The organism is Pseudomonas donghuensis (genome assembly GCF_000259195.1).
Taxonomy (GTDB): Bacteria; Pseudomonadota; Gammaproteobacteria; order Pseudomonadales; family Pseudomonadaceae; genus Aquipseudomonas; species Aquipseudomonas donghuensis.
Window position 1 is genome coordinate 119394 of sequence record NZ_JH650765.1, and the last position, 57671, is coordinate 177064.

Below are 57671 nucleotides of genomic sequence, written 5' to 3' on the forward strand. Positions count from 1 at the left end.
CACTGCTGAACATCGTGGTGATCTCGGCGGCCGTGTCGGCGATCAACAGTGACATCTTCAGCGCCGGGCGGATGATGTACGGCATGGCCCACAACGGCCAGGCGCCCGCCAGCTTTGCCCAGCTGTCGCGCTTTGGCGTGCCGTGGATGACTGTAGTGGTAATGGCCGTCGCCCTGCTGCTGGGGGTGGTGCTCAACTACCTGGCCCCGGACAACCTGTTCCTGATCCTCGCCGCCGTGGTGACCTTCTCGATCGTCTGGGTGTGGCTGATGATCCTTCTGTCGCAGATCGTCATGCGCCGTGGCATGAGCGCCGACGAGGTCGCCAGGCTGCACTTCCCGGTACCGTTCTGGCCGGTCGGCCCGGCGTGTGCGGTGGTGTTCATGCTGTTCATCTTCGGCGTGCTGGCCTGGTTCCCGGACACACGCATGGCCCTGTACGTGGGCATCGGCTGGCTGGCCTTGCTGTCGTTGGGCTACTGGCTGTTCGTCGCCCGCCAACCGCTGGCAACCCTGGCAGATCCGGTCAGCCGCTGATCAGGCCGGAAACTGCTCGCTGGCCCAGTCGAGGAACGCCTGCGCCGCAGGCGACGGGCGCATGGCGCTGGACTGGGCCAGCACCACCGGCTGCGGGCTGACCGTTTCCAGCAGCGGCCTGCAAGCCAGGGGTTGGCCGTCGTAGCTGCAATCGGCCACCGGCCGGGTACAGGACAGCGCCACGCCATAGCCATGGGCGACCAGCCCGCGCTGCATCTCGAAGGTCTGGGTCAGTTGCAGGCTTGCCGGTTGCAGGTCATGGGCCCAGAACAACGACAGGAAATATTCGCGGGTCCGGGCGATGTCTTCGAGGATCAGGCATTCATTGGCCAGGTCCACCAGTGAGACCCGCTCCTGCAGCGCCAGCGGATGGTCGGCCGGTAGCAAGGCATAAGGCGTCAACTGCGCCAGCACGCGTTTTTCGATCGGCGCATCGAGCCCCACGTCATAGGTCAGCGCCAACTCCGCCTTGCCATCGGCCAGACGTCGATTGACCTCGGCAAGGTCAGCCTCGAACAGGGTGATGGTGACTTCCGGATGGCGCCGGCGAAAGCCGCTCAGCAGCCGTGGCGCGTAATACGGCCCCAGGTCCTGGAAGCAGATCAGGCTCAAGGCCCCGCGCACCACCTGTTGCTCTTCGCCCTTGCCGCTGATTGCCGAGGCCAGGTTGAGCATCTCCCGCGCCTGCTCCAGCAAGGTGCGCCCTGCCGGGGTCAGTTCCAGACCGCGGCTGACCTGGCGATGAAAGAGTTTTTCGCCCAGACTCGCCTCCAGCTGCGACAGCGCCAGCGATACTGACGGCTGGGAAATATGCTTGGTGCGCGCCGCCGCACTGACGCTGCCCTGCTCGGCGGCAGCGACGAAATACTCCAACTGGCGAAAGGTGAAGCCGATCATCGCAATGCCCCTCTGGGATGCTGAAACCAACAGTCGCGCAGTTACCCCGCCAGCGCCGGGCTCAACGCCGCGGGCGTATGCCAGGGGATATCGGCCCAGGCACCGCTGCCGGGGGCCAGCAACTGGCGCAGATGCTGCTCGTGGAACGCTTCGCCTAGCGAGTCGACGCGAAACGCCGCGACCCACTGCTCGCGCCCCAGCTTATAGGCTTTGCCGAAATCTTCCCAACTGTCGAAACAGTCTTGCGCCCGCTGCGCATTGAGCAGCAGCACACGCCAGGCAAGATCAGGTTCGAGCCAGCGCATCAGCAGCGCGCAACGGGCCACAAACGCCACCCGCGCACAGGCAAAGGCCATCGCCGCACGCGGCTCATCGCTGGCCGTCAGCGCCTGCAGGTCGAGGCTGTACCATTGCTGTTCGAGGGTCGCGCTGAAGTGCGCGCGCACCGCCTCATCATCGCAGTTGCTGCGAACCCCGGCCTGGTGCAGCAACGCTGCCCGCACGATCTTCTGAGCTTGCTCGTTGAAGTGATCGCAGGCCGGCGAGTAGAAGCCCTCGACGCCCATCGCATCGGCCATGGGCCTGGCCAGCAACAGCGACCAGTGCTTGCGCTGACTGAACAACGGCGCGGCGCGCGGTCGCAACGCCCGCCACAACAACCAGGCTGAAACAACCGCCGCGATCAGTAAAAACATGCGCTTCTCCTTACCTTGCCCGGGCTTGCCAGGCCTGGATTTCCTCGCCCTCGGCCGGCGTCATGTCCGGCCACGGCACACCTTCGGTCTGATACAGAGGATCATTGAGCTGACGCTCAGCGCGCTTGCTGAGGATATGCCGGGTGGCGTACTTGACCGACACCGCTTGCGGGGCAGCCTGCAAGAACTGCTGCGGCTGACGCCCGGCCACCAGCCACTCGACCATGGCCGACGGTGCATCGAGGCGCTCGTACAGTTGCGGGTAGCGGGCTACCAGACGGGTCTGGGCGGTAGCATCAGTGACCTCTTCGATACGCAGCCAGGCGGACTCGGTGCGCACGATGCCGATGGCGAGACAGTCAGCGGGGGTCTGCTGGTCGGTGCCCAGAGCATTCAGGCACTGCAGCAGGTCCTGGTAGTAACGCTCGACCGGCGGCCGGTTCTGCTTGCCCTTGACCTGCTCGACCGTCAAGGTGCCGTCGGCCTGGACAATCAGGCTGATGGTGATGTGCGGCTGGCCCTGGCCGTCGCGAAAACTGAGCACACGCATGCGCCGCTGTTCCACCGCTTCGGCATAGCGCTCGCCGTAGCCACCGCTCAGGGCGCGGCGGTCGGCGAACTGGCCGAGGCAATGGCGCATCACATAGCTTTCAAAGGCCATTTCGGCGCGCAACAACGGGCTGTCGGGCCGCAGCTCCTGCAATACATGTTCGCCGGTAGTCACGACCGTGGCCAAGGCCTCAGGCTGGCTCTGACGCCAGCCCTGGTCAACCCGCGCGGCCATCTGCGCGTGTTCTTTTTCCCACAGCGCCAGCGCCTGCGGGCAGTTGATCCGATCAAGCTTGCCGGCCAGCGCAGTGCCCTGGCGCGAGGTGAGAAACTCCACCAGCAAGGCCTCCTGCGCCAGCAGTGAGGCTTGCTCCGGGTCGACCCATACCAGGGGCGCAAGCACCTGCTGCGACGCTTTACCGACGTCGCTCAAGTGCCTGGCCACCCATGGCGGTGGCTCCGTTCCCAGTACCTCTACGGCCTGCTCCAGGGTCAGGATCCGGCGCGCCGGCTCGAAGTTGCCGACCAGATGACGGTAGAAATGGTTGAGCAACCATTTACTCACCTCTGGGGCATCACTGCGGGCCTTGCTGCGCTCGGCAATACCGCGTTTGAGCTGATCGGCATTGAGCGCATTGCGCGGGGCATAACCGGACTGTCGCAGCTCCGGTGTCACTTCCATATCTGCCACCAGGCCTTGCCTGCCGGTTTTTGCGGTGCCTGCAGCTCGGCGATCATCTCGTTGAAGACTTTATTGTTTCTCTGGTCGACGGCGTTGTCCGGATCGCTGCGCAGGATGGCGCGCTGATAATAGGCCAGGGCCTCTTCCTTGCGCCCGAGGTCCTTGAGCACATCGCCAGCGCAGCCCAGCAGCGAGCTTTCGTCCCTTTCATTGACCTGCGACGCGTAACGCTGCCACAGGCCGGTGGCCGCCTCAGGCAGGCTGTGAGCCAGGTACATGGCGACTTTCAGCCGGGCGAACAGCGGCGAGTATTCCAGGTCCTTGTCACTGACCCCGCGCTCTTCCTGCCACTTCAAGATACGTTCCAGCCAGATCAACATTTCCCGGTCGCGATCCAGGCGATACAGCGCAAACGTGACGTCTTGCAGGTAGTCATCCGGCTCATGGCGGCTTTAGCCGTAATCCGCCGCGTAGTGCCAGAGTTGCTCCGCCGCCTCAGCGATAGCCGCGTAATCCTTCTGGCAGATACGTGCATTGAGCACGCCGTGATAGTGCTCGGCAAACGAACTGGCGGCGATGCCGCAAGCGTGCAGTTCAAGGGCCTGGTCATACATCTGCTGGTCGTTGTAGCAGCGGTAGTTGATTGCCAGGTTGTTGCACAGCATCGAGTACAGGTGGGCGCAGCCGTCATACCGGTGGCCGCTGCCACTGGCAAAGCACTGTTCCATGCGCACCCGGCCCTGCTCGTAGGCAGCCCGCTGCAGGAAGCGCAGCAGCGACCAGGCTTCGTTCGTGGTGGCTTCATCGAGGCTTTTGACCTGCTCTTCCACCTTGTCCTCGACATACCCGGCGTACTCGTAACAGTACATGCCACTGGCCAGTTGCGGCATCGGCTGCTTGAGGGCATCGATGACGCCGAAGGCTTTGACGTGCGCGCAGAACACACTGTAGGCACTACGTCGATCCTGCAGGCCGCCGGCTTTTACGGCGTCCTGCAACATGGCCAGCTCAGTCTTGGCGTCGATCAGGCCGGCATCGCCCTCTCGCACCGCAACCAGGCGGGTGATCCATGGGTGATTCGGCGCACGGCGCTGGGCTTCTTCGCGCGCCTGGGCAAACAGCGCGTCGCGCAGTTCGGGGTTCTCCCGGGTCGCGTGCAGCGCTTCGAGCAACGGGTTCAAGGCCGGTGTCGCCTCGCTGCGCTCGGGCAGGCAGGCAACAAAGCGCTCCAGCAAAGCGGCGTTGTCGCAGGCGCGCATCACGCACAGCGGCCACCACACCGAGTTGTCCTCGGCCTCGAGCAACCGGTCGTGAATCCAGAATGGCGTGCCGGGCCACATCTGCTCGAGCATTTCATAGACATCCATGAACGCCCGTTGCCCAGCCTCCTCGATCCGCCCGCTTTCGAGCAACCAGGGCAATTCGAAATTAATGAAGTTATCGCCACCATCCGAGTCCAGGCTGCGGCTCGCCACTTCACAGATCTTCAGGGCCCCGGGCAGGTCGCCCTGGGCCTGCAATGCACGGGCGGCCAGCCGCGCCAGGCGCACTTCCCACTCACGGCGCCGGGGCAGCGACAACTCGGCGATCGACTGCACGACGGGCTGCTCGAACATCGCCAGGCGCAGCGGCACGATTTCGATCAGCCCGTCGCCCAGCCACAGCCAGTCGTTAGCGTCGACGTCCTGATCCTCGCCTGCGGTGCGCAAGGCGGCAATCGCACTCAAGGCGGCTTCGCGGGCCTGCTCGTCTTGCTCGTGGGCGGCCAGCACCCGGGCCCGGCGCCGGTGCTGGTCGGCATCGTCCCAGGCCCGCAGGGCGTGGCGCCCGGGGTTGATCAGCGCCAGGGTGTGGCGCACCTCGATGGCCTTGAGCGCGACGTCGAGCGTGGTGTGTTCGAGCTCGTCGAAGATGCGATAGCGCCGGTATTGCTCGACGTCGAAGTCGAGCCGCTCGTTGCTCAGTTGCTGCAGGCTGTCGAGCCCCTGCAGCAGGCCCTCCTCGTCTTTGAGGTAGTTGGCCAGGCGCAGCTGGTAAACCAGCAGGTTGAGTTTGAGTTCGTTGCGCGCCTCGTCAGCGCAGGCCTCGAGCAGCGCCTGACCGTCTTCGGCCAGTACCGCCCTGGCGGCATCGACGTCACCGGCGTTGACCCACAGCACGTGCAGGCGGTCGATCGATTCCAGCGAAGCAGCCTTCAGCGACTGGCCGCGCAGCTGGCTCAGCAGGTAATCGGCACCGTGTTCCTGATGCTCGACCTCAAGACGGTCCATGAATTGATCCAGCTGAATGCCGGACAGCACGGTGCTGTTTTGCGTCATTGTGAACTCCCTTTGCGAATGACTGTGCATCGCCCGATGCGTCCTGCGCCGGCGCCCTTGATGGGCCAACGGATACCCGCGTACGTCTGCCCTGGACAGGCAACGATGGCGAAAGGGATCGGGCAATACAGCGAGGTGCTGCACGCTACCAGTTGGCGTTTGAAAAAAAAAGGGCGTGCGGGGGAGCGGGATCAGTGATTAACGTGCAAACAGCGGATCGACACTGTGCAGGCATCGTTTGATGGAATCGAAGTCCGGTGCCTGTGACAGGCACAGTTGAATCCTGCCATTGACGGGCACCGACACCTGCGAAGAGTCGGCGCGCTGCCCTTCATAGATAAGCGCATGACGGATGCGCGGGTTGTCGTGGCAGAACTTCAACAGGTTGAACTGCCGGGAAGGCACCAGCACCGTGTTGACGATCAACAGGTCGAAGGGGGTGCCCTGCGTCCGGGTAGCCGCCTGCAACGCTTGAAAGCTACTCAAGTGGGCAACGCGGCAATACCCCAGGCGGTTGAGCATGTTCTCTATCTTGCTGCGCTGATCCTGCTGCCGATCAGCGATGACGATGCGCAATGCTGTGTTTGACATTCGGTAAACCTGACAGATGGGCTCCGCGAGTCTTTATAGACACTGCGACTCGCTGAAGTATTGGCAAGGTTACCGTTGGTCGTGGGCGCAGACTCTAAGACAATTCTCAAACGCCCTTACGCCGAAGGCTTAAGGCGTGGTCAGGGTGATCAGGTAGGCGCCGGAACTGACCGCCTTGCCGGCAGCATCCACCAGCGCGTACTGCTGGTGATAATAGCGCCCGGCCTTGCCGCTATCGGCCACCAGCCTGACGTTGACCGGGGTTTGATCGGGCGCACTGACCGACGCTTGCGAGTCAACCCGCTGCAGGCCGATACGGGTACCCCGCACCTGCGCCGGGCAATCGTTGAGGTTGAAGGCACCGGCCTGGGTCGAAGGCGTGCACGGCGACTCGACAATACTGCCGGTGAAATTGATCACCCCTTGGGCGACCGGCGTGGCGGCCACACAGGCCCCGTTCAGGCCGAACAGCAACCCTGCAGCGATAGCAACATACTTCCCGTTCATGCCGACACTCCTGCGATAGCGGTTGATACCTTGAGTGTCGACCAGACGGCGCATTGTTTAAGGATTGTCTGATAGGCAAAGCCGCACTTTGCCAAGCAGGTCGCAGAACCGGGTAAATGAGCGGCGCCTGGCTGGCCAACAGGGTCGACAACGCCTATGTTTAAGGATCGTCTGATGTCTGTAGCGCACGCGACTCACTAGAGTCCGCGGATGAGATTAAAAAGCTACCTGCTGCAAATCAGCCCCCTTCTTTCCAGCCCCGAAGCCGCCCGCCGCTTGCTGCGCTTGTTCGCCGTGGTGTTGCTGATCGGCATTCTCAGCGGCGTGTACAACTTTCTGTTGTTCACCTTCAACAACGACATCTCCCAGCGTCGCGGCTACATGAGCAGCGCGATTGCCGAAGCGCACACCTTCTTCACCAATCGCGAAGCCTTGCTGGAAAGCCTGAGCCTGTCGGCGGTGCGCAAGTCGAAGCAGGCCAAGCCCCTGGTCTACCTGCCATCGACCGAAGAAGTGCACCTGCAACTGGGCAGCACCACCGACAACCGCTGGAGCATCTGGCTGACCCAGCGCATGCGCGACTACATGAAGGACAAGCAGGTCAGCCTGCTGTATGTCGACACCGGGCCGAACGCGCAAGTCAGGCGCTTGTACAACTCCGCCCCCGGCGTACCCGGGTTCTCGCCGCGCATGCTCGAACAGTTGCAGGCGCTCAAGGACAACAACCCGTCACCCAGCGCCGAGCTGTGGCTGACCGACCAGACCGAGCAACGTTCGTACCTGTACATCTTCATCCGGCTTGATGAACGTGACGTCGAGTCGGGCTGGCTGGGCCTGGAGATGGACAGCCGCGAAGTGTCCACTGCGCTCAGTGATCAGAGCGCCGGCGAGTTCATGATGCTCAACTCCGAAGGCATGCTGGTGTTCACCAACAGCCACGACACACGATTGGGACAGATGCTGCTCAACTCGAAGGGCGAAAACTTTTTCGGCTTTGTCGGCGACGGCTGGATACCCGACCACCTGGTGATCCGCAAACACCTGCAATCGTCGGACTGGCAATTGGTGTACTCGATTGACCTGCTGGCAGTGATGACCGGGCTGTGGCAGCAACTGGTCGGCTCGCTGCTGTTCTGCCTGTTCACCGTGACCCTGGTCCTGCTGCTGATGCGCCGCATCGAACATCGTTTCATTGCCCCGGCGATCAACCGCATCCAGGCCCTGATCGAAAGCGAGGCGTTCAGCCGCGATGTCATCCAGACCGCGCCCGTGGCCTTGTGCGTACTGCGCCGTACCGACGGCAAGGTGGTGCTGGAAAACACCCTGGCACAACAATGGCTGGGGGACGGCCTGGAGCGCGATGTGCTGTGTGCCGGTTGGATCAACCAGGCCTTCGCCAGCCAGCAACCTGAACGCACTGACTACTTTGCCACCGCCGATGGCCGTCACTTGTACCTGAGCAGCGCCCCAACCCGCTACAACGGTGAAGACGTGCTGTTTTGCGCCTTCAGCGACATCAGTGCGCGCAAGCAGGTGGAAGCGGCGCTGGAAGAGGCGCGGCAATCGGCCGATGCCGCCAACGAGGCCAAGACCCTGTTCCTGGCGACCATGAGCCATGAGATCCGCACCCCGCTGTACGGCGTACTGGGCACCCTGGAACTGTTGGCGCGGACCCGGCTCGATGCCCAGCAGCGCGACTACCTGCATGCCATTGAGGGCTCCTCGGCGACCCTGTTGCAGTTGATCTGCGACGTACTGGATGTGTCGAAGATCGAAGCCGGGCAACTGGCGCTGGAACTGAGCGAATTCTCGCCGCTGGAGCTGGTTCACGAAGTCATCCAGGGCTACAGCGCCGCAGCATTGGGCAAAGACCTGCAACTGTATGCCTGCTTCGATCCACAACTGCCGGAACGGCTGATCGGCGATGTGACGCGGATCCGGCAGATTCTCAACAACCTGCTGAGCAACGCGGTCAAGTTCACCGACAGTGGCCGGGTGGTGCTGCGGGTCAAGCTGATCAACCGTGATGGCGAACGCTCGAGCCTGATGTGGCAAGTGTCGGACACCGGCAAGGGCATCGCCGAAGAAGACCATGCGTACATTTTCGAGCCGTTCTACCAGACCGAAGGCAACACCAATGTGGTGGCCGGTACCGGCCTGGGCCTGCCCATCTGCCAGCGCCTGACCCAATTGATGAACGGCCAGTTGCGCATGGTCAGTGAATTGGGCCTGGGCAGCAGCTTCACCCTGACCCTGCCGCTGGAAGAAGCGTCGGCCAGCACCGACCTGCCCGCCCAGGGCGGCCTGTTGCCCGAGACGATCTATGTGCTCTCGCCGATTCGCGAACTGGCGCAGTCGATCAGCGGCTGGCTGCGCCGCTGGGGCGCACGTGCCCAGGTCGGGCGGCCGACGCCCGCGGACTCAGCCAGCGGCTGCCTGCTGCTGGAGCTGCACCCTGGCAGCGCCGAACAGCCGCTGGTGGCCGACTGGACCGGCCCGCTGATCCTGGCCAGCGCCCACGGTTGCTGCGAGCCACAGCTCGAAGACGGTCGCTGGCAGGTCAATCTCAACCACCTGAGCGCCTTATACCAGGCCGTCAGACAAGCCCAGGGACTGTGGATCGCCCGCACCGATAACCCGCAAAAGCGCGAAATACAGAAGCTCGACCTGCACATCCTGGTGGCCGAAGACAACATCATCAACCAACTCATCCTGCGTGATCAGCTTGAGGAGCTCGGCTGCACCGTCGAGTTGGCGGGGGACGGCAACGAAGCCCTGCAGTTGTGGAAAAACGGGCACTTCGATGTGGTCCTGACCGATGTGAACATGCCCAAACTCAATGGCTATGAACTGGCCAGAGAGCTGCGCCGCCAAGGCTGTTCGATCCCGATCATCGGGGCGACGGCCAATGCCATGCGCGGCGAAGCAGAACTGTGCCTTGCTGCCGGAATGAACCATTGCCTGGTCAAACCTTTCGCGTTGCGGGCCCTGTTCAACTATCTGGCGCCTTATCAAGAGACCTCCCATGAAGCCCTATAACATCTTGATCGTCGAGGACCACCCGTTCCAGCACATGTACCTGCAGCACCTGTTCAGCGAATTGGGCGATTTCCATTTCGAAGCGGCCCAGGACGGCAAGGAAGCGCTGGAACACCTGCAGCGGCGTGACTTCGACCTGGTGCTCACCGACCTGCTGATGCCGGGCATGGACGGCGTGCAATTCATCCAGGGCCTGGCCAGGCTGCGCAGCAAGCCGGACCTGGCGATCATGAGCGCCGCCTCCAAGCGCATGCTGATGGCCGCAAGCCTGGTGGCCAAGAACCTCGGCGTAGAAGTGATCGGTTTGATCTCCAAGCCGGTCAAGCCGGCCGCCCTGCGCAACCTCACCGAACAGCTCGGCGGCAAGAACCGCAGTGCGCCGCAGGTACCGCCGGCAGTGGCGCAGTTCGACTACCAGGCGCTGATTCACGGCCTGAGCAACGGCCAGTTCCAGGCCTGGTTCCAGCCGAAAAAATCCCTCAGCAATGGCCGCATCGTCGCCGCCGAAGCCCTGGTGCGCTGGATGCACCCCGAGCAAGGCGTGCTGTTGCCTGGCTCGTTCCTGCCGGCCTTCAAGACCTTCGAGCTGGAAGAGCGCCTGTTGTGGCTGATGCTCAAGCAGGCCATCCACGCCCAGGCGCGCTGGCGCCAGCAGGGTTACGACATTCCGGTATCGATCAACCTGCCAACCCACCTGCTCAACAGCCATGACCTGGCTGACCGCCTGCTGGAGTTCGTCCTGCATCACCAGGGCATCCCGGGCAAGATCTGCTTCGAGCTGATGGAGTGCTCGGTGCCCCAGGACATCAGCAACTTCTACGCCGGTGCCTGCCGCCTGCGCATCAAGGGCTTCGGCCTGTCGCAGGATGATTTCGGCAAGGGCTACAGCTCGTACATGAACCTGGTCTCCACGCCCTTCACAGAACTGAAGATCGACCGCGCCCTGGTTCAGGGCTGCCATGAAAACGAAGGCATGACCTCGGCGCTGACCAGCATCGTCGCCCTGGGCCGCAAGCTGGGGCTGACCGTGGTTGCCGAAGGCGTCGAGACGCCCCAGGAGCTTGCCCTGTTGCGCAAGATCGACTGTACCCAGGCCCAGGGCTTTCTGATTTCACATGCGGTGTCGTCCGAGCAGTTCCAGCAACTGCTGAACCATGACGGGCCGGCAACCTTCTATTGATGTGCCGCGCAGCCTTTAATTGCCAGCAGAGGTAAACTCCATCCAGCCACCTACATTACCGTTATTGCGGAAGTTCCTGATGAAGCACGACAACGCCCTGCTGGACAAACTCACCCGCAGCTCGTTGCGCCTGAACAAAGGGATGATGGTGCTGCTCGGGCTGGCGTTGTTGTTGGTGGGCACCAGCTATTGGTCGTTTCAGCGCCTGGTCGAAGAGGAGCACGACACCGTGCGCTTTCATTTTGCCCGGCTGATGGAAAACATCCGCGAGCAGGAAGTGTTCTTGCGCAACCTGGCGCAACGCAGCCACCAGGGCGAGTTGCTCAAGGGCGAGAATGCCGAAGTTCGCTTGTTGAAAGCCTTGCCGGAAGAAGGCCCGAATATTTATCAGGGCCAGGCGTTTTCTTACTCCATGCCCTTCAGCGCAAAAATCGACCCGCAAAAAATCGCCGCCAGCGAACATGCCAAGATCTTTTCCCTCGGCGTGCACCTGGCGACGTTCTACAGTGCCTTCTGGTCGACTTCACATTACCAGTCGCCGCATGTATTTCTGTTCAACCAGCACGGCAACTTCGACATTACCGTGCCGGCCGCCGGCCATTCACGGACCAAGACCGTACCGCTCAATGAAACCTTCATCGACATGGTCAAGACCGTGGTCGACCGCCTGCCGCGCGATCATCAGTTGCTCAACGAGGGGGAGGTCTGCTGGCAGCATTATGGCCCGAGCGCCGAGAGCCCTGGCCCGGCGCGCCTGCTGGCGTATATCGGCATCGAGCTGGCCGCAGACGAGATACACATCAAAGGCGCCGACACCCAGGTGATGATCGCCAGCGTGCTAGACCTGTCCCAGGCCAATGATTATGAACGCACCATGGAATGGTCGATCTATGACCACTTCACCCTGGTGGCGCCTTCCGGCCAGGTGCTGATTGGATCGCTGTGGCCGCAATCGCCGCTGCATGAAGGGATCAACTTCAAGCCCGAAGGCCTGGTGTTCAAGCTGGTCAACCACGCGGGCCCGGGCTGGACCGCCATTTATGCCCTCAACTACAGCAGCTTTTTCCGCTATGCCCTGTGGCCACTGGCAAGCCTTGGTGCCTTGTTGTTCGGGGTCATCGCCATGGGCTGGGGTGCCAACCGCTGGTACCGCCGGCAAGTGATCCTGCCGGCCCGCCAGGCCCATGCCAGTATCGCCGAAAGCGAAGCCTTCAGCCGCGTGGTCATCGATACCGCGCCCACCGGATTATGCGTGGTGCGCCGCACCGATAACCAGGTACTGGTGGAAAACCAGCGTGCCCAGCAATCGCCGGGCAGCGCCAAGCTGATCAATGCCCTGGAACACCGCCACGACCAGGGTGAAACGGGCGAAACCCACCTGGAAATCGACGGCCGTCACCTGCAGGTGGGCTTTGTCTCGACCCGCTACCAGGGCCAGGACGTACGCCTGTACGCCTTCAACGACATCACTCGGCACATCGAGGATGCCACCGCACTGGAAGAAGCCCGACGCGCCGCCGATGCCGCCAACGAAGCCAAGACCCTGTTCCTGGCGACCATGAGCCATGAAATCCGCACCCCGCTGTACGGCGTACTCGGGACCCTCGAACTGCTCGGCCTGACCCGCCTGGAGCCACGCCAGCAGGAATACCTGCAGACCATCCAGCGCTCCTCGGCGACCCTGTTCCAACTGATCAGCGACGTACTTGACGTGTCGAAGATCGAGTCCGGGCAGATGGCCATCGAGGCCATCGAGTTCTGCCCCCTGGACCTGATCGAAGATACCCTGCACACCTATGCCGCCTTCGCCCAGCGCAAGGGCCTGCAGCTCTATGCCTGCACCGACGCCACCCTGCCCGAGCGCCTGCTGGGCGACCCGATGCGCATCCGCCAGATCCTCAACAACCTGGTGAGCAATGCCATCAAGTTCACCGACACCGGGCGCGTGGTGTTGCGCACCCGGGTGCTGGCCCACGAAGACGCCAGTGTCAGCCTGGAGTGGCAGGTCACCGATACCGGCATCGGCATCTCCACGGCGCAGCAGGCCAAGCTGTTCGAGCTGTTCTATCAGGTCCAGGATGCCTGCAGCGAAGGCGGTGCCGGGCTGGGCCTGCCGATCTGCTGGTGGCTCAGCGAAATGATGGGCGGGCAGTTGAAAGTGGTCAGCGAACCCGGGTTGGGCAGCAGTTTTGCCCTGCGCATGAGCTTGCCGGTGCTGCCAGCCGAAGCGACCGCCAGTACGCCAGGCGTCACCTACACAGTGCCGGTATATGTGCGCGCGCCGGTACAGGAACTGGCGCAATCATTGCTCGACTGGCTTGTCCGCCTGGGCGTCCCTGCCACGCTGGCGCCGCAGCCGCTGGAAGCCAAACATGCGCCGGCAATTCTGGTCGATGCACTGCCGGCCGCCGCCGAGCAGGCCTGGCCCGGGCCACGGGTGCTGTGCACTGCGGGCGGGCGCAACCCGCCTGAATACAGCGCGCAGGGCTGGGACGTCGACCTGCACAGCGTGCGCGCAATCGCCGCGGCGGTCGCCCTGGCCCGGCAAGGCAAGCCGCTGGCTGAGCAGCAAACCCCGGAACAACCGGCCGACAACCTGCAACTGCGCATCCTGGTGGCCGAAGACAACCCGATCAACCAGGCCATCATCAAGGAGCAACTCGAGGCCCTGGGCTGCACCGCGGTGGTGGCCAGCAATGGTGAACAGGCGCTGCACCTGTGGCAACCCGAGGTCTTTGACCTGGTGCTGACTGACGTCAACATGCCCGTCATGAACGGCTATGAACTGGCCCGCACCCTGCGCGAGCATGACCCGCAATTGCCGATTGTCGGTGTTACCGCCAATGCCATGCGCGAAGAAGGCATGCGCTGCATTGCCGTGGGCATGAACGCCTGGATCGTCAAACCGCTGAGCCTGCAAACCCTGCGCGGCCATCTGCTCAAGCTCTGTCGCCCGGCCTTGCACAGCGCCGCCGCGAGGGTCGAGCCGGATACCCTCACCGCCCCCGCAGCCGTCCAGGCCAGTGATAACCTGCAGCTTTCCGAGAAGATGCGCCCGCTGTTTATCAGCACCATGCGCGATGACTTGCAACTGATCCGCTGCGCGCTGGAACAAAGTGACGGTAGAATCGTTGCCCAAAGGCTGCACAGCATCGCCGGTGCCCTGGGCGCGGTACAGGCCATCAACCTGGCCGAACACTGCACGGCGCTGGAGTGTCAGCTGGCGGGCGGGGTGCTCGATGCATCCCTGAACCTGAAAGTGCAGCAGATACTGAGCCGACTTGCCGCTGTTGTGGATGCGCTCGAGTAACAACAATCAGGCTTACCTGCGGCCGTATGGACACCCTCTAACCCTCTATACCGGTACTACGGACGGCCTTTATGGACAAACTCAAAGTCATCATCGCGGACGATCACCCTATCGTGCTGCTTGGCGTGCGCGAACTGGTAGAACGTGACGAGCGTTTTTGCGTGGTCGGCGAGGCCGTGTGCTCGAAAGGGCTGATCGAACTGCTTGAGCAACAACCGGTGGACCTGGTGATCACTGACTACAACATGCCGGCCGATTCACCTTACGGCGACGGCCTGAAGTTGGTCGATTACCTGAAACGGCACTTTCCGCAGTTGCAGGTGCTGATTCTGACGATGATCTCCAACCACCTGATTCTCACCCGCCTGCATGAGCTGGGCGTGGTCGGGGTAATCCAGAAGAGCCAGCTGCACACGGAAATCCAGCTGGCACTCAAGGCCGTTGCCCAACAGAGCCAGTATCGCAGCCTGGAGCCGGCGAAAACCTCGGTCATCGAAACCACGGCGGCGATCGAGGATCGGTTCGCCACCCTGTCACCCAAGGAGTTCGAAATACTGCGCCTGTTTGTCGCCGGTAAAAGTGTTAGCGATATTGCCCGCAGCCAGAACCGAAGTGCCAAAACCATCAGCGCGCAAAAGATTTCGGCCATGCGCAAACTGGAGGTTAATAGTGATCAGGATTTACTGACTTATTGTTTGGAGCGCAGCATCTTCAACTAACCGGTATGGCAACAACGTCATCCGTCGACAATGGCTTTGTTGCGCAAGTAGCCGCCACTTCTTCAGCACAGACCTTATAAGAATCGTCTGATGTTCGGCAAACACCCCGCGACCTATTGTGTATTGGCATTTTCATGCAGCACTTTCCAACCAATACAAATGGACATCACCATGAAGAAGTTCTCACTGGCCCTTATCACCCTGTCCGTCATTGCCGCCTCCGGCAGTGCCCTGGCTGCCGATCCGACCCCTGTTCAAGGTGGCAGCGGCAAGATCACCTTCACCGGCGTGATCAACAACGACGCCTGCTCGGTTGACGGCGCCAACGCCGACCGAGTGATTTCCGTCGATATGGGCACTGTGTCGATCAAGGACATGGGCACCGCCGAAAGCCCATCCTCGGGCCGTGTGACCGGTAAAGATTTCAACCTCAACGTCAACTGCAACCTGGGCACCAAAGTCTCGATGATCTTTGACGCTGCCAGCGGCGGTTCGGGCCTGGTCACCGGCAAGAAAGTCCTGGCCCTGACCAAAGGCACCGGCACTGCAGCCAACGTCGGTATCGCCCTGCTCGACAGCAACGGCGCGCTGATCGACCTGAGCTCGAAAACCACCGCCAAGATCCAGAGCGACATGCACGGTACCAGTGCTGCCGGTGGCGACGCGATCCTCAACTTCTCCGCCGCCTACGTCACCACTGGCGCAGCCGGCACCGCCACTGCCGGTCGCGGTGACGCCACCCTGCCGTTCATCCTGCAATACGAATAACGCGTAGCGCCTGAACTGCTATGTGCGAGGCCGCCCGGCCTCGCCATTGACGCTGAATCAAAAGCCCTGAATCAAACGGTACACACCATGTTGCGTCGTTCTATTCCCGCATGCCTGGGGTTGCTCGGCATGCTCATGGCCGGCCAGGCCATGGCCAGTATTTCATTGAGTGCCACGCGTATTGTCTTTGATGGCAACCACAAGGAAGCCAACGTCACCGTGCGCAATGGCAACCAGGATGTGCTGATTCAATCCTGGGTCGACGACAACGATACCCAGCGCAGCGTGCCCTTTGCCGTCACCCCGCCACTGGCACGGGTGTTCGCCCGTGAACAGCAATTGCTGCGGGTGTTGTACGAAGGCACGGGCATGCCCGCCGACAAAGAGTCGGTGGTCTGGCTCAACGTACAGGAAATCCCTCAGGCTGCGGCGGCGGCCAACACCTTGCAGTTGGCTGTGCGCCAGCGCATCAAGATTTTCTTCCGCCCCGCCGGCTTGCCAGGCAATGCCCTGCTGGCGCCGACCGAACTGCAATGGCAACTGCTTCGCCAAAGCGGCAAGACCCTGTTGCAGGTCAATAATCCGAGCCTGTATCACGTGTCGATGGCGGATATAAAACTTGAGGCGGGCAAACACAGCGAGCTGGCCGTGGATTCGACCATGGTGGCGCCCGGTGAAGTAAAAACGTTCCCGGTTAAATCGCTAAGCGCCGACAACAACGTGCGCCTGATGTTCTCCAGCATCAATGACTACGGTGCGCAAAGTCAGTACACCGCGACACTGTCCAGCGGCCACGCCAGTACTGCTGCCGAAGCGCCGACGAAACAATAACGATTGAGGCCAAGGCTTTAATCCTGCGCGTGATTGCGCCCCTCGCCGCGCCCAGTCGTCATTGACGATGATACAGGTTCCTTTGCATGTCTTTTTCTTCCGGTAACAGGCCAACTCATTGCGCCGGCCAACGCCTGCGCGCCCACACTGCAACTGCCAGCCTGTTGAAGTTGAGCGCCCTGTCGCTGGCGGTAGTTGCCGCGCTGCCCGCCCTGGCCGAACAGCACGCCAGCGATGCGCAACAACTGGAAGCCTTCAACACCACCTTTTTGCAAGGCGCGCCGTCGTCGGTTGACCTGCAACTGTTGCTGTCGGCCAACAGCGTACTGCCGGGCAATTACCGGGTCGACCTGTACAGCAACGAAGTGCTGGTGGGCCGGCGTGACGTCGACTTCAACCGCAACCCAGCCACCGGCCGCGTCGAGCCCTGCCTGACCCTGGAACTGCTGCAACAGCTGGGCATCGACATGAACAAGCTGCAGGCCCAAGGCAAGTTCGACCCAAACGCCCCGCAAAGCTGCTACGACCTGCCCGCCATGATCGAACAGGCCAGCCTGCGCTATGACGCCGCCCGCCTGCAGTTGGCGGCCAGCGTACCGCAAGTGGCGATGCAGCGTGGTATTCGCGGTTACGTCGACCCCGCGTTGTGGGACGACGGCGTGCCTGCGGCGTTTATCAACTACCAGTTCAACAGCAGCCGCAGCGCCGGCGAGACCGACACCCGCATCGCCAACAACCTGGGCCTGCGTAACGGCATCAACCTCGGTGCCTGGCGTTTTCGCAACGAGTCGAACTTCACCAGCAGCACCGGCCGCCCGAGCACCTTCAAGAGCAACCGCAGCTACCTGCAACATGACGTAACGGCGATCAAGGGCCAGTTCAGCGCCGGTGATATCTTCAGCGACACCGACCTGTTCGACAGCGTGCGCTACCGTGGCGTGAAGCTTGCGTCCGACGAAGGCATGCGCGCCGACAGCGAACGCGGCTACGCGCCGATCATCCGTGGCGTGGCGCAGACCAACGCCACCGTCGAGATCCGCCAGAACAATTACATCCTGTATACCGCCAGCGTGCCACCGGGGCCGTTCGAGATCAGCGATATCTACCCGTCCGGCTCCAACGGCGACCTGCAGATCACCATCATCGAAGCCGACGGTCGCCGCCGGGTGACCACCCAGGCGTTCTCCAGCCTGCCGATCATGGTCCGTGAAGGCCAGGTGAAATACAGCGTCTCGGCCGGCCAATACAACAGCAACACCGACGGCATGGCCACGCCGAACATTCTCAGCAGCACCCTGGCCTACGGCATCAGCAGCAACCTCACCGGCATCATCGGTGTACAGGCCAGCGACAACTACAAGGCGCTGTCGCTGGGCGCCGGCAAGAACACTGCGCTGGGCGCCGTGTCATTCGACGTCACCCACTCGAGCAGCCGCGCACAGGGGCAAACCACCCAGGGTAATAGTGTGCGCGCCCTGTACGCCAAGACCTTCACCGGCACCGACACCAACTTCACGCTGGCCGCGTACCGCTACTCCACCGAAGGTTTCCGCACCCTGACCGACCACGTCCAGGACTTGAGCAGCGACCTCGAACGGCGCCCGGGTAACTCCAAGACCCGCACCGACCTGACCATCAACCAGAGCATGGGCCGCAACCGCGAACTGGGCAGCCTGTACGTCAACGCCAGCGACCAGCGCTACTGGAACCGCGGCGGCTCGCAGAGCTTTTCGGCCGGCTACAGCAACAATTGGGGCGAAGCCAGCTACAACATCGGCGTCACCCGCAGCAAAGACCTGGGCGATGGTTTTGGCGGCTCAAGCAGCGATACCCAGCTCAACCTGTCAGTGTCCTTCCCACTGGGCAGCCGCGCCCGCGCGCCGCGTGCATTCATCACCACCAGCACGCAAAAAGGCGGCGACAGCACCCAGGTCGGCGTCAACGGCTACCTGTCCGAGACCAGCGACACGTTCTATTCGGTACAGGGCGGCAACAGCAGCTCCGGCGGCAACTCCGCGTCGGCCAACCTCAACACCCGCACCTCGGTGGCCGACATTACCCTGGGCTACAGCCAGGGCCGCGGCTACGACTCGCAGAACCTCAACGTTGCCGGATCCGTGGTCGCCCACGAAGGCGGCATCAACCTGGGCCAGACCGTCGGCGAAACCTTCGCCCTGGCCCAGGTGCCGGGGGTCAAAGGCGCCAAGATCAGCAGCTACAGCGGCGTCGAAACCGGGCGCAACGGCTACGCGGTGATCCCCAGCGCGCAACCTTACCGGGTCAACTGGATCAGCCTGGACACCCGCGAGCTGGGCGGTGACATCGAAATCGACAACGCCACCCAGCAACTGGTGCCACGCCGTGGCGCCGTGGTGGTGGCCCGCTACACCGGCAAGAGCGGGCGGCGGGTACAGTTCGAGCTGTTCGACGAACAGGGCGGGATGATCCCGTTCGGCGCTTCACTGGAAGATGCCAGCGGCAAACAACTGGCGATTTCCGACCCCAACGGCAAGGCGCTGGTACTACTGGAAGAAGACCAGGGCAGCCTGACAATCAAGTGGGGGGAGCGCCAGTGCAGCGCACCATACAACTTGCCTGAGCGCGACAAGGCGTTGAACTATGAGCGACAGCGCCTGGTGTGCCAGCCCTGAGCACGGCACACCCGCCTGGATCGATTACATGCGTTGAAGCACGTAACTGTTCTCGAAGCCATGCACACAGCCCAGTACATGGAAGCCGTTGAAGTAGCCCGTGGCCCTGAGCAGGTCAACAGCCGGTCCGACCTCGGGCGAATGCTGGAAATCACCATAGTCATCGAACACGATAAAGCCGCCAGGCACCACGCTCGGTGAGTACAGCAGGAAGTCCAGCAACACGTTGCGGCCGGCATGACCACCGTCGATATGCAACAGCGCGACCTTGGGTGCGAGGCTGTAGAAGCGCTCGGCACACAGCTCCGAGAAACCGCGGATCACTTCGGCATTAGGCAACATCAGTTGCTTGTAGTGGCTGAACTCTTCGAACTGGTTTGGCAGCGCGAACGGGTCGATACCAATGATGCGGCGCTCGCGGTTGCACACCTCATTCATCAGCACCAGCGACTTGCCCTTCCACACGCCGATTTCCACCACATCACCCGGCACCTCGGCAATCAGCAGAGACAGATAGCCCAGCAGGCGCACATGATCATGAAAGGACAATTCGCGGCGCGGCATTGCCTGCTCGGCCGGCAGGGTCGCCTGCGCTTGTTCGAAGTGCTGGCCGATCAAGGCCCAGACCTGCCCGATACTGTCATTCAATTCCGGATTGCTGATGAAGTCGTTGAGCTCTTGGATGGTAATCATGTTTTCTCTGATTGCTTCGAACGAATAAAGGCACGTGTGCTGTAAAGCACGCTGAATTCAGGCCTGGGCCAATGGTGGTTGATAGTATTCTGGCGTCAGAAAAAGTAAAGCGCGGCGTAGTGGCACAATTGCCCTACCTCAAACAGCAGAAACGAAAAGCCCCTGAATCTTGCGATTCAAGGGCTTTTTCATGCATGGCAACGTTTTGCTACGCCAGCCTGTCGGCAAAACGCTAGGGCCCAAGAGTCCTGGCTGTCAGGTCCATGGCCGCTGCTGTACCGGGCTCACCTTCAAACGCTTGTTGCGGTACCGCCGCCGGACGTACGCGCAACAGACGACAGGTCATCCACCAGCAAAGCGCAACGAAGACGTTATACGGGAAGAACACCAACCAGAGAGGCATCAGCCACCATTTCTTGCCCTGCTCTTCCCCCGGCTCTCCCGTGCGCCAAGGCACGTAATGACACAATGCCTGACGGGGTGTCAGGCAGATTGCGTTATGCGGTACAGACCACCAGTGGGGTTCTTCAGGAACGGGCAGTGTATCCGGGCCATGGGCCATGAACTGACGAATGTATTCCCACACCTGAGCAACGAAGATCGGCCGTGGATCGCTGGGTTCATTGCTGTCTATGCAGATGCTATAGGTGGGTGCCCAGGATTTGGCATTCTGCCGGGCTTGCGGGCTGTCTTGATGGCTATCGAATGCATTCAGGATTAAAGAAGTAGTACTACTGAACGACCGACCGGAAAACTCGGTTCGCCCGATTATGCCGGCGTTGACATTCCCCCAGTCACCGACAAGCAGTGTCTTGCCCTTGAGGTAGTAGATTTTCTGGGTGTGGCGATTGAAATAGAAGTTCGATTGACTGCTGATCAAGTGGATTCGGTAGAAAAGGAACAACGAAACGCCCAGCGGCATGAGCAGGGGAATGAAAAGCACCCAGACTTCAGCGGATGGCGTGTCATTGATCACGGCACAGAACATCCATACCCACAGCAGTAGCGTAATGACTATCGTGGCAGAGAACATCTTTGCCATGAACGCTGAATCCGCCGGCATGGGATTGCGCAGGCACAAAACGTTTCCGTCCATGGAAATGTACTGATCACCAATAGACGGTACCGCCTCGGCCTTGTCTTTTGCTGTCCACGTCCAACTGATGGTCATGTGTACCTCCCTGGTCGACCCGCTCACATCTTAACGTGGCGACGCTGGTTGTATCACTGCCTTGGTCGGGGCTGGTTGAGCGTGCAGATCGTCAATTTACGTACAATCGAAAAACAAACCACCTTGGCACATTTTTGGCGCAGTACGTTTGACGATGGCTACGGTCAGAAACCGCGCTGGCGCGGGTCAATGGGCATGATCCGTCTGCCTATTTGAAGGATGTTCTGACGATCAAACAAGTTGGGATCAGCAAACGTACCTTGCTAGCGCTATTCGTCCATGCTGATGCCCGATCCGCCCAACTCCTTGGGGACATCCTTCAGCTTGGGCAATCCATCCTTGATGCGCAGCACGCTCTCCTGATAGTGGATGTGAACGCCTGGCGAGTACGCGAAACCCGGGATGAGCGCCACAGGTCTTGCACCACTTGCGAAAACTCTGCGGTGTCTTGTTGTAGGTGCCGATGTTGTCAGCACCCCGGGTCACTTGCACCGCCTCGGGCCTCCACAGCGTGAAGGCGTTGACCGGCCCTGCCGACCAATGCCGACACGACTCGCAATGGCAATAGCCCATCGCGGCCGGCTCGCCGCTGACTATGAACTCGACCGCGCCGCAAAAACAACTGCACTTGTAAGACCGTTCAATGCTCATGAAATGACTCCTTGATCAATTGTCAGGCGATACCGCCGCCGCAGCCTCAGCGACCGATTGCACGGCCCGGGCGATCGTCGCGCTGCGATCGAGCAGCACTGGCGGGCGCTGAATGATGGCTATCATCGTCATGGCGTTCTCCTGTGGCGGTTGGCTTTCGGAGGTTTCAGCGTGCGCCAGAGGAAGTCGCGAGAGTTTCCGTCCCGGCCGGTGGTCATCCACTTCAGGTTCCGCGACGCGCGGCCCGGCAAGCAAGAGTGCGCCGGCTTGGCACGAGTGCGTTCGCCGCAGCGCTGCACTCTCGCCCTAGCGGCTGCCACAACGCCTGACCGCACACTCAAGGGCATAATTGCCAAATAGCAGCATGTTGCCGCCATCCGACATCTCGAGTACTCTGCCAGCCTTTTTTCGCAGACCTGCGAATTCCTGCCCTGCTTCAAAGTGATGGATCACACCAAGGATGGCATTTTTCTCACGCGGCCTGGCGATAGGCTTGGCGCTTCTCCCCCTGTGCGCCGTTTGCGCACCCTTCCAGTCCCCCGGTGACCGCGACCTGATCCGCGACCGTCAGGACCGCCTGCTGCAAGAACAGCAGAAACGCCTGGAAGAACTGCAGCAACTGCCCGGCAAGGAAGCGCCCACCCCCAAGACCGAACCCGCCGACGAAGGCCGTTGCTTCGAGATCCGCACCATCACCCTGCAAGGTGCCGAGCACCTGGGCGAGCGCGAGCAGCGTGACCTGTTGGCCCGCTTCGAAGGCAAGTGCCTGTTCGTCGGCCAGCTCAACGAACTGCTCAAGCTGATCACCGATCACTACCTCAACCGCGGCTACCTCACCACCCGCGCCTACCTGCCGCAGCAGGACCTGTCCTCCGGGACCTTGCAGATCATCGTCGTCGAAGGCCGCCTGGAAGGCCTGGACAGCTCCGAGCTGGCCAGCCCGCGCGAGCTGGCCATGGCCTTCCCCGGCAAGACCGGCGAGATGCTCAACCTGCGCGAGCTGGAACAACTGGTCGACCAGCTCAACCGCCTGCCCTCGCGCCAGACCGAACTGGAACTGGTGCCCGGCCAGGAAGTGGGCGGCAGTCGCGTGCAGCTCAAGGGCCAGCGCGACAAGCCCTGGCGGGTCTCGGCCAACCGCCACAACAACGGCGACGTCACCACCGGCGAGCAACAGATGGGCCTGGGCCTGGACTGGGACAGCCCGCTGGGCCTGGCCGACCAGCTCAGCCTGCGCACCAGCAGCGATGCGGTCAGCGACCACTGGCGCCACTCCGACAGCAGGGGCCTGAACTACAACCTGCCCTGGGGCTGGTGGACCTTCAACTACAGCTACAACCATAGCTACTACCGCACCCGCGACCAGTCCAGCGGCTTCCCCTTCAAGCTCGATGGCGACAGCAGCATCCACCAGTTGCAGGCCGAACGCGTGCTGCACCGCGACAACCTGAGCAAGACCGCAATGAACATCGGGGTCAGCCACCTGCGTACCCGCAACTACCTCGACGACAACCTGATCGATGTCTCCAGCACCCGGCTGACCGAGCGCCAGCTGGGCTTCAACCATGGTCGCCGCATCGGCAACGCCTTCGTCAACCTCGATGCCGGCTGGCAGCAGGGCATCGGTGCCCTCGACGCCCAGAACGCCGGCGACCCGCACGGCAACGAGCCGGTCGCCCGCTACAACAAATACAGCCTGACCCTGAGCTACCTGCAGCCCTTCCAGCTCTGGGGCGAAAACTTCTCCTTCGACAGCCTGGCCACCGGCCAACGCAGCGAAGACTCACTCTACAGCCCCCAGCGTTTCAGCGTTGGCGGCCTCAATTCGGTACGTGGTTTCAAAGAGCAGACCCTCACCGGCAACAGCGGCGGCTACTGGCGCAGCCAGCTGCGCTGGCGCCGCCCGGTAACCTGGACGCCGCTGCAACCCTGGTTGCAGGAATACGGCGCGGCCTTCGCCTACGACGCTGGCGTGATCCGGGCCGAGCCCGGCAACGGCGATGAACACGGTCGCCTGAGCGGTAATGCGCTGGAGCTCAACGTGCGCGGCCGGTACTTCGCCGCCAGCGCCACCTTTGCCCGCTCGCTGGAACGCCCGGACGTCATCACGCGCCGCGAGCACCCGATCTACTTCCGCGTAGACGCGTTTTTCTGACCGGCAAGCCGCCTCGACGCAATCAAGACAACACCCGCGATAGAGCCCCTTCAATTCCGCTCGTCGTTGGCAGGAGCCAACACCTCAGGGGGCATGTGCAGTAACCGGAGATTTTCGACATGGACGTTCGCAGCCCCCTGAACCAATGCATCGCGCTGATCATCGCGGGCGTGATGTTCCTCAACCCCATCGTCGCCACCGCCGCGCAGGTCACGGTGGATGCGGCGGCCCAGGCCAACACCGGCCTGGGCGCGGCCGGCAACGGCGTGCCGATCATCAACATCGCCACACCCAACGGCAGCGGGCTGTCGAACAACACCTTCCACGACTACAACGTCGGCAGCAACGGGCTGATCCTCAACAACGCCACCGACAAGACCCAGAGCACCCAACTGGGCGGTATCATCGTCGGCAACCCCAACCTCCAGGGGCGCGCCGCGCAGGTGATCCTCAACCAGGTCACCGGTGGCAACCGCAGTACCCTGGAAGGCTATACCGAGGTGGCTGGCCAGGCCGCCCGGGTGATCGTCGCCAACCCGCACGGCATCACCTGCAAGGGCTGCGGCTTCATCAACACCCCACGGGCGACCCTGACCACCGGCAAGCCGATCATGGACGGTGAGCGCCTGGACCGTTTCCAGGTGGACGGCGGCGACATCGCCATCGAAGGCGCCGAGCTCAACACCACCAACATCGATCAGTTCGACCTGATCACCCGCAGCGCCAAGCTCAACGCCAACCTCTACGCGAACAAACTGAACATCGTCACCGGGCGCAACGACGTCGATGCCGACAGCCTGCAAGCCAGCGCACGTGCCGACGACGGCAGCGACAAACCAATGCTGGCGATCGACAGTACGGCGCTGGGCGGCATGTACGCCGGCGCGATCCGCCTGGTGGGCACCGAAAAAGGTGTCGGGGTGAAACTGGCCGGGAACATGGCGGCCACCACCAGCGACATCCAGATCGATGCCAACGGCAAGCTGACCCTGGCCCAGGCCGTCAGCGCCCGCGACCTGAAGATCACCGCACAGAGCGCCGAACTGACCGGCAAGACCTACGCCAGCGCCAGCGCCGACATCCGCACCACCGAGCAACTGGCCAACCGCCAGAGCCTGGCGGCCCGTGAAAGCATCACTGTCAACGCTGGCCAAATCGACAACAGCGGCATCATCGAAGCCGGCGTGGAGCCGAACAACCAGCGCAACCCACACGGCGACGTAACCCTCACCAGCCAGACGCTGCGCAACAGCGCCAGCGTGGTCGCCAACCGGACCCTGAAGGTCGACAGCACCGGCGTGCTGGACAACCAGGGCGGCAGCCTCAAGGGCGTGACCACGACGGTCGATGCCGGCCAGCTGGACAACCGCAACGGCCAAGTCCTGGCCGACACCTCGCTGCAGGTCAAGGTGGCCGACCTCGACAACCGCCAGGGCGGCTTGCTGCACAGCAAGACCAAGGCCGTCGTCGAATCGACCGGTGCACTGAACAACCTGGGCGGGAAGATCACCGGCCTGAGCGAGCTGGAGGTCAAGGCCAAGGCCCTGGACAACAGCCAGAAAGGCCTGCTCGCCAGCGGGCAGAAGGTCAAGGTCACCGCGCAGCACCTGGACAACCAGGCCGGTGAAGTCTCCGCCACCAGCACAGAAATCATCGCCGACAGCCTCGACAACCGCGGCGGCAAGCTGCTTGGCAGCGACCTGCTGGTAACGGCCAGCGGCGCCATCGACAACCGCCTGGGCCTGATCTCGGCTCGGCACCTGCTCGACCTCAACGCCCTGAGCCTGGACAACCGCAACAAGGGCAACCTGGTCAGCCAGGACCGCCTGCAGGCGCACGTCACCGAACTGCTCGACAACCGCGCCGAAGGCAACCTGGTCAGCACCGGCAGCCAGCAGGTGACCGTCGGCAAGCTGGACAACCGTGACAAGGGCATGCTCTCCAGCACCACCGGCCTGACCCTGCACGGCGAGACCCTGGACAACCGGGGCGGCACACTGGTCGCCGACCAGTCGCTGACCGTCACCGGCGGCACGCTCGACAACCGCGACCAGGGCTCGGCCACGACCAAGGGCAGCGCCCGGGTCGAGGTGACGAAGCTCGACAACAGCAACGCCGGCCAGCTGCAGAGCGACGGCCGCCTGGACCTGATCGTCAAGAAAGTGGAAAACGCCGGCAAAGGCCGGATTGTCGCCAACGGCAGCCTCGATGCCGACGTCGGCACGCTGAACCAGCAAGGCGGTACCCTGCTCGGCCTCGGCAGCCTGCTGCTCAAGGCCGACCACATCGACAACCAGCAGGGCGGCCTGATCGGCGGCAACTTCGGCGTCGACATTACCGCGCCGCAGATCCTCAACCAGAAAGGCGAGATTTCCAGCAAGGGCAAGGTAACGCTGACCGCCACCGGGCAACTGGACAACCAGGGCGGCAAAGTCATCGGCGACAGCGGCCTGACCCTCACCGTGCAACGCCTGCTGAACCAGAGCAAGGGCCTGCTCGCCGGACGTGACGGCCTGACCCTGAGCGGCACCGAACTGCTCAACAGCGGCGGACGCCTGAGCAGCCAGAAACAGCTGGAGGTGACCCTGACCGGCAAGCTGGACAACAGCGCCAAGGGCGAAGTGGTCAGCGAAGGCAAGTTGACGGTGAACGCCGCCGAGCTGGACAACCAGCAGGGCGGCCTACTCTCCGGTATCGACACCCTGAAGGTGACCAGCAAGGCGACCCTGAACAACCAGGGTGGCAAGCTGGTGACCGATGCCGGCCTGGTCCTGCGCAGCGGCCACCTGGACAACAGCGAGGCCGGCGCGATCAGCGCCAAGGGCATCGCCGATATCCGCAGCACCACGCTGAACAACAGCGCCAAGGGCAACATCGGCGGCGCGAGTATCCTGCTCAATGCCACCCAGCTCGACAACAGTGCCCAAGGCCGGATCACCGCCAAGGGCCAGATCGACGCCACGCTGACCGGCCTGGACCAGCACGACAAGGGCCGCCTGTTCAGCGAAACCGGTATCACCCTCGACCTGCAGAACGGCAAGCTGGTCAACCGCGACAATGGCCTGGTCTCGACGCCCGGCACCCTGCTGCTGCGCCAGATCGGAGAGGTCGACAACAGCGTCGGCGGCGAGATCTCCAGCGACCTCGGCTTCAGCCTCAAGGCCAGCGGCCTGAACAACCAGGGCGGGCGCCTGGTCAGTGCCGACACCCTGACCCTGCGTATCGCCAAGGCCCTGGACAACAGCTTCAAGGGCGTACTCTCCGGGACCAAGGGCCTGGACATCGAGGCCGCCAGCCTGGACAACAGCCAGGGCGGCACTCTGGCCAGCCGCGGCGACATCAAGGCGGTGCTCGACGGCCTGCTGGACAACCGCGCAGAAGGCACCCTGTCTGCCATCGGCACACTGACCGTGGAAAGCGGCGAGCTGAACAACAGCGGCAAGGGCCTGCTGTCCGGTAACAAGGGCCTGGGCCTGGAGCTGGGCACCGGCAAGGTCGACAACAGCCAGGGCGGTCAACTGATCACCCAGGGCGAAATGAGCGTCACCAGCGGCGACCTCGACAACCGCGGCGGTACCCTGAGCAGCAAACAGGCCATGGTGCTGACCACCGGCGACCTGAACAACAGCGCCATCGACGACCAGCACCCGGGCGGACGGATCCACAGCGACGGCGCCCTGACCCTGTCCGGCCGGCAGGTCGACTCCAACCTGGGCGGGGAGATTTCCGCCAAGGGCGACCTGCTGCTGCGGGTCACCCGCCTGATCCAGCGCCAGGGCCGCCTGATCGGCGAGCAGGCGCTGGAAATCGACCTGCACGAGGGCGACCTCCTCAACCAGGGTGGCCTGATCAGCGCCAAGGGCCCACTGACCCTCAAGCGGCTCGGCCTGCTCGACAACAGCGCGAAAGGCGAAGTCTTCAGCGGGCAATCCTTCAGCCTGCTCGCCAAGCGCATCGACAACCAGCAGGAAGGCCGCATCATCAGCAACGCCAACCTGACGCTGGATGCCGCCACGCTGAACAACAGCGGCAAGGGCCTGATGTCCGGCCTGCAGGGCCTGAAGGTCAAGGGCGGGGATCTCGACAACAGTGCGCAAGGTTCGCTTTCCAGCAAGACCGGCGCACTCACCGTCACGCTGACTGGCACCCTCGACAACCGCGACAAGGGCGCATTGGCCAGCGAGGGCAAGCAACAACTCAGCGCCAAGCAGCTGGACAACCGCAAGGGCATCATCTCCAGCAACGATGCGATCACCCTGAGCGTTGCCGAGCGCCTCGACAACCGCGAGGGTGGCCTGATCTCGGCCGCCAGGACGCTGGCCTTCGACCGCACCAGCACCACGCTAGACAACCGTGGCGGGCAGATCAACGGCAATACCCTGGAAATCGACGGCGACAGCCTGGACAACAGCAATGGGCAGATCACCAGCAAGGCGCGGCTCCGGGCGACCCTCATCGGCAAGCTGGTCAACGGCAAAGGCGCGCGCCTGGTCAGTGGCGGCGACCTGCTGCTGGAGAGTGCCAGCGTCACCAACAACGGCGGCAAGCTGGTCAGCCAGGGGCTGCTGAAACTCACCGCGCAGAGCCTGGACAACAGCGCCGACGGCACCCTCGCCAGCCAGCAGAACCTGGTGCTGCGCCTGAAAGGCAACCTGCACAACGAGCAGAACGGCCTGCTGTTCAGCGAGCACGGCGCCATCGATGTGGAAGCCGGCGAACTCACCAACCAGAGCGGCGCGCTGAAAAGCCAGGGCGACATCAAGCTGCGCCTGGGCGGCGACCTGAAGAACCAGGCCGGTCGCCTCGACAGCCAGCAAGGTAACCTCGACCTGCACGCGAGCAGCATCGACAACAGCGCCGGCGGCACCCTGAACAGCAGCAAGGGCTGGCTCGACAGCCTGCTCAGCGGCCTGTTCGACAACACCGACGGCATCACCCAGGCGCAATCCCTGAAGATCGAAGCCACCCAGGGTGTGAACAACCAGAAGGGCTTCCTTTCCGCCCTTGGCGGCGACAACCAGATCATCACCGGCGACTTCGACAACCGTGGCGGTGGCCTCTATGCCGCCGGGCTGCTCACAGTCCAGGGACAGCAGTTCTTCAACGAAGGCGCTGTCGCGGGCCAGGGCGGCAAGGTCGGCGCCGGGCGGATCGACTTCAGCCTCGAAGGGGCCCTGACCAACCCGTTCGGCCAACTGGAAAGCGAAGGCGACCTGCAACTGCGCAGCAGCGCGATCGACAACACCCATGGCAGCCTGCGCGCCCTCGGCCGCACCGGCACCACCCGGCTCATCAGCGCCGGTAGCCTGAACAACAATTTCGGCGTGCTGGAAACCGCCAACCAGGAGCTGGACCTGCAGATCGGCGGCCTGAGCAACGCCGGCGGGCAATTGCTGCACACCGGCAGCGGCACCTTCGGCCTGGCCTCGGACAAGGTCATGCAAGCCGGCGGCACGCTCTACACCAATGGCCTGCTGAGCATCAGCGCCGCCAGCTGGACCAACAGCAGCGTGCTGCAGGCCAACCGCCTGGAACTCGACATCGACCAGTTCGTGCAAACCGCCGACGGCCAGCTGCTGGCGGCCCAGAGCTTCAAGGGCCTTGGCGGCAACTGGCGCAACGACGGCCTGCTGGCCAGCGACGGCAGCTTCCAGCTCAACCTGCGCGGCACCTACAATGGCAACGGCCGGGCCAGCAGCCTGGGCGAGCTGGGCCTGAGTGCAGCCAACATCGCCCTGAGCGGCACAGCCAGCATCGCCGGTGGCGGCAATACCGTCGTCAGCGCCAGCAACGTCCTGACCAACCAGGGCCGCCTGACCGCCCTGGGCAACCTCACCGCCAGCGCCGCCACCCTGAACAACTACGGCACCCTCGGCAGCGCGACGGCCCTGCGGGTGAACGCCGGTAACCTGCTCAACGAACGCGGGTTGATCTTCAGCGGCAACGACATGACGCTGCGGGTGGGCAACGTCACCAACAACTACGCCGACGTGTACAGCCTGGGCAGCCTGAACCTGGCCGCTGACGACAACGGCAACCGCGCCAACCAGCTCGAAAACATCTCCGGCAGCATCGAAAGCGCCAGCAACATGAGCCTGCTGGCCAACACCCTGATCAACCGCAAGGAAAAGCTGACGGCCAAGACCCAGCTGACCTCCGGCAACGTCAACGTCTATTCGGACGACCACTGCAAAGGCAAGGGTTGCGAGCTCTACTTCTATGCCGTCGAGACCTATCAGGACGTCATTGACGAGGACAGCCTGGCCGCTTCCATCACCACCGGCGGGAACCTGACCTTCAGCGGCAACGAGTTCAGCAACCGCTACAGCACCGTCTCCGCAGCCCGCGACATCACGATCAATACGGCCGTATTCAACAACGTCGGTGTCGCCGGCGGCGAGCAGCGTAACCTTTCGGCCAGTTTCTACACACGCGACCGTGGGCAATACAACGCCTTCATCCAGAAGAAGAACGAGTTCAACCAGGCCCATGCCCCCGGTAGCGCCAGCTACAACCCGGGCGCCCTGACGCTTGACCAGGTCATGGCCGCGGCCGGCTACCCGGCTTACAGCATCTACAACGTAATCGACAACCGCACCCCGATTGCCGGTGCCGTGGTCTCGCCTGCGGTCGTCCAGGCCGCAGGCGCCGTCACCATCAACGCCAGCCAGCGCCTGGACAACAGCATCGTCCGGGCCAATGCCGCCGGTGTCGGCAGGATCGGCGCGCGCGGCGACGCCAGTGCCGATCCGAAGCACGCCTACACCAGCGTCCGGGCGATCACCTCGCAACTGCCGCCGGACCTGGCCCAGCGCCAGGTCAATCCGGTGACCCTGCCGAGCTTCAGCCTGCCGCAGGGCGACAACGGCCTGTTCCGTATCAGCGGCCAGAGCGGCCAGGTCGTCAGCGTCGCCGGCGCACTGGGTGCCGACGCCGACCGTACCCTGAGCAGCAACGGCACCTTTGTCTCGCCGCTGGCCCAGACCGCCAGCGCCGACAACGGCCAGGGCCAGACCCTGAACACCAGCGGCCTGCCCTCCTCCGCGAGCGCACAAGGCCAGCAGGGCAGTTCGCTGAGCAGCCTGCCGAGCGGCGTGACGCTGGTCCAGGGCGTGCCCGACAAGGGCATGCCGAACAACTCGCACAAGTACCTGGTCGAAACCAACCCGGCGCTGACCGACCTCAAGCAATTCCTCAGCTCCGACTACCTGCTGGGCGAGTTGAACATCAAGCCGGACCACACCCTCAAGCGCCTGGGTGACGGCCTCTACGAGCAGCGCCTGATCCGCGAAGCGGTGGTCGCCCGGACCGGGCAACGCTACATCGACGGCATGGCCAGCGACGAGACGCTGTTCCGCTACCTGATGGACAACGCCATCGCCAGCAAGAGTGCACTGAACCTCAGCCTGGGCGTCTCGCTCAGCGCCGAGCAGGTGGCGGCCCTGACCCACGACATCGTCTGGATGGAAGAGGTCGAGGTCAACGGCGAGAAACTCCTCGCGCCGGTGCTGTACCTGGCCCAGGCCAAGGGGCGTGTCGCGCCGAACGGTGCCCTGATCCAGGGCCGCGACATCAACCTGATCAGCGGCGGCGCACTGACCAACGTCGGCACCTTGCGCGCTACCAACAACCTCTCCGCCGCGGCCAAGAACATCAGCAACAGCGGCCTGATGGAGGCCGGCGGGCGCCTGGACCTGTTGGCAACCGACGCGATCCGCAATGCCCAGGGCGGCATCATCAGCGGGCGCGAGGTCAGCCTGACCACGCTGACCGGCGACGTGATCAACGAACGCAGCGTTACCCGCATCGAAGGCCGCGCGGGTGGCGAGCATGTGATCAAGGACATCGTCGACAACGCCGCGCGGATCGAAGCGGCCAACGACCTGACCATCAACGCGGGCCGGGACATCGGCAGCGTCGGCGGCGTGCTGGAGGCCGGGCGCAACATCGACCTGGACGCCGGGCGCGACCTCTACCTGATCAGCCAGGAAGGCACCGACAGCCACGAGTACCAGCGTCGGCGGGTCAGCGGCTACGACACCACCATCACCCAGTACGGCAGTGAAGTGAAAGCCGGCGGCAACCTGACCGCCAGCGCCGGCCAGGACCTGAGCGTGCTGGCCAGCGAAGTCGAAGCCCGTCGCGATATCGCCCTGGAGGCCGGACGCGATGTCACCCTGGGCGCGCTGGCCAACGAAGAGCATTCGTACTCCAAAGGCAAGAAAGGCGACACCAAGACCACTCGCCAAGAGGACGACGTGAAGCAGCAGGCCGCCGAGGTGCATGCCGGTGGCGACCTGGCCATCGACGCCGGTCGCGACCTGCGCCTGATCGCCAGCAAGGCCAGCGCCGGTGACGAAGCCTACCTGGTGGCCGGCGACAAGCTGGAGCTGCTGGCGGCCAACGACAGCGAGTACTCGCTGTACGACATGAACAAGAAAGGCGGCTGGGGCAGCAAGCAGACCCAGCGTGATGAAGTGACCGACGTGAAAGCCGTCGGCAGCGAGATCACCAGCGGCGGCAACCTGACGCTGGCAAGCGGTGGCGACCAGCTGTACCAGGGCGCCACGCTGGAGTCGGGCAAGGACCTGACCATCGACAGCGGAGGTTCGGTGACCTTCGAAGCCGTCAAGGACATGCATCAGGAGAGCCACGAGAAGTCCAAGAGCGACCTGGCCTGGACCAGTGCCAAGGGTGAAGGCAAGACCGACGAAACCTTGCGCCAGAGCCAGCTCGTCGCACAAGGCGAGCTGACGATCAAGGCGGTCGATGGCTTGAAAATCGACATCAAGCATATCGACCAGGCAACGGTCAGCCAGTCCATCGATGCGATGGTCAAGGCCGATCCGCAGCTGGCCTGGCTCAAGGACGTCGAAGCCAAGGGCGGTATCGACTGGCGTCAGGTGGAGGAAATCCACACCAGCTTCAAGTACGCCAACTCCGGGCTCGGCGCTGGGGCACAGCTGGCGATTGCGATCCTGATGGCGGCGGTGATGGGGCCTGCGGGCTTGGGGTTGGGCACGGTTCAGGCGGCGGGTGCCGCGAGCCTCGCCACTACCGCTACGGTCAGTACCATTAACAACAAGGGGGACCTGGGGGCCGCGCTTAAGGACACGTTAAGTAAAGAGAGCCTGAAGAGTGCGGGTGTGGCAATGCTGACGGCAGGAGCACTTCAGTATGCCGACACCACTTGGTTCAAGGGTGCCGAAGGTAGCCAGACGGGCGCGATCAAAGTCACCGACGGTTCGGCTGTACCTGCCACCAGTACGCCGAAGAACGTCATGACCTGGGCAAATGCCTCGGATACGCTCACTCGCGCAGGAACCCATGCGGTTATTTCCAGCGGCATTTCGACGGCGGTCAATGGCGGTAGTTTTGGTGACAACCTCGGCTCGGCGTTGGTTGGCGAGGCGAGCACCATTGCGATGGCCACCGGCTTCAACTTTGTCGGCGACCGCACCATCAAGTTCGATAATGGCAGCGTGCCGAAGATCTTTGCTCACGCGCTCATGGGCGGATTGCTCGCGGAGGCAACCGGCAGCGACTTCAAGACCGGAGCCATGGCTGCTGGTTTGAACGAGGCGATGAGCAATGAGCTGGCGGCGATTGCTCGGGGTAATGACAACGTTCACGTGGTGCTTTCGCAGTTGACCGGATTGGTGGCGGCAGCTGCGGTGGGTGGTGACCTGGCGAAAGGAGCGGAGGTTGCGCAGAGCGGGACACTGTACAACCAGCAGTTACACCGGGATGCTGAGTCGCGCCTGAAAAAGGGCATTGCCACACTGCATGCGCAGGGCCAGTTCCTTGACCTCCAGCCGGAAGAGGTCATGACGGATCTGCAGAGAATTGTTGATGGGGAGCGCGATCCGCGTAAGCTGAACCCTGCAACCGTGGCATTTCTCAATCAGTTCCCCCCAGGGGTTCTACGTGAGGCGTTGTTTGAGCCGACGGTTACCGAAGATCGTATAGGGATAGCCATTGACCTGTTTTTCCCATCGGCATCGCCGGTCGGCAAGGGGAAGGTGGTTGTCAAGATTGCGAATACCTTCGGCAAGGATGCGTTGGTAGCGGTTGAGAAGAAGTTTGGAGAGGCATTAGCTGGGCAGGGTGCAAAAGCAGCAGGTCAGGTTGTGCCTGACGTAATTAGCCCTACTTATCGAGAGCTTCAGGGGTTAAACAAAGGACTCCAAGCCCATCACATCTTGCCTCAATATTTGGGAAAAATGCTGGGATATACGAAAAATGACATGCTAGATCACCCTGCGACGCTAATTACCCAATACTCCCATACGGGAAAGGTGAATCCTGATGCTATGCATAAAGCTATAAGTAAGTATTTACCTCCTATGGTAGGTGGTAAGCCGGCTACGTATACTTATGGACAAATAAGCTCGGGATTACAGAAAGCGTATGGTGATATAGGGCGACCCGAATTGTTTGACTCAATCAAGCACCTGATTAAATAGGCATGCAAGCATGACTGATAAGCAGATATATGAATTAGCCATTGACGACCTTGCTTTTTTTGGTGTCTGGTACTTTCCCATGGATGAGTCTGTAGAAGATGAGCTAACAGTCCGCCCTCTCCTTGAGAAGGAAACTTGTGCCGACGCTCAAATAATCGTTCGGAGTAGTTTTGTTGGAGTAGATGGCTCTAGTTACTTAGGTTATCTATACTGGGATGGTAGTGGGAAGGTTGAGTACTTAAAACCTGTTATTCTTCTTGAAGATGGCTCCTTTGTTACATTTTGGAATGGGATGGTTAAGCCTTCTTGGGCAGAATATTCTGCACAAGCTCAAGCACTAAGGAGGGCGTTTCCTTTTTCATATATTTCAGAGCCTCTTCTTGAATTGCCCGAAATTTCAGGGAGGCTTGAGGGGCTATATTATTTAGATGAAGATAAAATTTGCTGCATAAGTTAAGGTACAAAAGGAACTGGGGCTGTTGTAGATGACGCGATCAAGGCGTTACCAGTTCCAAGACAAATAGATGCATCGTGGGGCGCGAGCACTTATAACAAGGGCGGCCTGATGACAGGTATTGAGCATGTATTCTATCGCTATGGACCTGACTTAGGATTTGCGAATGTTAGTAAGTTTTCGCAAGGAACATCTGTTAAAGACGCCTCTAATTATGTTGATAATGCATTGAGATATGGAAAGGTGACTCCTAATGACCCAGGCGGGCACGTTATTGAGTACAACGCAGGCAAGGTCATTAAAACAAGCGTCTCAGGCGCTCCAACATCGACAATCAAAATAAATGTTCGGGATGGTGTAATTCAGACTACATTCCCGTACTAGTCAGGAATTGTTATGAGCAGTGGCGGCACACTAATAGAACGATTTGTCGCCCAAGAGTTGGACGACAGCGTTCGCTCTATTTTGAAAAATGCCTTTGATGAACGGATGCGCTCAGAGAGCGCTCTGCTCAGGGAGTTCGAGTTTAATTGCTTTGACGTTTCTTGGGATTTTGAAAAAAGCATCGTCACATTGCAAGATGTTCTTTCCGCTGGAGAGAGTAGCTTTCTTGATATACCGATACGTGATTTTATCTCTGCTTGCGGTTTGAACGTCTCTTGTTAGTTGCTAAACCCGTGAGCTCATATAGGGGTAAGCTCTGCGAAAACATTGGCCTAGGCTCTGTACGAAATCCCGAGAAATCCAATCGCCGCCCCTCGAACGCTGAGATTTTGTAGAGTCCCGCGCCATCGACGGAAAGGAATTCTGTGATGGCAAAGCGTTACGAACTCTCGGACGAGGCCTGGGGTGTGGTCTCTGATCTCTTTATCGAAACTCATGGCCGAGGGCGGCCGCGCCTGAGCGATCGCCTGATGCTCGATGGCGTGCTCTGGGTACTCTGCTCGGGTGCTGCGTGGCGAGATATGCCGGAGCGCTTCGGCCCATGGTCAACGGTGTATCAACGGTTTCGGGGCTGGCGAAACCTGGGGACGTTCGATCAGATGCTCAAACGTTTGCACCTGAGATTGAATGAGCAAGGCTTGATCAATCTGCAAACCTGGATGATCGATTCAGCCGCAATTCGCGCTACCCGAGCGTCATCAGGCGCGGGTAAAAAAGGGGGCCTGACGAATCCGCCGACCACGCATTAGGCCGCAGCCGTGGTGGTTTGACCACCAAGATCCACATGCTTTGCGATGCCTACGGGGTGCCGTTGCGCTTCCTGCTCTCTGGCGGACAAACCAGCGATATCAACTATGCTCAGCCGCTGCTCGATGACGAGAGCATTCCCAATACTCGCGGTCGGCCACGCAAGTGCTGCCGATGGCTACTGGCTGACAAGGGCTACGACGCCGAAGCTCTGCGGCGGTACTGTGACCGCTACAGAATGCAACCTGTAATCCCTCTGCGAACCATGAAACGGAAGCCTAAGCCAGGGCTACCCAGGCTGTTCGACTGTCCAAAGTATCGTCAACGCAACATCATCGAACGGATGTTCGGATGGCTGAAAGAGCACCGACGTATCGCTACTCGTTTCGATAAGCTCGCGAAAAGTTTTGCAGCGATGATCTCGTTGGCTTGTCCGATGCGTTGTCTGCGACACCTTTTTTCATACAGTGCCTAGGAGGCATTAGCACTGGTCTCGCAGTCCAAAAGTGGGTGCAAATCAACTGGTAGATAGCTACTGATCAAGAAATGTCCGACGATTTCGACCTTCGCAGCCACTGAAGTTGTAGAAATCTACGTACAACGGCTACGTACAATCCATAAACAAAAAGCCCCTGAAACCATTGGTTTCAGGGGCTTTCGTATGTATGGCGGAGAGATAGGGATTTGAACCCTAGGTACTGTTGCCAGTACAACGGATTTCGAATCCGTCCCGTTCGGCCACTCCGGCATCTCTCCAGTGGCGCGCATGATACCAGCAGTTTGCCGAAAGGCAAAGCCTGTTTGCGAAAAAAATTCGCGTGGTATCAGGCGCTTGCGTGAACTTGTCGCTTACAGCGGCACGCCCAGGCGTTTGGCAACTTCTTCGTAGGCTTCGATAACGTCGCCCAGACCCTGGCGGAAGCGGTCCTTGTCCATCTTCTTGCGGGTCTCTTTGTCCCACAGGCGGCAGCCGTCCGGGCTGAACTCGTCGCCCAGGACGATCTCGCCGTGGAATACGCCGAACTCAAGCTTGAAGTCGACCAGCAGCAGGCCGGCGTCGTCAAACAGCTTGCTCAGCACTTCGTTGACCTTGAGCGACAGGGCTTTCATCTTCACCAACTGCTCGGCGGTACCCCAGCCGAAGGCAACCACGTGGGATTCGTTGATGAACGGGTCGCCCTTCTCGTCGTTCTTGAGGAACAGTTCGAAGGTCGAAGGCTCGAGCTTGATGCCTTCTTCGACGCCCAGGCGCTTGACCAGGCTGCCGGCAGCATAGTTACGCACGACGCATTCGACCGGGATCATGTCGAGCTTCTTGACCAGGCACTCGTTGTCACCCAGCAGCTTGTCGAACTGGGTCGGGATGCCGGCTTCTTCAAGCTTTTGCATGATGAAGGCGTTGAACTTGTTGTTCACCATGCCCTTGCGGTCGAGCTGTTCGATGCGCTTGCCGTCGAACGCCGAGGTGTCGTTGCGAAACAGCAGGATCAAGCGGTCAGCGTCGTCGGTCTTGTAAACCGACTTGGCTTTGCCGCGGTAGAGTTCTTCACGTTTTTCCATGATGGGCTCCGCTTGCTAAATGAGATGGGCTAGGCGATTTCACGCCAGTCGAGCCCGGAATCCTGATTGGCCACTTGTAGCCAGTCCGGGTCGCAGCCGAGGGTATCGACGAAGCATTGCCGGGCCAGCTGTGGCTGGTTGTTCTTGCTGCTGAGATGGGCCAGCACCAGGTGTTGCAGGTTCTGCCAGTCCAACTCCGACACCAGGCGCGCGGCCTGATGGTTGTTCAAATGTCCGTAGTCGCCGCCCACCCGCTGCTTTAAAAACATCGGGTAAGGCCCGCGTCCGAGCAGGTCGCGACAGTGGTTGGCCTCGATCAGCAGGGCATCCAGGCCCTGGTAGCTGCTGAGCAGGGCCGCGTCATACGAGCCCAGGTCGGTCAGCACACCAAAGCGCCGGCGACCATCACCAAATACGTACTGCAGCGGCTCCAGCGCGTCGTGGGTGACGCCGACGGCAGTAACGCTCAAGTCGCCCAGCTGCAACGTGTCATTGGCGGCCAGAAAGCCTGCGGCCTCGACCGGCTTGCGCATGCCGCGCAAGGTGCCACGGCTGAGGTAGACCGGTACATTGTAGCGCCGCGACAGCAACCCGACCCCATGCACGTGGTCGGCATGTTCGTGGGTGACCAGCACCGCGCTCAATTGCGCCGCAGAAACGCCAAGCAGCGCCAGGCGCCGCTCGGTTTCACGCAGGGAAAAGCCGCAATCGACCAGGAGCAAGGTATTGCCACTGGCGATCAGCGTGCCATTTCCCTGGCTTCCACTTCCAAGTACGGCGAAGCGCACTTAACCCAGGTTGTCCTGAATCACGCTCAGCACGCGGCGGGCGACGTCTGCCGGGGCCACGGTGTTGATGTTCTTCTCGACGGTCACCTGGACGCTTTCGCCCACCTTGCTCAGGCGAACCTGATAGCGCTCGGCACGGGCTTCACGCTCTTCCTTGCTCGGTGCGCTGCCGAACAGGCGGCTGAAGAAGCCTGGCTGCTCCTTGGTCTCGGCCTTCTCGGCGAGGTTGATGTAGTACAGGCCCAGGCTGCGGTTGATGTCCTCGACGCGCCAATCACCCTGTTCCAGGGCACGGCCAACGCTGGACCAGGCGCGATCGAGGTCGGCGCCCAGGTTCAGCACCGGGTTGCCGCTGCCGTCTTCGCTGAGGCTAACGCGGCTCGGGGCGTCGAAGTCGCGAGCGGCGAGCAACGATACCGAACCACCCTTCTCGGCGCTGCGGGTCATGCTGGCGAGCATTTCGTCGACCAGGATGGCGTCGACACCGGTGTTGGCCGAACGCGCCGGGAAGTCCTGCTCGGCCGTGCTGCCGGCCGGACGCTCGACGGTAACGATGTAGACCTCACTGGTGTTGCGCTGCACGCCCGGCTCGATGCGGATGCGTGCACGGACTTCGTTGTCGCTGCTGCTCGAAGCACTGCCCAGGCGCTTGGCCATGGACGCCGAGAGCTCGTCGAAACGCTGCCAGGTGGTGTTGAATTCGCCGGTTTGTGGACGCTCTTCGGCAATCCGGAAGCCATTGTCTTCGAAGAACTGACGGGCAACCGGCCAGACTTCAGCCGGCGAACGCTGGGCCAGGACCCAACGCGCGCTGCCGCTCTTCTGCAGGCTGAAATCGCTGATGTCGGCGCCCGCGCTCAGCGGCTGCGGACGTGGCACTTCGAACTCGCCCTTGACGTTGTCGTCGGCGACGTTGCGCGGGATCGGCAGCAGCGGATCGAGCCGCTTGGCGCTGCTGACGTCCGGTGGCAGCTGCATCGGCGGCTTCTGGGTGGCCTCCAGATAATCGCTGCCGCGGTCACGGAAGTAACCCTCTTCGCCCCAGAGCCAGCCACAACCGCTGGTACTGGAGATGATCAAGGCAAGGGCGGAAAGACCAGCCAATCGCTTCATGCGGTGTACGTCCTCAATTAAAACTGCAGGCCGCACTGGCGCATCGCCTGGCGTACCGTATCGTGACAGGATTCGCTCAGCCAGGTCAGTGGCAGGCGGATGCCTTGCTGCATCAGGCCCATTTCGACCAAAGCCCACTTCACCGGAATCGGGTTGGCTTCGATGAACAGGTTCTTGTGCAGCGGCATGAGTTTTTCGTTGATCGCGCGAGCCTTCTCGGCATTGCCCTCAAGGGCGGCTTCGCACAGATCGGCCATTTCCCGCGGCGCGACGTTGGCGGTCACGGAGATGTTGCCTTTACCGCCCATCAGGATCAGCTCGACGGCGGTCGGATCGTCGCCGGACAGGACGATGAAGTCCTTGCTCACTCCGTCAAGGATGGCCTTGGCGCGCGTAAGGTCGCCAGTGGCTTCCTTGATGCCGATGATGTTCGGTACGGTCGACAGGCGGATCACGGTCTCGGCCTGCATGTCGCAGGCGGTGCGGCCGGGTACGTTGTAGAGGATCTGCGGGATGTCGACGGCTTCGGCAATGTGCTTGAAGTGCTGGTACAGGCCTTCCTGGGTCGGCTTGTTGTAGTACGGCACCACCAGCAGGCAGGCATCGGCGCCGGCTTTTTTGGCGTTGCGGGTCAGGTGCACCGCTTCGCTGGTGGAGTTGGCGCCGGTACCGGCGATCACCGGGATGCGGCCGGCAACGCGCTTGACCACGAACTCGATGACCTTGATGTGTTCATCGACGTCCAGGGTGGCGGACTCGCCGGTGGTACCGACGGCGACGATGGCATGGGTGCCCTTCTCCAGGTGGAAGTCCACGAGTTTGCCGAGGCTGTCCCAATCAAGACGCCCTTGTGCATCCATGGGTGTGACCAATGCCACCATACTGCCCGCAATCATGAATCTGCTCCTGCCGGAAAAAGAGAGCGGTAATGGTACTGGCGCCATCGGCCTTGCACAAGCGAAGCAGGCGGGCGGAGCATTCCCCTCGGCGGCCATTTTCGCTACCCTTCTGTCTTTGATCGGTACATAGTGGCCCGCCGGGCTGCCGACAACGCGCGTAGCCAGCGCCCGAAGCCTCGATCCTGAGCCCCGGGCTCTTGCCTGCCGGCCTTTTTGCCACGTCAGGTACCGACCGCTCATCGCTTTAGGAATGCTGCATGTCCACCCCCACCGTTCGCGAACAATTCCTTGTCATCAGCGCCCTGGGTGCCAATCCCATGGAGCTGACCAACATCCTGTGCCGGGCCAGCAACGACAATCGCTGCTCGGTCGTCACCTCGCGCCTGACCCGCCACGGCGAGTGCAGCGCCCTGGTGCTGCAGGTCACCGGCAGCTGGGACGCCCTGGCGCGCTTCGAAGCCGCCCTGCCGGGCCTGGCCAAGAAGCACACCTTCACCGTCAACGTGGTGCGCAGCGCCGAGCTGGAGGTTCGCCCGTTGTCGCTGCCGTACGTGGCCTATGTCAGCGCCGCCTATCGCCCGGACATCATCAACGAGCTGTGCCAGTTCTTCATCGACCACCACGTGGAGCTGGAGAACCTGACCTGCGACACCTACCAGGCGCCACAGACCGGCGGCACCATGCTCAACGCCACCTTTACCGTGACCTTGCCGGCCGGTACCCAGATCAGTTGGCTGCGTGACCAGTTCCTGGATTTCTCCGATGCGCTGAACCTGGATGCGCTGATCGAACCGTGGCGCCCACAGAACCCGATGTAAGGAAGCTTTCATGGCCGTTGAACTCGACCAACCCGTCGCCGATTTCCAGGCCCTGGCCACCAGTGGCCAGAGCATCAGCCTGGCTGAGCTCAAGGGCAAGCAGGTGGTGCTGTACTTCTACCCCAAGGACAGCACCCCGGGCTGCACCACCGAAGGCCAGGGTTTCCGTGACCAGCATGCGGCCTTCGACGCGGCCAACACCCTGGTGTTCGGCGTTTCGCGCGATGGCATCAAGTCCCACGAGAACTTCAAGGCCAAGCAGGCCTTCCCTTTCGAGCTGATCAGCGACAAGGACGAGGCCCTGTGCCAGCTGTTCGACGTGATCAAGCTGAAGAAGCTCTATGGCAAGGAATACCTGGGCGTGGACCGCAGCACCTTCCTGATCGACAAGGACGGCGTGCTGCGCAAGGCCTGGCGCGGGGTGAAGGTGCCCGGGCATGTCGATGCCGTACTGGCGCAAGCGCAGGCGCTTAACAAGGCCTGATAGCGCTTTACCTGTGGGAGCTGGCTTGCCAGCGATTGCATCACCGCGCTAGCCGCAAGGGCCAATGCGCCTGTATCGCTGGCAAGCCAGCTCCCACAAAAGCTCACAGCAGCGGCGCCACCATCGGCTCGCGCCGCGGCCAGGCATCCAGCACGGCCTTGAACAAGGTCGCCAGCGGGATCGCAAAGAAAATCCCCCAGAACCCCCACAACCCGCCAAACAGCAGCACCGCGCAGATGATCGCCACCGGGTGCAGGCTCACCGCCTCGGAGAACAGCAACGGCACCAGCACGTTGCCATCCAGGGCCTGAATGATCGCGTACACCGCCATCAGGTAGATGAACTGATCGCCCCAGCCCCACTGGAACAGCGCAATCAAGGTCACCGGCACGGTCACCACCACCGCACCGACATAGGGCACCACCACCGACAGGCCGACCAGCAGGGCCAGCAACGCCGCATAGTTGAGCCCCAGGCTGATGAAGGCGATGTAGGTGGCCACACCACAGATCAGGATCTCGATGCCCTTGCCGCGGATGTAATTGGCAATCTGCCGGTTCATCTCTTCGGCCACCCGGGTCATCAGCGCCCGCTCCTTGGGCAGGTAACCGCTGACCCAGTGGGCGATCTGCTCGCGGTCCTTGAGAAAGAAGAACACCAGGATCGGCACCAGCACCAGGTAGATCATGATGTTGACCAGCAGCGGCAGGCTCGACAACGAGAAGGTCAGCGCCCACTGGCCGAACTTGCCGATCTCTCCGCGCATCACCTCGATGGCCTGCAGCACCTGCTCGTCAGAGACCAGGTGCGGGTAGCGCTCGGGCAACAGCAACAACAGCGACTGCCACTTGCCAAGCATGCCCGGCAGCTCGTTGAACAGGGTGATCAACTGGTGCCAGAGCAGCGGCACCAGCACCAGCAGGAACACCGCCAGGGCGCCCATGAACAACGTGAACACCAGCGCCACCGCGTAGCGGGTCGGCACCCGCAGGCGCTCCAGGGCATTGACCAGGCCCTGCATCAAGAACGCCAGGACCATCCCCGCCAGCACCGGGGCAAGCATGCCGCCCAGGGTCAGGACGGCGGTGAACGCCAGAAACAGCAAGACCGCCAATACCACCGCTTCTTCATCGGAGAAGTAGCGCTGCATCCAGTCGCGAAGCACCTTGAACATTGACGATCCTTTAACAGAGAAAACTCAGGCTTTCTTCAACCAGTAGGTGTACACACCGGCCTCGGCCTCTTCGAGCAGCAGCGTATGACCGGCCAACTTGGCAAAAGTGCGAAAATCGCGCTGGGAACCGGCGTCGGTGGCAATCACCTTGAGCACTGCGCCACTGTCCAGGCGGTTGAGCTCCATCTTCGCCTTGAGCAGCGGCAGCGGGCAGTTCAGCCCGCTGGCGTCGAGTTCGGCGTCATGGGTCGGGGTAGCGCTCATGGGGTTCTCCAGGCAGGAATGCGGGCACAGGTAGCATTTTGAACAAGCCCGGTAGGATACCGCCACTGGTCGCCAACGTGTGAGCGGGCTACAGTAAGGTTCTTTGTCGACCAGAGCTTCGTGCATGAATTTTCTGCGCCCTACCCTGCTGACGCTGGCCTGTTTGATGGCGCTCCCCAGCCATGCCGACGACCTGCCGTCACTCGGCGACGCCAGTTCTGCCATTGTCTCCCCGCAACAGGAACACCAGCTGGGCCGCGCCTGGCTCAGCCTGCTGCGGGGCAATGTCAACCAACTGAACGATCCCCAGCTCAAGGATTACGTCGAAACCAGCGTCTACCGTCTGGCCGAGACCAGCCAGCTACAGGACCGGCGCCTGGAGGTCATCCTCATCGACAGCCGCGAACTCAACGCCTTCGCCGCTCCCGGCGGGATCGTCGGGGTCAACGGCGGGCTGTTCCTCAATGCCCAGACCGAGGGCGAGTACGTCTCGGTATTGGCCCACGAACTGGCGCACTTGTCCCAGCGCCACTTCGCCCGGGGCGTCGAGGCCCAGCAACGCATGCAACTGCCGATGATGGGCGCGCTGCTGATCGGTATCGTCGCCGCCGCAGCAGGGGCCGGTGATGCCGGTATTGCCGCGATCGCCGGCACCCAGGCCGCAGCCATCCAGGAACAGCGGCGCTTCTCCCGGCAGAACGAACAGGAAGCCGACCGCATCGGTATCCTCAACCTCGAGAAGGCCGGCTACGATCCGCGCAACATGCCGACCATGTTCGAGCGCCTGATGCGCCAATACCGTTATGACGCCAAGCCGCCGGAATTCCTCCTGACCCACCCGGTCACCGAATCGCGGATCGCCGACACCCGCAACCGCGCCGAACAGGCGCCCAAGGGCGGCACCGAAGACAGCAAGCGTTATCAACTGATTCGCGCGCGGGTGGCATTGATCTACGAAGGCACCCCAGGGCTTGCGGCCAAGCGCTTCCAGGCGCAGCTCGACGAAAACCCGCAACAGGACGCCGCCCGTTACGGCCTGGCCCTGGCCCAGATCAAGGGCGGGCGCCTGAACGAGGCGCGCGAGAACCTCAAGCCGCTGCTGGCCAAGGCGCCCAACGACATCACCTACAACCTGGCGCAGATCGACCTGGACATCACCAACAACCGCTTGCCCGATGCCCAGCAGCGCGTCGAACGGATGCGTGGCCTGTACCCGGGCAACTACCCGTTGCAACAGGCGCGCATCGACCTGCTGCTCAAGCAGAACCGCCCCGCCGAGGCGGAAAAGGCGCTGGATGCGCTGCTCAAGAATCGCCCGCAAGACCCGGATGTCTGGTATGACGTGGCGGAAGTGCGCGGGTTGTCGGGCAACACCATTGGCCTGCACCAGGCCCGCGCCGAATACTTTGCCCTGGTGGGCGACTTCGACCAGGCCTTGCAACAGCTCGATTACGCTAAACAGCGGGCCGGCAACAACTTTGTCCTGGCGTCGAAGATCGATGCGCGTCAGCGCGAGCTGATGGAGCAGCAGCGGATGGTCAAGGACATGATGCGCTAACACCGCAAGAGGCTGCTTCGCAGCCTATCGCCGGCAACGCCGGCTCCCACAGTAGATTTGCATGCACCGAACCTGTGGGAGCTGGCTTGCCAGCGATGGGGCCGTCAGGCGTTACCGGACAGCTTCAGCCGCGCCGCCTGGGTAAAGTCGAGCATGCGCTTGAGCGGTTTGATCGCCTGGGGGATCAGCGCTGGCTCGACGAAGATCTCGTTGCTGCCCTCACGCAGGCACTGCAAGGTGCGCTCCAGGGTATTCATCGCCATCCATGGGCAATGCGCGCAACTGCGGCAGGCCGCGCCGTTACCGGCGGTGGGCGCTTCGATGAAGATCTTGTCCGGGCACAACTGCTGCATCTTGTAGAAGATGCCGCGGTCGGTGGCGACGATAAAGGTCTTGTTCGGCAGGGTTTGCGCCGCAGCAATCAGCTGGCTGGTGGAACCCACCGCATCGGCCAGGTCAATCACCGCCTCAGGCGATTCCGGGTGCACCAGAATCGCCGCATCCGGGTACAGCGCCTTCATGTCGGCGAGCTGACGCGACTTGAACTCTTCGTGAACGATGCAGGCACCATCCCACAGCAGCATGTCGGCACCGGTCTGCTTCTGGATGTAGCGGCCCAGGTGCTGGTCCGGCCCCCAGATGATGGTCTCGCCGTTGTCCATCAGGCTTTCGACGATTTCCAGCGCGCAACTGGAGGTCACCACCCAGTCAGCCCGGGCCTTGACCGCCGCCGAGGTGTTGGCATACACCACCACGGTGCGCTCGGGGTGCTTGTCGCAGAAGGCCGAGAACTCTTCAACCGGGCAGCCCAGATCGAGCGAGCAAGTCGCCTCGAGGGTCGGCATCAGCACGCGCTTTTCCGGAGTGAGGATCTTGGCCGTCTCGCCCATGAAGCGCACACCGGCCACCACCACGGTCGTGGCCGCGTGGTTCTTGCCAAAGCGGGCCATTTCCAGCGAGTCGGACACGCAGCCGCCGGTTTCCTCGGCCAGGGCCTGGATCACCGGGTCGCAATAGTAATGGGCAACCAGCACCGCGTTTTGTGCCTTGAGTTCGGCAGCGATGGCGGCGCGGTAGTCGGCCTCTTGCTCGGGTGTCAGCGGCTTGGGCTGCTTGGCATCGAGGTGAGCCTGGACGAGAAGGCGTTCGGAAATCTGGGTCATGATCGCTGGACCTGCAGGCGCTTGAGCGCGTAAGTCGAGTGTATCACCGAGCCCTGGCAAATCGGCTACAGGCTCCGCAGGCAGGGCAAAACCGCCTTGCGCACAGAACCACGGACCAGCTGCGGCCTCGGGTTTTTATAGGATGCCGAAGGCTACAGATAATCGGATGAATTCAAAAGGTTTTTTTAGTGAAACAAGCCCGGGGCGGGCGCCCCGGGCCTGAACATCAACCGCCTGTCGCCTGCATTGCGCTGGCGTTGGCCATGATCACGCTGGCGAACTGCTCAACGGTCATCTTCTGGCCGTTGAAGTCGACCATGCCATCGGCATAGTGCAGCGTGCTGACAATGTCGTTGCCCTCGACCTTGGCCATCTGGCTTTGCACCGCCATCATGCTGACCATTTCCCCGGCCTGGGCCGCTTGCTGGGAAACGATGTTGGCATCGGTCTGGCCTTCGAACTGCGCTTGCAGGGTGGCCAGGTCACCGATCATCGGCTTGGACAGCGACAGCTTGCTCTGCACCTGGGTGATCAACTGCTTGTACAGCTCCTGCGGTGGCAGTTCCAGGGACGTCGGGTTGGCCAGGTCAACACTGAAGCTGAAACGGCTTTCGCCATTGGCGGTCTTGAACGACAGGTTTTCCAGGGCGATCTGCGGCTTGGCTGCCAGCAGACGCTGGACATCGCTGCGCACCTGGGCTTTTTCCGCATCGGTCATCGTCAACTCCGGCATGCCCTCACCCACGGCAGCGGCTTGCTGGAACTCCGGCAGGCGGCTCTGGTACCAGGTAATCAACGCCTGCATGGCCGGGATGTCGAAACGCTTGAGGCTCCAGATCATCTCGCCGGCACCGATTGCCTTGCCGTCGTAGTTGATGTCGGCAACCTTGTATTCCATGCGTGCCGAGAGCTTGTCACCGTCGTTCTTGTATTCGTTGTTCTGCGCCAGGCCCTTGAGTACCAGGACCTTCTGCTGATCGCCGAAAGTCGCGACGCTGTCCGCCACGGCCATGTCCATCTGGCCGACATAGAAGCCGAACGGCGTCTTGGTCATGTCGCCGGTCAGGCTCAGGCCCTTGATCTCGACTTTCAGCGGCGCACGGTCCGGGGCGACCAGGTTGAGGCTCAGATTGGCCGATTGGCCGGTGAGCTGCACCCGCTCGGCGCCTTCGTTGCCGTGACCGGTGATCTCAAGTCCGGAGAACTTCAGCGACGAGCCGTCCTTGCTCCACTCCAGCGGCGCCACCTGGAAAGCACTGTCCATCGAGCGGTCATAGCCATAGGCGACCTGGCCCTGCAGCGGCGAAACGTCCTTGGCCAGGGCGAACCAGTTGGCGGTGGTGGCATCTTTTTCCAGGGAGTAATGGCTGGCAGCCATGACCGGCATCAGTTTCAGTGCCTTGACCCGCGACAGCGGCAGCGGCCCGTGCTCGATCTGGTCGACAAACATCAGCTCGACGTTTTTACGCTCTTCGCCGACCTGCAGGTTCTGCACCTTGAGGCGGTATTTGGCGGTACTGGTGAACAGGTGGGTGTCCAGCGACACCAGCTCCAGCACCATGCTGCTGTCCATGCCCAGCAGCGCCTGCTTGGTCTGTGCATTGGACTCGGCGATGGTGGTTTCCAGCACGCCTGGCAGTTGCTTGCCGGTGTACCAGGCACCTGCGGTGCACACCGCTGCCACTGCCACCACCAGCCCGAGTACGCCTGTAGATTTCTTCATGAATTGTTTCGCTTCCATTTGTAGAGAGTTGTTGCTTTGACTAAGCCTTGTGGCTTATTCGTTGACATCCATGTACTCACGGGCCCAGACGATGTAGTCGCCCGGTACGGTGTAAGTATGGGTGAGTTCGGTGGCGCTCAGGTCCGAAGCGCTGCTGGTGATCCGGCGCTGTTCGCGCAGGCAGTCGTAGGTGGCCTTGATCGCGGCAAAGTAGGCGCCATGACCATCGACGGCGATACGCACGCCAAGCTCGGCCAGGCGCGCATCGTCGTGCAGCTGCGGGTTGCCGTAGGTCACCAGCATCAGCGGCACGCTCAGGTGCGCGGCGATCTGTTCAAGGTGGTCGAAGTCGCGGATACCGACCATGCACAGCGCGTCGGCGCCGGCGTTCTGGTAGGCCACGGTACGGGCGATGACTTCTTCGGTCGGAATCAGCGCCGCGTTGGTGCGGGCAATGATCGACAGCTCCGGGTCGACCCGCGCCTCCAGTGCCGCGCGGATCTTGCCGACACCTTCGGCGATGCTGACCAGGTCGGTGGACTTGCGCCCGAACTGGGCCGGCAGCAAGGTGTCCTCGATGGTCAGCGCGGCAATCCCGGCACGCTCAAGCTCGGTCACCGTGCGCATCACGTTGAGCGCATTGCCATAACCATGGTCGGCGTCGGCAATCACCGGCAACTGGGCCACCCGGCCGATCCGCGTTGCCTGCTCGGCGAATTCGCTGAGGGTGATCAGGGCAAAGTCAGGTGCGGCCAGCACCTGCAAGGATGCCACCGAGCCCCCCAGGATGCCCACCTCAAAGCCTAAATCGGCGGCAATGCGCGCCGACATCGGGTCGAATACGGAGGCGGTGTGGTAGCAGGCAGGTGAGGCAAGCAGTTGGCGGAACGCGCGACGCAGGTCTTGGTGGGAGGCTCTTGGCATGGTCTTTCCAGGCTATCGACTTCATTTAGTAGGTCGAACATTACCACTGCTGGCTATCTGACTGACAGCGCCGCGCGTTTGAGGGTCTCGCTGGGCAGCTCCCTGAACAGCTTGCGGTAGCTGTCGGAAAACCGTCCCAGGTGCCAGAACGACCAGTGCATGGCCACCTCGGCCACGGTGGTGTCGCTAGGCCCGCTACTGAGCAGTTCACGCCGGGCACTGTTGAGCCGGCGCAGGCGTAGCCACTGTGCCGGGGCCATGCCGGTGAAGGCCTTGAAGGCGTGCTGCAACTGGCGCAAGGACACCCCGGCGACCTGCGACAGCTCCAGCAGATTAAGCGTTTCTTCCGGGCAATCGGCCGCCCATTCGCCGACCTTTCGCATGATCGCGCGCTCTTCGGTACGCCGCCACAACGCCCCGCGATCGAGGCAGATGCACGCGTTATCGAGAATGAACAGACAGTCTTCGAGCAGTTGCCCGGCCAGCGCATCCTGGCTTGGCGGGTCGATGGTCTGCGAGATGCGCGTGAGCGTCCCGCTCAGCCAGCGGCTGAACAGCTCGTTCTGCATCGAGTTCAGCGGCGCCATGAACAGCCCGTCGAGGCGGGCGATGTCCAGGCCGTGGCGCTGGACGAATTCCGGGCCGAACACCACCGCTACTTCCTGGTAGTTCTCCGGGGTGATCCAGATGTTGCGGCTTTCGCCATTGAGCACGTAGAGGCTGTGGTCGCTGCGGTCGAAGCAAAACGCCAGGGAGCCGGCCGGCGCACTGAAATTCTGCTCGATCCGGGTGTTCATGCACTCTTCGTAGATCTCCACGCCCTGCAGGTCAAGGCAGCGCAACTGGCCGGCGAAATGCCCGGGAGACATCTGTTGGTAATGCTGGGTCCAGCCTGGGGTGGCGCGGACCTGTTCGGTGACATCGGCGGTGTTGAAAGCCTGGACCCGCAAAGGCGTTGACGCTGTCATGAGCTGCTCTTTATGCACTCTTTTGGTGCATTTTAGTCTTGCTGAAAGTGGATAGATCGAATGCGCACGCGTCACCCAAGATAGACCTCAACGCGCTACAGGGGAAGCCGCTTGGGTGGCAAGCCGGCCGCAACTGCCGGTCCTGGCGTGGATAAAACCAACAACGAGGTCTTTATGAATGCCCCTTTCGATCAGCTGTCTGCGTGGCTGAAAGAACACAAGATTACCGAAGTCGAGTGCGTGGTCAGTGACCTGACCGGTATCGCCCGCGGCAAGATCGCACCGACCAACAAGTTCCTGCATGAACGAGGCATGCGCCTGCCGGAAAGTGTGCTTCTGCAAACGGTAACCGGGGACTTTGTCGACGACGACATCTACTACGACCTGCTCGATCCCGCCGACATCGACATGGTCTGCCGCCCGGATTCGGCCGCGGTGTATGTGGTGCCGTGGGCCATCGAGCCAACCGCCGTGGTCATTCACGACACCTTCGACAAACAGGGCAAGCCGATCGAACTGTCGCCGCGCAACGTGCTCAAGAAAGTCCTCAAGCTCTACACCGACAAGGGCTGGCAGCCGATCGTCGCCCCGGAGATGGAGTTCTACCTGACCCAGCGCTGCGAAGACCCGGACTTGCCGCTGCAAGCACCGCTGGGCCGCTCGGGCCGGGCCGAAAGCGGTCGGCAGTCGTTCTCGATCGATGCCGCCAACGAATTCGACCCGCTGTTTGAAGACGTCTACGACTGGTGCGAAGCCCAGGGCCTGGACCTCGACACGCTGATCCACGAAGACGGCCCGGCGCAGATGGAAATCAACTTCCGTCACGGCGACGCCCTGGACCTCGCCGACCAGATCACCGTGTTCAAGCGCACCATGCGCGAGGCGGCGCTCAAGCACAACGTCACCGCCACCTTCATGGCCAAGCCTGTGGGCGACGAACCGGGCAGCGCCATGCACCTGCACCAGAGCGTGGTCGATATCGCCACCGGCAAGCCGATCTTCGTCGACACCAACGGGGAGATGAGCGAGCTGTTTCTGCACCACATCGGTGGCCTGCAGAAGTACATCCCCAAAGTGCTGCCGATGTTCGCCCCCAACGTCAACTCGTTCCGCCGTTTCCTGCCCGACACCTCGGCGCCGGTCAACGTCGAATGGGGCGAAGAGAACCGCACCGTGGGCCTGCGCGTACCGACCTCGAGCCCCGAGGCCATGCGCGTGGAAAACCGCCTGCCAGGCGCCGACGCCAACCCCTACCTGGCGATTGCCGCCAGCCTTTTGTGCGGTTACCTGGGCATGGTCGAAAAGATCAAGCCCAGCGCGCCGGTGCAGGGCCGCGCTTATGAGCGGCGCAACCTGCGCCTGCCCATCACCATCGAAGACGCCCTGGCGCACATGGAGGACTGCCCGACCATCGAGCAGTACCTGGGCAGCAAGTTCGTGCGTGGCTATGTGGCGGTCAAGCGTGCCGAGCACGAGAACTTCAAACGGGTGATCAGCTCCTGGGAGCGCGAGTTCCTGCTGCTCAGCGTTTGAGCTCGACCTTGTAACAAGTATCGAAAACAACAATTCGAAAAGGTGTCGATATGCGTCCCATGAAAACAGTCGTTACTGCAACCCTGGCGCTGCTGGTCAGCGCCGCGGCCCAGGCCCAGCCCAGTGTCAGCGTGTACAACTGGACCGACTACATCGGTGAAACCACCCTGGCGGACTTTCAGGGCAGCACCGGTATCAAGGTCATCTACGACGTGTTCGACTCCAACGAAACCCTGGAAGGCAAGTTGCTGGCCGGTCGCACCGGCTACGACGTGGTCGTGCCGTCCAACCACTTTCTGGCCCGCCAGGTCAAAGCCGGGGCCTTTGTGAAACTGGACCGCGAGCAGTTGCCGAACTGGAAGAACCTCGACCCGGTACTGCTCAAGGCCCTGCAGGAGAACGACGCCGACAACCAGCATTCGGTGCCCTACCTGTGGGGCACCAACGGCATCGGCTACAACGTCGACAAGGTCAAGCAGGTGCTGGGCGTCGATCACGTCGACTCCTGGGCAGTGATGTTCGAGCCTGAGAACCTGAAAAAACTCAGCCAGTGTGGCGTGTCGTTCATGGATTCGGCCGACGAGCTGTTCCCGGCCATCCTCAACTACATGGGCATGGACCCACGCAGCAATAACCCTGAAGACTACAAGAAGGCGGAGGCGAAACTGCTGACCCTGCGCCCCTATATCACCTATTTCCACTCCTCCAAATACGTCTCGGACCTGGCCAACGGTGATATCTGCGTGGCCTTCGGTTACTCAGGCGACGTGTTCCAGGCCGCCAATCGCGCCAAGGAAGCCAAGAACGGCGTCAACATCGCCTACGCCATTCCCAAGGAAGGCAGCAACCTGTGGTTCGACCTGCTGGCCATCCCCTCCGACGCCAGCAACCGCAAAGAGGCCTATGCCTTCATCAACTACCTGCTCGACCCGCAAGTGATCGCCAAGGTCAGCGGCGTGGTCGGCTACGCCAACGCCAACCCGCCGGCCAAGCAGTACATGGATGCCGAACTGGTCAACAACCCCGAGGTGTACCCGCCCCAAGAGGTGCTGGACAAGCTGTATGTCTCCACCACCCCGACGCCGGCGATCATGCGCCTGATGACCCGCTCCTGGAGCAAAGTGAAGTCGAACAAATGAACCAGCACACCTATGAACACGCCCGCTCCTACTACAGCGCCACGGCCCACAACCTGGCGGCTTACCCTGCCCTGGGCGCCGAACTGCAGGCCGATGTCTGCGTGATCGGCGGCGGCTTTACCGGCGTCAACTGCGCCATCGAACTGGCCCAGCGCGGGCTCTCGGTGATCCTCCTCGAAGCCCGGCACATCGGCTGGGGCGCCAGCGGTCGCAACGGCGGCCAGCTGATTCGCGGTATCGGCCACGAGGTCGAGGGCTTTGCCCGCTACGTCGGCCAGGACGGGGTGAAGTACCTGCAACGCGCCGGCATCGAATCGGTCGAAGTAGTGGCCGAGCGCATCCGCGCGCACGGCATCGATTGCGACCTGCGCTGGGGCTTTTGCGAACTGGCCAACACCCCGGCGCAGTTTGCCGCCTTCCGTGCCGAGCAGCAGAGCCTGGCCGAGCTGAACTATCGCCATGAAACGCAATTGGTCGGGCCCGAGCAGATGCACCAGGTGGTCGCCTCCGACGTCTATGCCGGCGGCCTGATCGATCGCGGTTCGGGCCATCTGCATCCGCTCAACCTGGTGCTTGGCGAGGCGCGCGTGGCCGCGTCCCTCGGCGTGCGCCTCTTCGAACAGAGCCCGGTGGTGGAAATCAGCCATGGCGCCACCGTGCAGGTAAAAACCACCCACGGCACGGTGCGCGCCGGCAGCCTGGTGCTGGCCTGCAACGCCCACCTGGAGGAACTGGAGCCGCGCCTGAGCGGCAAGGTACTGCCCGCCGGCAGCTACATCATCGCCACCGAGCCGTTGTCACAGGCGCAGGCTGAGCAATTGATCCCGCAGAACCTGTCGCTGTGCGACCAGAAGGTCGGTCTGGACTACTATCGGCTGTCTGCCGACCGGCGTCTGCTGTTCGGTGGCGCCTGCCACTACTCCGGGCGCGACCCCGTGGATATCGCCGCCTACATGAAGCCGAAGATGCTCAAGGTATTCCCGCAACTGGCGGACACTCGCATCGACTTTCAATGGGGTGGCAAAATCGGCATCACCGCCAATCGCTTCCCCCAGGTCGGCCGCCTGCAACAGCACCCGAACGTGTTCTACGCCCAGGGCTACAGCGGCCATGGCCTGAACGTCAGCCATTGGACCGCGCGGCTATTGGCCGAGGCCATTCATGCCGGGCACAGCCAGGGCCTGGATGTGTTCAGCGCCGTACCGCACCTGACCTTCCCGGGTGGCAAGGCCCTGCGCTCGCCACTGCTGGCCCTGGGGATGTTCTGGTACCGCCTGCGTGAGGTGCTGGGCTGACTCAGCCGGCCGCCGGCAACACGCTCAGCGGATCGATCGGCTTGCCGTTCTGGCGGATCTCGAAGTACAGCTGCACCCGGTCGGTATCCAGGTCGCCGGCTTCGGCGATCTTCTGGCCCTTGCTGACGGTCTGGCCTTCCTTGACCAGCAACTTGCTGTTGTGACCGTAGACGCTGGCATGGGAGGTGCCGTGCTGGAGGATGATCAGGTTGCCGTAACCACGGATGTTCGTCGCGAACGCTACCTTGCCGCCGAGGCTGGCGTACACCGGCTGGCCCGGTGTGGCGGCGATGCGGATGCCCTTGTTGAGCTTGTCGGCGGACGAGTAGCGGCGGATCACCGTGCCCTGCAGCGGCCACGCCCACCCGCGCAAGGTGACCTTGGTGGCGGGCGCCACGGGTCTTGCCTTGCTGGCGCTAGCGGTGCTCGTGGTGGTCCGTGTGGCGGTTCTTGCACCGCCAAAGCGGATGGTCTGGCCGACATTCACCGCATAGGGCGCGCTGATGCCGTTGTAACGCGCCAACTCCTTGAAGCTCCAGCCATGACGCGAGGCGATCGAATACAGGGTATCGCCGCGCTTGACCTTGTAGGTGCCGGCCACGACTTTGTTGGCAGAAGGACCGGGGCTTGGGGAATGCGAACTGCATGCGGACATCGCCAGCATTACGGCGATCAGAACAAACCTGAAAAACACACCACTTCCTTTTCCCGGAGACGCCATTGACGAGGGCGCTACTATAAATCAGTCGGCGACATTACGCGGCAAAGTCCGTGCAAGTTCGATAAAGGCGCGGGTCGCTGGCGAGATGATTCGCTCATCGACCACCGCCAGCCCCACCGTGCGCCTGACCTGCGGATCGAGCGGGCGTTGCACGTACTCCAGGGTCGTACTCAGCGGCAGGGACGCCTGGGCCACGATGCTCAAGCCTTCACCACTGGCGACCATCTCCAGGGTGCTGAGCAGTTGTGAGGTGCGGTAGCGAATGCGTGGTTGCAGCCTGGCGCTGAGAAACAGGCGCGAGACGATCTCGGCGGACCCGGCCTCGGTCAGCACGAAGGGATCGCGGCAAAGCTGCTGGAGGGTCACCGCCGGTTGCTGCGCCAGCGCATGATCAACAGGCAGCAGCGCGACCATCTGGTCTTCCAGCAACGGATAGGTGTCGAGCTGCTCTTCAGGTAGCACCACAAAGCCGATATCGATGCGCCGCTCCTGCAACCATTGCAACACTTGGCGATCCGGGCCCTCGTCGACATGCACTTCGATGCCAGGGTAGGCCTGGCGGTAAGCCTTGAGTATCGCCGGCAACAAACGCACCGACGCCGTCGGCCCGAACGAACCGATGCGCAGCGTGCCCTGCTTCATCCCTCGCGCATCCAGGGCCTCCTGGCGCATGGTTTCGGCCAGGCCAAGCATCGCTTGCGCCCGTTGCAGCAAGCGGCTGCCAATATCTGTCAGTTCGATCCGGCCCTGCTGGCGTTCGAACAAGGCCACGCCCAGCTCCTGCTCCAGGGCGCGAATAGCGTGGGAAACACCGGATTGCGAGATGTTCAGTTGCGCCGCCGCGAGGGTAAAGCCTTTACGCGCCGCCACCACGGCGAAAATTTCCAGCTGGGTCAAGGTCATCGGCAGCAGCCCCATGAGCGTTTGCTCATTTCCCTATGAGTTGGCATTCGATCAAGTATGGCGTATCGACGCCACATCGTCAGCCAGGGCCGCCCATGCCAACTCACGCTTGCACCTTTCTGAAACTCTCACTGGTCGCGATGATCTGGGGCGGCACCTTCGTCGCCGGACGCGCCCTTGCCAGCGGTATCGACCCGCTGTTTCTCGGCAGCCTGCGCTTCATCCTCGCTAGTGCGGTGCTGGTGCTCATCCTGATGGTTTCGAAACAAGGCTTGGTGCGGGTCAACACAACGCAGCTCGTGCACATCGTGGGGCTGGGCTTTTTCGGGATCTATGCCTATACCCTGTTCTTCTTCCACGGCTTGCAGTACACGGACGCCTCCAGAGCCTCACTGATCGTTGCGACCAATCCTGCCGTCATGGCGATCGTCGCCTACCTGTGCTTCAGGCAACGCCTGGGCAGGGCCCAACTGCTGGGCGTCGCCCTGTGCCTGCTGGGCGCCGGCTGGGTGGTGCTGGCCCGAGCCCCCGGGGCGCTCGGCCAGGGCAACGGGATCGGCGATGGGTTGATTTTCGGCTGTGTACTGAGCTGGGTGATCTTCAGTGTCTTCTGCACCCGCGTGGTGACACAGATCGGTGCGCTGCACACCGTGACCTATGCAGTGTTCGCCGGGGCGGCGATGCTCAGTGTGCACGCTACGCTCAACGGCAGCATGAGCATCGCGTCGCTACGCGCGCTGACGGCGCGCGACCTCCTCTGCCTGGCCTATCTCGGGGCTGTGGGTTCCGCGCTGGCATACGTGATGTACTACGATGCCATCGCTAAAATCGGTCCGACCCGGGCCGGCAGCTTCATCGCCCTCAACCCGCTGACCGCCGTGGTCGCCGGCGCCTTGCTGCTGGGTGAGCAACTGACCGGTGCCATGCTGGCCGGCGGCACCCTGGTGATCCTTGGCATACTGCTGGCCAACCGGGTGCCGGCGCCGCTCAGTTTACCTGGTTCCAGTGCAGGCTCACCTTGCCAGTCTGGCCCGGAACAAGGGTGACTGTGCTCAACTGCTGCTCGCCATTACGCGAGGCGACCAGGTTGTATCTGCCCGGCGGCAGCTTGACGTAGACCATCGGCCCAACCTGATTCAGTTGCAGCAGGGCTTGCCCCTGCCCCCCTTGAATCGTCAGGTCGACGTCCGGCGCATACTCGTTCTGCGGGCCGGTCGAGAAGGTCAGATGCAGGTTGTAGCCCTGGACCTGCTGAATAGCCCGAGACTCATCAAGACCAATACCGCCGGTGAGGTAGCTCACGCCATTCTGCTCTTGAGGCTGCAGGTTGACCCCGGACGTGTCAATCGGCTCCTGGTACTGCGCAGCCTGCAATTGCAGAGCAGGCCAGCCCTGCAGTACCGCGGCCAGTGCAGTGATTAACGCAAGTGTGCTGAAGGATTTCATTGCCATGACTCCTGCGCTACAGCGTCGATACCATTTTACCCCGCTCATCCGTGGCGTTTAGATCGATTCGGCGTGACGGACGCGGGCAATACAATGACGGTTTAATAGCGTGCTAGAGTCTGCGGCCCAATCTGAAGGTGGACCACGAATGGACCTCTCCCCCGCCGAACGTCAGCTGTTGCAGGACCACCATCTGGCCCTGTTCGAGGGTTGCGTGATCTTCGACACTCAACCGCCCATTGACGCAGCCAACCTGGCCCGACTCGAAACCCACCTGAACGGCCCAGTGCCTGAGCAACTGCTGCGATTGTGGCAAACCTGCTTTGGCGGTCGCGTGGGCTATGACCTGGAGGTGGTCTACAACGGCCACCGTCATCCGTTTTCCTTCAGCGAACTGTTCTATCCGGGCAGCGACGGTTATCGCGACCTTTGGGGCTGGATCGAGCACGAACTGGAGCAGGCCGAAGAAGCCGCCCGCGCAGCGGGACACCCATGGAGCGGCAAGCTGGACTACCTGCCGTTCGGTGGTTTCGAGTACCTGGAACGCCTGTACGTGTGCGTCACTCCAGGGCCCGAGTACGGCGCAGTGATTGCCTGGAGCCGTGGACTGCCGCCAGCCTGGGCCGGCAGCCTGAACCAGGACAGCCTTGCCCGCATCGCCGATGACGTCGGCGCGCTGTTGCGCCTGCTGGCCTACGAAGCAGATCCCTTCGACCCAGAGACTGAATACAGCAGCGCCAGCGAACTGCTTGAAGCGCTGGATGAACTGGACAATGACGGCGAAGCGGGCATGGCGCTCAAAGCCCGACTGGCGGCATTGCTGCGTCAACGGGTACTGGACTGGCGCCCGGCACTGGCTGACGGCAGCCTCGCCAACCAGCCCCGCTTGCGCCAACTGGCGATGCTCGATGCCGCCGAACACGGCGATATCGAGCGTCTGGACGCCCTGCGCAAAGCTGGCTGCGACCTGAGCGAGGCGCTGCGCGGGCACGCCGCCAGCCTGGAGTGCTGCCTGCAGCACGGGCACCTGGCAGCGGCCAACTGGTTGCTCGACCAGGGCATCCCGGTGCAAGCCGACACGCTCTTGGTGGCGGCTGCCCAGGTGACTCCGGCATTGGCTTGCCGCTTGCTGGACATGGGTGCC

Annotated in this window: 42 protein-coding genes, 1 tRNA gene and 2 pseudogenes (1 of these 45 only partly in view); 21 read left to right on the forward strand and 24 right to left on the reverse strand. The window is 62.2% G+C overall.

The window, feature by feature from the left end; all coding sequences use genetic code 11:
• Positions 1-536, forward strand: a pseudogene (locus tag UW3_RS29565) (amino acid permease); the annotation flags it as partial.
• Here the strand turns inward: UW3_RS29565 and UW3_RS0114070 are convergent.
• The 7 genes from UW3_RS0114070 to UW3_RS0114095 form a co-directional block, all read right to left on the reverse strand.
• A complete protein-coding gene (locus UW3_RS0114070) occupies positions 537-1433 on the reverse strand; it encodes a LysR substrate-binding domain-containing protein (RefSeq protein WP_010223140.1) in 897 nt (298 codons plus the stop codon).
• 41 nt (positions 1434-1474) lie between these two features.
• On the reverse strand, positions 1475-2128 hold the full coding sequence (locus UW3_RS0114075; RefSeq protein WP_010223141.1) for a DUF1266 domain-containing protein: 654 nt from the start codon (positions 2126-2128) through the stop codon (positions 1475-1477).
• A 10-nt stretch (positions 2129-2138) separates the two neighbouring features.
• Positions 2139-3359, reverse strand: coding sequence for a hypothetical protein (locus UW3_RS0114080; protein WP_010223142.1), 1221 nt, complete (start codon positions 3357-3359; stop codon positions 2139-2141).
• Positions 3350-3715 carry a hypothetical protein gene (locus UW3_RS29570; RefSeq protein ID WP_237716756.1) on the reverse strand — a complete coding sequence of 122 codons (366 nt, stop codon included), beginning with the start codon at positions 3713-3715 and terminating at the stop codon, positions 3350-3352. Before UW3_RS29570 ends, UW3_RS0114080 begins: the two co-directional genes overlap by 10 nt.
• Positions 3716-3811: 96 nt before the next feature.
• Positions 3812-5677, reverse strand: coding sequence for a hypothetical protein (locus UW3_RS26990; protein WP_010223144.1), 1866 nt, complete (start codon positions 5675-5677; stop codon positions 3812-3814).
• A gap of 198 nt (positions 5678-5875) precedes the next feature.
• The gene (locus UW3_RS0114090) at positions 5876-6268 is read right to left on the reverse strand and encodes an ANTAR domain-containing protein (protein ID WP_010223145.1); all 393 of its coding nucleotides are present in this window, start codon (positions 6266-6268) and stop codon (positions 5876-5878) included.
• A 129-nt stretch (positions 6269-6397) separates the two neighbouring features.
• Positions 6398-6775 (reverse strand): hypothetical protein, encoded by a 378-nt coding sequence (locus tag UW3_RS0114095; protein WP_010223146.1) that lies wholly within the window; start codon positions 6773-6775, stop codon positions 6398-6400.
• Positions 6776-6985: 210 nt separating this feature from the next.
• On the opposite strand from UW3_RS0114095, the gene UW3_RS0114100 reads away from it, so the two are divergent.
• From UW3_RS0114100 to UW3_RS0114130, 7 genes are all read left to right on the forward strand, one after another.
• Complete coding sequence (locus UW3_RS0114100; RefSeq protein WP_010223147.1) at positions 6986-9814, forward strand: ATP-binding protein; 2829 nt, start codon at positions 6986-6988, stop codon at positions 9812-9814.
• Positions 9801-10994 carry a response regulator cyclic di-GMP phosphodiesterase PvrR gene (pvrR, locus tag UW3_RS0114105; RefSeq protein ID WP_010223148.1) on the forward strand — a complete coding sequence of 398 codons (1194 nt, stop codon included), beginning with the start codon at positions 9801-9803 and terminating at the stop codon, positions 10992-10994. Before UW3_RS0114100 ends, pvrR begins: the two co-directional genes overlap by 14 nt.
• Positions 10995-11073: 79 nt before the next feature.
• Positions 11074-14304, forward strand: a complete 3231-nt coding sequence (locus UW3_RS0114110; protein ID WP_010223149.1) for a hybrid sensor histidine kinase/response regulator — start codon at positions 11074-11076, stop codon at positions 14302-14304.
• A 71-nt stretch (positions 14305-14375) separates the two neighbouring features.
• Positions 14376-15023: a response regulator gene (locus UW3_RS0114115; protein ID WP_010223150.1), complete on the forward strand. Its 648-nt coding sequence runs from the start codon at positions 14376-14378 to the stop codon at positions 15021-15023.
• Between the two features lie 171 nt (positions 15024-15194).
• The gene (locus tag UW3_RS0114120) at positions 15195-15791 is read left to right on the forward strand and encodes a fimbrial protein (protein ID WP_026001321.1); all 597 of its coding nucleotides are present in this window, start codon (positions 15195-15197) and stop codon (positions 15789-15791) included.
• Between the two features lie 87 nt (positions 15792-15878).
• Positions 15879-16622, forward strand: a complete 744-nt coding sequence (locus tag UW3_RS0114125; RefSeq protein ID WP_026001322.1) for a fimbrial biogenesis chaperone — start codon at positions 15879-15881, stop codon at positions 16620-16622.
• Between the two features lie 86 nt (positions 16623-16708).
• Complete coding sequence (locus tag UW3_RS0114130) at positions 16709-19273, forward strand: fimbria/pilus outer membrane usher protein (protein WP_081492794.1); 2565 nt, start codon at positions 16709-16711, stop codon at positions 19271-19273.
• A gap of 24 nt (positions 19274-19297) precedes the next feature.
• On the opposite strand, the gene UW3_RS0114135 is transcribed toward UW3_RS0114130, so the two are convergent.
• The 3 genes and pseudogenes from UW3_RS0114135 to UW3_RS26995 form a co-directional block, all read right to left on the reverse strand.
• A complete protein-coding gene (locus UW3_RS0114135) occupies positions 19298-19966 on the reverse strand; it encodes a class I SAM-dependent methyltransferase (protein WP_010223154.1) in 669 nt (222 codons plus the stop codon).
• A gap of 232 nt (positions 19967-20198) precedes the next feature.
• The gene (locus UW3_RS0114140; RefSeq protein WP_010223155.1) at positions 20199-21137 is read right to left on the reverse strand and encodes a hypothetical protein; all 939 of its coding nucleotides are present in this window, start codon (positions 21135-21137) and stop codon (positions 20199-20201) included.
• A 269-nt stretch (positions 21138-21406) separates the two neighbouring features.
• Positions 21407-21788: pseudogene (locus tag UW3_RS26995) on the reverse strand (GFA family protein).
• Between the two features lie 460 nt (positions 21789-22248).
• On the opposite strand from UW3_RS26995, the gene UW3_RS0114155 reads away from it, so the two are divergent.
• The 5 genes from UW3_RS0114155 to UW3_RS28225 all read left to right on the forward strand — a co-directional run bounded on the left by UW3_RS0114155 (position 22249) and on the right by UW3_RS28225 (position 36529).
• Positions 22249-23943, forward strand: a complete 1695-nt coding sequence (locus UW3_RS0114155; protein ID WP_010223158.1) for a ShlB/FhaC/HecB family hemolysin secretion/activation protein — start codon at positions 22249-22251, stop codon at positions 23941-23943.
• A gap of 119 nt (positions 23944-24062) precedes the next feature.
• Entirely contained in the window at positions 24063-34409 is a 10347-nt protein-coding gene (locus tag UW3_RS0114160; protein WP_010223159.1) for a two-partner secretion domain-containing protein, read from the forward strand.
• A gap of 10 nt (positions 34410-34419) precedes the next feature.
• The gene (locus UW3_RS28220; RefSeq protein WP_081492795.1) at positions 34420-34866 is read left to right on the forward strand and encodes a hypothetical protein; all 447 of its coding nucleotides are present in this window, start codon (positions 34420-34422) and stop codon (positions 34864-34866) included.
• Between the two features lie 393 nt (positions 34867-35259).
• Positions 35260-35529, forward strand: a complete 270-nt coding sequence (locus UW3_RS0114165) for a hypothetical protein (protein ID WP_010223160.1) — start codon at positions 35260-35262, stop codon at positions 35527-35529.
• A 146-nt stretch (positions 35530-35675) separates the two neighbouring features.
• Positions 35676-36529 (forward strand): IS5 family transposase gene (locus UW3_RS28225; protein ID WP_085989519.1). Its coding sequence is split into 2 segments (ribosomal slippage): positions 35676-36017 and positions 36020-36529, totalling 852 coding nucleotides; the frame shifts between segments, so codons are not numbered across the junction.
• Between the two features lie 191 nt (positions 36530-36720).
• Here UW3_RS28225 and UW3_RS0114175 read toward each other — a convergent pair.
• The 5 genes from UW3_RS0114175 to dapA form a co-directional block, all read right to left on the reverse strand.
• Positions 36721-36810, reverse strand: a tRNA-Ser gene (locus tag UW3_RS0114175).
• A 93-nt stretch (positions 36811-36903) separates the two neighbouring features.
• Positions 36904-37614 carry a phosphoribosylaminoimidazolesuccinocarboxamide synthase gene (purC, locus tag UW3_RS0114180; protein ID WP_010223163.1) on the reverse strand — a complete coding sequence of 237 codons (711 nt, stop codon included), beginning with the start codon at positions 37612-37614 and terminating at the stop codon, positions 36904-36906.
• A gap of 29 nt (positions 37615-37643) precedes the next feature.
• Positions 37644-38402 (reverse strand): MBL fold metallo-hydrolase, encoded by a 759-nt coding sequence (locus UW3_RS0114185; protein ID WP_010223164.1) that lies wholly within the window; start codon positions 38400-38402, stop codon positions 37644-37646.
• Positions 38403-39515 (reverse strand): outer membrane protein assembly factor BamC, encoded by a 1113-nt coding sequence (bamC, locus tag UW3_RS0114190; RefSeq protein ID WP_010223165.1) that lies wholly within the window; start codon positions 39513-39515, stop codon positions 38403-38405.
• A gap of 17 nt (positions 39516-39532) precedes the next feature.
• Positions 39533-40411, reverse strand: coding sequence for a 4-hydroxy-tetrahydrodipicolinate synthase (gene dapA, locus UW3_RS0114195; protein WP_010223166.1), 879 nt, complete (start codon positions 40409-40411; stop codon positions 39533-39535).
• A gap of 260 nt (positions 40412-40671) precedes the next feature.
• Here dapA and UW3_RS0114200 point away from each other — a divergent pair, with 260 nt between their 5' ends.
• Complete coding sequence (locus UW3_RS0114200) at positions 40672-41232, forward strand: glycine cleavage system transcriptional repressor (RefSeq protein WP_010223167.1); 561 nt, start codon at positions 40672-40674, stop codon at positions 41230-41232.
• Between the two features lie 10 nt (positions 41233-41242).
• Positions 41243-41716: a peroxiredoxin gene (locus UW3_RS0114205; protein WP_010223168.1), complete on the forward strand. Its 474-nt coding sequence runs from the start codon at positions 41243-41245 to the stop codon at positions 41714-41716.
• A gap of 103 nt (positions 41717-41819) precedes the next feature.
• Here UW3_RS0114205 and UW3_RS0114210 read toward each other — a convergent pair whose 3' ends face one another.
• Positions 41820-42890 (reverse strand): AI-2E family transporter, encoded by a 1071-nt coding sequence (locus UW3_RS0114210; protein ID WP_010223169.1) that lies wholly within the window; start codon positions 42888-42890, stop codon positions 41820-41822.
• Between the two features lie 24 nt (positions 42891-42914).
• On the reverse strand, positions 42915-43154 hold the full coding sequence (locus UW3_RS0114215) for a sulfurtransferase TusA family protein (RefSeq protein WP_010223170.1): 240 nt from the start codon (positions 43152-43154) through the stop codon (positions 42915-42917).
• A 124-nt stretch (positions 43155-43278) separates the two neighbouring features.
• On the opposite strand from UW3_RS0114215, the gene UW3_RS0114220 reads away from it, so the two are divergent.
• Positions 43279-44712: a M48 family metalloprotease gene (locus tag UW3_RS0114220; RefSeq protein ID WP_010223171.1), complete on the forward strand. Its 1434-nt coding sequence runs from the start codon at positions 43279-43281 to the stop codon at positions 44710-44712.
• Between the two features lie 104 nt (positions 44713-44816).
• Here the strand turns inward: UW3_RS0114220 and nadA are convergent, their stop codons facing one another.
• The 4 genes from nadA to UW3_RS0114240 all read right to left on the reverse strand — a co-directional run bounded on the left by nadA (position 44817) and on the right by UW3_RS0114240 (position 49490).
• On the reverse strand, positions 44817-45875 hold the full coding sequence (gene nadA, locus UW3_RS0114225) for a quinolinate synthase NadA (RefSeq protein ID WP_010223172.1): 1059 nt from the start codon (positions 45873-45875) through the stop codon (positions 44817-44819).
• 226 nt (positions 45876-46101) lie between these two features.
• Positions 46102-47598, reverse strand: coding sequence for a YdgA family protein (locus UW3_RS0114230; protein WP_026001324.1), 1497 nt, complete (start codon positions 47596-47598; stop codon positions 46102-46104).
• Between the two features lie 54 nt (positions 47599-47652).
• Positions 47653-48522, reverse strand: coding sequence for an isocitrate lyase/PEP mutase family protein (locus tag UW3_RS0114235; RefSeq protein WP_010223174.1), 870 nt, complete (start codon positions 48520-48522; stop codon positions 47653-47655).
• 53 nt (positions 48523-48575) lie between these two features.
• Positions 48576-49490 carry a helix-turn-helix domain-containing protein gene (locus UW3_RS0114240; protein WP_010223175.1) on the reverse strand — a complete coding sequence of 305 codons (915 nt, stop codon included), beginning with the start codon at positions 49488-49490 and terminating at the stop codon, positions 48576-48578.
• Positions 49491-49664: 174 nt separating this feature from the next.
• Here UW3_RS0114240 and UW3_RS0114245 point away from each other — a divergent pair, with 174 nt between their 5' ends.
• From UW3_RS0114245 to UW3_RS0114255, 3 genes are read left to right on the forward strand one after another with little or no spacing between them, the layout of a single operon-like run.
• Entirely contained in the window at positions 49665-51023 is a 1359-nt protein-coding gene (locus tag UW3_RS0114245) for a glutamine synthetase family protein (protein ID WP_010223176.1), read from the forward strand.
• Positions 51024-51073: 50 nt separating this feature from the next.
• Entirely contained in the window at positions 51074-52162 is a 1089-nt protein-coding gene (locus tag UW3_RS0114250) for a polyamine ABC transporter substrate-binding protein (RefSeq protein ID WP_010223177.1), read from the forward strand.
• Complete coding sequence (locus tag UW3_RS0114255) at positions 52159-53457, forward strand: NAD(P)/FAD-dependent oxidoreductase (RefSeq protein WP_010223178.1); 1299 nt, start codon at positions 52159-52161, stop codon at positions 53455-53457. Before UW3_RS0114250 ends, UW3_RS0114255 begins: the two co-directional genes overlap by 4 nt.
• Position 53458: 1 nt before the next feature.
• Here the strand turns inward: UW3_RS0114255 and UW3_RS0114260 are convergent, their stop codons facing one another.
• Entirely contained in the window at positions 53459-54151 is a 693-nt protein-coding gene (locus UW3_RS0114260) for a peptidoglycan DD-metalloendopeptidase family protein (protein ID WP_010223179.1), read from the reverse strand.
• 48 nt (positions 54152-54199) lie between these two features.
• Positions 54200-55081 carry a LysR family transcriptional regulator gene (locus UW3_RS0114265; protein ID WP_026001325.1) on the reverse strand — a complete coding sequence of 294 codons (882 nt, stop codon included), beginning with the start codon at positions 55079-55081 and terminating at the stop codon, positions 54200-54202.
• 95 nt (positions 55082-55176) lie between these two features.
• Here UW3_RS0114265 and UW3_RS27000 point away from each other — a divergent pair, with 95 nt between their 5' ends.
• Positions 55177-56127 carry a DMT family transporter gene (locus tag UW3_RS27000; RefSeq protein WP_050990015.1) on the forward strand — a complete coding sequence of 317 codons (951 nt, stop codon included), beginning with the start codon at positions 55177-55179 and terminating at the stop codon, positions 56125-56127.
• Here UW3_RS27000 and UW3_RS0114275 read toward each other — a convergent pair.
• A complete protein-coding gene (locus UW3_RS0114275; protein ID WP_010223182.1) occupies positions 56069-56527 on the reverse strand; it encodes a hypothetical protein in 459 nt (152 codons plus the stop codon). The genes UW3_RS27000 and UW3_RS0114275 overlap by 59 nt on opposite strands.
• A 148-nt stretch (positions 56528-56675) precedes the next feature.
• Here UW3_RS0114275 and UW3_RS0114280 point away from each other — a divergent pair, with 148 nt between their 5' ends.
• On the forward strand, positions 56676-57671 hold the 5' portion of the coding sequence (locus UW3_RS0114280) for an SMI1/KNR4 family protein (RefSeq protein ID WP_010223183.1). It continues 258 nt past the right edge of the window; the window shows 996 of its 1254 coding nt (coding positions 1-996); it begins with the start codon at positions 56676-56678; its stop codon lies off the right edge, out of view.

What these genes read in the sequence shown, in the direction of transcription:
- dapA (WP_010223166.1), bottom strand. Translation starts at nt 40,411, where the DNA reads ATGATTGCGGGCAGTATGGTGGCATTGGTCACACCCATGGATGCACAA.
- bamC (WP_010223165.1), bottom strand. Translation starts at nt 39,515, where the DNA reads ATGAAGCGATTGGCTGGTCTTTCCGCCCTTGCCTTGATCATCTCCAGT.
- UW3_RS28220 (WP_081492795.1), top strand. Translation starts at nt 34,420, where the DNA reads ATGACTGATAAGCAGATATATGAATTAGCCATTGACGACCTTGCTTTT.
- UW3_RS0114210 (WP_010223169.1), bottom strand. Translation starts at nt 42,890, where the DNA reads ATGTTCAAGGTGCTTCGCGACTGGATGCAGCGCTACTTCTCCGATGAA.
- UW3_RS0114125 (WP_026001322.1), top strand. Translation starts at nt 15,879, where the DNA reads ATGTTGCGTCGTTCTATTCCCGCATGCCTGGGGTTGCTCGGCATGCTC.
- UW3_RS0114235 (WP_010223174.1), bottom strand. Translation starts at nt 48,522, where the DNA reads ATGCCAAGAGCCTCCCACCAAGACCTGCGTCGCGCGTTCCGCCAACTG.
- purC (WP_010223163.1), bottom strand. Translation starts at nt 37,614, where the DNA reads ATGGAAAAACGTGAAGAACTCTACCGCGGCAAAGCCAAGTCGGTTTAC.
- UW3_RS0114275 (WP_010223182.1), bottom strand. Translation starts at nt 56,527, where the DNA reads ATGAAATCCTTCAGCACACTTGCGTTAATCACTGCACTGGCCGCGGTA.
- UW3_RS0114215 (WP_010223170.1), bottom strand. Translation starts at nt 43,154, where the DNA reads ATGAGCGCTACCCCGACCCATGACGCCGAACTCGACGCCAGCGGGCTG.
- UW3_RS0114155 (WP_010223158.1), top strand. Translation starts at nt 22,249, where the DNA reads ATGGCATTTTTCTCACGCGGCCTGGCGATAGGCTTGGCGCTTCTCCCC.
- pvrR (WP_010223148.1), top strand. Translation starts at nt 9,801, where the DNA reads ATGAAGCCCTATAACATCTTGATCGTCGAGGACCACCCGTTCCAGCAC.
- UW3_RS0114090 (WP_010223145.1), bottom strand. Translation starts at nt 6,268, where the DNA reads ATGTCAAACACAGCATTGCGCATCGTCATCGCTGATCGGCAGCAGGAT.
- UW3_RS0114100 (WP_010223147.1), top strand. Translation starts at nt 6,986, where the DNA reads ATGAGATTAAAAAGCTACCTGCTGCAAATCAGCCCCCTTCTTTCCAGC.
- UW3_RS27000 (WP_050990015.1), top strand. Translation starts at nt 55,177, where the DNA reads ATGCCAACTCACGCTTGCACCTTTCTGAAACTCTCACTGGTCGCGATG.
- UW3_RS0114160 (WP_010223159.1), top strand. Translation starts at nt 24,063, where the DNA reads ATGGACGTTCGCAGCCCCCTGAACCAATGCATCGCGCTGATCATCGCG.
- UW3_RS0114135 (WP_010223154.1), bottom strand. Translation starts at nt 19,966, where the DNA reads ATGATTACCATCCAAGAGCTCAACGACTTCATCAGCAATCCGGAATTG.
- UW3_RS0114075 (WP_010223141.1), bottom strand. Translation starts at nt 2,128, where the DNA reads ATGTTTTTACTGATCGCGGCGGTTGTTTCAGCCTGGTTGTTGTGGCGG.
- UW3_RS0114115 (WP_010223150.1), top strand. Translation starts at nt 14,376, where the DNA reads ATGGACAAACTCAAAGTCATCATCGCGGACGATCACCCTATCGTGCTG.
- UW3_RS0114200 (WP_010223167.1), top strand. Translation starts at nt 40,672, where the DNA reads ATGTCCACCCCCACCGTTCGCGAACAATTCCTTGTCATCAGCGCCCTG.
- UW3_RS0114165 (WP_010223160.1), top strand. Translation starts at nt 35,260, where the DNA reads ATGAGCAGTGGCGGCACACTAATAGAACGATTTGTCGCCCAAGAGTTG.
- UW3_RS0114080 (WP_010223142.1), bottom strand. Translation starts at nt 3,359, where the DNA reads ATGGAAGTGACACCGGAGCTGCGACAGTCCGGTTATGCCCCGCGCAAT.
- UW3_RS0114255 (WP_010223178.1), top strand. Translation starts at nt 52,159, where the DNA reads ATGAACCAGCACACCTATGAACACGCCCGCTCCTACTACAGCGCCACG.
- UW3_RS0114095 (WP_010223146.1), bottom strand. Translation starts at nt 6,775, where the DNA reads ATGAACGGGAAGTATGTTGCTATCGCTGCAGGGTTGCTGTTCGGCCTG.
- UW3_RS0114250 (WP_010223177.1), top strand. Translation starts at nt 51,074, where the DNA reads ATGCGTCCCATGAAAACAGTCGTTACTGCAACCCTGGCGCTGCTGGTC.
- UW3_RS0114230 (WP_026001324.1), bottom strand. Translation starts at nt 47,598, where the DNA reads ATGAAGAAATCTACAGGCGTACTCGGGCTGGTGGTGGCAGTGGCAGCG.
- UW3_RS26990 (WP_010223144.1), bottom strand. Translation starts at nt 5,677, where the DNA reads ATGACGCAAAACAGCACCGTGCTGTCCGGCATTCAGCTGGATCAATTC.
- UW3_RS0114130 (WP_081492794.1), top strand. Translation starts at nt 16,709, where the DNA reads ATGTCTTTTTCTTCCGGTAACAGGCCAACTCATTGCGCCGGCCAACGC.
- UW3_RS0114245 (WP_010223176.1), top strand. Translation starts at nt 49,665, where the DNA reads ATGAATGCCCCTTTCGATCAGCTGTCTGCGTGGCTGAAAGAACACAAG.
- UW3_RS0114110 (WP_010223149.1), top strand. Translation starts at nt 11,074, where the DNA reads ATGAAGCACGACAACGCCCTGCTGGACAAACTCACCCGCAGCTCGTTG.
- nadA (WP_010223172.1), bottom strand. Translation starts at nt 45,875, where the DNA reads ATGACCCAGATTTCCGAACGCCTTCTCGTCCAGGCTCACCTCGATGCC.
- UW3_RS0114240 (WP_010223175.1), bottom strand. Translation starts at nt 49,490, where the DNA reads ATGACAGCGTCAACGCCTTTGCGGGTCCAGGCTTTCAACACCGCCGAT.
- UW3_RS0114140 (WP_010223155.1), bottom strand. Translation starts at nt 21,137, where the DNA reads ATGACCATCAGTTGGACGTGGACAGCAAAAGACAAGGCCGAGGCGGTA.
- UW3_RS0114070 (WP_010223140.1), bottom strand. Translation starts at nt 1,433, where the DNA reads ATGATCGGCTTCACCTTTCGCCAGTTGGAGTATTTCGTCGCTGCCGCC.
- UW3_RS0114265 (WP_026001325.1), bottom strand. Translation starts at nt 55,081, where the DNA reads ATGACCTTGACCCAGCTGGAAATTTTCGCCGTGGTGGCGGCGCGTAAA.
- UW3_RS0114220 (WP_010223171.1), top strand. Translation starts at nt 43,279, where the DNA reads ATGAATTTTCTGCGCCCTACCCTGCTGACGCTGGCCTGTTTGATGGCG.
- UW3_RS0114120 (WP_026001321.1), top strand. Translation starts at nt 15,195, where the DNA reads ATGAAGAAGTTCTCACTGGCCCTTATCACCCTGTCCGTCATTGCCGCC.
- UW3_RS0114205 (WP_010223168.1), top strand. Translation starts at nt 41,243, where the DNA reads ATGGCCGTTGAACTCGACCAACCCGTCGCCGATTTCCAGGCCCTGGCC.